The organism is Halomonas sabkhae (assembly GCF_030409265.1).
Taxonomy (GTDB): Bacteria; Pseudomonadota; Gammaproteobacteria; order Pseudomonadales; family Halomonadaceae; genus Halomonas; species Halomonas halmophila.
Genome location: NZ_JAUFPM010000009.1, coordinates 1 through 57055, shown reverse-complemented (window position 1 = coordinate 57055; position 57055 = coordinate 1). Strand labels below are relative to the sequence as shown.

Annotated in this window: 51 protein-coding genes and 1 tRNA gene (1 of these 52 cut by a window edge); 24 read left to right on the top strand and 28 right to left on the bottom strand. The window is 66.5% G+C overall.

The window, feature by feature from the left end; genetic code table 11:
- The 6 genes from murJ to rplU all read right to left on the bottom strand — a co-directional run.
- Window positions 1-32 carry the beginning of a murein biosynthesis integral membrane protein MurJ gene (gene murJ, locus QWY79_RS07740; protein WP_290271568.1) on the bottom strand. The gene continues 1492 nt to the left of window position 1, outside the view, so the window shows 32 of its 1524 coding nt (coding positions 1-32); its start codon is at window positions 30-32; the stop codon falls past the left edge of the window.
- 238 nt (window positions 33-270) lie between these two features.
- Entirely contained in the window at window positions 271-537 is a 267-nt protein-coding gene (gene rpsT, locus QWY79_RS07735) for a 30S ribosomal protein S20 (RefSeq protein ID WP_141320701.1), read from the bottom strand.
- Window positions 538-892: 355 nt separating this feature from the next.
- Window positions 893-2032, bottom strand: coding sequence for a glutamate 5-kinase (gene proB, locus QWY79_RS07730; protein ID WP_290271539.1), 1140 nt, complete (start codon window positions 2030-2032; stop codon window positions 893-895).
- Between the two features lie 225 nt (window positions 2033-2257).
- Window positions 2258-3445 (bottom strand): Obg family GTPase CgtA, encoded by a 1188-nt coding sequence (gene cgtA, locus QWY79_RS07725; protein ID WP_290271537.1) that lies wholly within the window; start codon window positions 3443-3445, stop codon window positions 2258-2260.
- A gap of 173 nt (window positions 3446-3618) precedes the next feature.
- Window positions 3619-3876 carry a 50S ribosomal protein L27 gene (rpmA, locus tag QWY79_RS07720; protein ID WP_141320707.1) on the bottom strand — a complete coding sequence of 86 codons (258 nt, stop codon included), beginning with the start codon at window positions 3874-3876 and terminating at the stop codon, window positions 3619-3621.
- A 34-nt stretch (window positions 3877-3910) separates the two neighbouring features.
- Window positions 3911-4222, bottom strand: coding sequence for a 50S ribosomal protein L21 (rplU, locus tag QWY79_RS07715; RefSeq protein ID WP_141320709.1), 312 nt, complete (start codon window positions 4220-4222; stop codon window positions 3911-3913).
- Window positions 4223-4499: 277 nt separating this feature from the next.
- Here rplU and ispB point away from each other — a divergent pair, with 277 nt between their 5' ends.
- Both ispB and QWY79_RS07705 read left to right on the top strand, forming a co-directional pair.
- Window positions 4500-5501 carry an octaprenyl diphosphate synthase gene (gene ispB / locus QWY79_RS07710; protein WP_141320710.1) on the top strand — a complete coding sequence of 334 codons (1002 nt, stop codon included), beginning with the start codon at window positions 4500-4502 and terminating at the stop codon, window positions 5499-5501.
- A gap of 105 nt (window positions 5502-5606) precedes the next feature.
- Window positions 5607-5683, top strand: a tRNA-Pro gene (locus QWY79_RS07705).
- A 147-nt stretch (window positions 5684-5830) separates the two neighbouring features.
- On the opposite strand, the gene QWY79_RS07700 is transcribed toward QWY79_RS07705, so the two are convergent.
- From QWY79_RS07700 to QWY79_RS07660, 9 genes are all read right to left on the bottom strand, one after another.
- The gene (locus tag QWY79_RS07700) at window positions 5831-6979 is read right to left on the bottom strand and encodes an alpha-hydroxy acid oxidase (RefSeq protein WP_290271531.1); all 1149 of its coding nucleotides are present in this window, start codon (window positions 6977-6979) and stop codon (window positions 5831-5833) included.
- 107 nt (window positions 6980-7086) lie between these two features.
- Window positions 7087-7362 carry an amphi-Trp domain-containing protein gene (locus QWY79_RS07695; protein ID WP_290271529.1) on the bottom strand — a complete coding sequence of 92 codons (276 nt, stop codon included), beginning with the start codon at window positions 7360-7362 and terminating at the stop codon, window positions 7087-7089.
- Complete coding sequence (locus tag QWY79_RS07690; protein WP_290271527.1) at window positions 7359-8798, bottom strand: metallophosphoesterase family protein; 1440 nt, start codon at window positions 8796-8798, stop codon at window positions 7359-7361. The genes QWY79_RS07695 and QWY79_RS07690 overlap by 4 nt, the downstream gene beginning before the upstream one ends.
- 93 nt (window positions 8799-8891) lie before the next feature.
- Entirely contained in the window at window positions 8892-9599 is a 708-nt protein-coding gene (locus tag QWY79_RS07685; protein ID WP_290271525.1) for a histidine phosphatase family protein, read from the bottom strand.
- A complete protein-coding gene (locus tag QWY79_RS07680; protein WP_290271524.1) occupies window positions 9596-10573 on the bottom strand; it encodes a histidine phosphatase family protein in 978 nt (325 codons plus the stop codon). The genes QWY79_RS07685 and QWY79_RS07680 overlap by 4 nt, the downstream gene beginning before the upstream one ends.
- On the bottom strand, window positions 10570-11685 hold the full coding sequence (locus QWY79_RS07675) for an HprK-related kinase B (RefSeq protein WP_290271522.1): 1116 nt from the start codon (window positions 11683-11685) through the stop codon (window positions 10570-10572). Before QWY79_RS07675 ends, QWY79_RS07680 begins: the two co-directional genes overlap by 4 nt.
- Window positions 11682-12569 (bottom strand): GAK system ATP-grasp enzyme, encoded by an 888-nt coding sequence (locus QWY79_RS07670; protein ID WP_290271520.1) that lies wholly within the window; start codon window positions 12567-12569, stop codon window positions 11682-11684. The genes QWY79_RS07675 and QWY79_RS07670 overlap by 4 nt, the downstream gene beginning before the upstream one ends.
- Window positions 12562-14202, bottom strand: coding sequence for a phosphotransferase (locus tag QWY79_RS07665; protein ID WP_290271518.1), 1641 nt, complete (start codon window positions 14200-14202; stop codon window positions 12562-12564). Before QWY79_RS07665 ends, QWY79_RS07670 begins: the two co-directional genes overlap by 8 nt.
- Window positions 14183-14677 carry an NUDIX domain-containing protein gene (locus QWY79_RS07660; RefSeq protein ID WP_290271516.1) on the bottom strand — a complete coding sequence of 165 codons (495 nt, stop codon included), beginning with the start codon at window positions 14675-14677 and terminating at the stop codon, window positions 14183-14185. Before QWY79_RS07660 ends, QWY79_RS07665 begins: the two co-directional genes overlap by 20 nt.
- A gap of 158 nt (window positions 14678-14835) precedes the next feature.
- Here QWY79_RS07660 and QWY79_RS07655 point away from each other — a divergent pair, with 158 nt between their 5' ends.
- Together QWY79_RS07655 and QWY79_RS07650 are read left to right on the top strand one after the other, a co-directional pair.
- Window positions 14836-16029, top strand: a complete 1194-nt coding sequence (locus tag QWY79_RS07655) for a GAK system CofD-like protein (protein ID WP_290271514.1) — start codon at window positions 14836-14838, stop codon at window positions 16027-16029.
- A gap of 72 nt (window positions 16030-16101) precedes the next feature.
- Window positions 16102-16851, top strand: a complete 750-nt coding sequence (locus tag QWY79_RS07650; protein WP_141320732.1) for a FadR/GntR family transcriptional regulator — start codon at window positions 16102-16104, stop codon at window positions 16849-16851.
- A gap of 24 nt (window positions 16852-16875) precedes the next feature.
- Here QWY79_RS07650 and QWY79_RS07645 read toward each other — a convergent pair whose 3' ends face one another.
- The 4 genes from QWY79_RS07645 to QWY79_RS07630 all read right to left on the bottom strand — a co-directional run bounded on the left by QWY79_RS07645 (window position 16876) and on the right by QWY79_RS07630 (window position 22070).
- On the bottom strand, window positions 16876-18117 hold the full coding sequence (locus tag QWY79_RS07645) for a M20 family metallo-hydrolase (protein WP_290271510.1): 1242 nt from the start codon (window positions 18115-18117) through the stop codon (window positions 16876-16878).
- An 85-nt stretch (window positions 18118-18202) separates the two neighbouring features.
- The gene (locus tag QWY79_RS07640) at window positions 18203-18907 is read right to left on the bottom strand and encodes a DUF1028 domain-containing protein (RefSeq protein ID WP_290271509.1); all 705 of its coding nucleotides are present in this window, start codon (window positions 18905-18907) and stop codon (window positions 18203-18205) included.
- Between the two features lie 2 nt (window positions 18908-18909).
- A complete protein-coding gene (locus QWY79_RS07635; protein ID WP_290271507.1) occupies window positions 18910-20298 on the bottom strand; it encodes a YfcC family protein in 1389 nt (462 codons plus the stop codon).
- Between the two features lie 356 nt (window positions 20299-20654).
- Window positions 20655-22070: a sigma-54 interaction domain-containing protein gene (locus QWY79_RS07630; protein WP_290271505.1), complete on the bottom strand. Its 1416-nt coding sequence runs from the start codon at window positions 22068-22070 to the stop codon at window positions 20655-20657.
- 171 nt (window positions 22071-22241) lie between these two features.
- On the opposite strand from QWY79_RS07630, the gene speB reads away from it, so the two are divergent.
- The 4 genes from speB to QWY79_RS07610 all read left to right on the top strand — a co-directional run bounded on the left by speB (window position 22242) and on the right by QWY79_RS07610 (window position 27755).
- Window positions 22242-23192, top strand: a complete 951-nt coding sequence (gene speB / locus QWY79_RS07625) for an agmatinase (RefSeq protein ID WP_290271503.1) — start codon at window positions 22242-22244, stop codon at window positions 23190-23192.
- A gap of 67 nt (window positions 23193-23259) precedes the next feature.
- Entirely contained in the window at window positions 23260-24645 is a 1386-nt protein-coding gene (locus QWY79_RS07620; RefSeq protein ID WP_290271501.1) for a YjiH family protein, read from the top strand.
- Window positions 24646-24656: 11 nt separating this feature from the next.
- Entirely contained in the window at window positions 24657-26288 is a 1632-nt protein-coding gene (locus tag QWY79_RS07615) for a 5-guanidino-2-oxopentanoate decarboxylase (RefSeq protein WP_290271498.1), read from the top strand.
- Between the two features lie 21 nt (window positions 26289-26309).
- Window positions 26310-27755: an aldehyde dehydrogenase family protein gene (locus tag QWY79_RS07610; protein ID WP_290271496.1), complete on the top strand. Its 1446-nt coding sequence runs from the start codon at window positions 26310-26312 to the stop codon at window positions 27753-27755.
- A gap of 75 nt (window positions 27756-27830) precedes the next feature.
- Here the strand turns inward: QWY79_RS07610 and QWY79_RS07605 are convergent, their stop codons facing one another.
- Window positions 27831-29321, bottom strand: a complete 1491-nt coding sequence (locus QWY79_RS07605; RefSeq protein WP_290271494.1) for a CoA-acylating methylmalonate-semialdehyde dehydrogenase — start codon at window positions 29319-29321, stop codon at window positions 27831-27833.
- 199 nt (window positions 29322-29520) lie between these two features.
- On the bottom strand, window positions 29521-30861 hold the full coding sequence (aptA, locus tag QWY79_RS07600) for an omega-aminotransferase AptA (protein ID WP_290271492.1): 1341 nt from the start codon (window positions 30859-30861) through the stop codon (window positions 29521-29523).
- 148 nt (window positions 30862-31009) lie between these two features.
- Between aptA and QWY79_RS07595 the strand changes: the two genes are divergently transcribed.
- Both QWY79_RS07595 and dkgB read left to right on the top strand, forming a co-directional pair.
- Window positions 31010-31927, top strand: a complete 918-nt coding sequence (locus tag QWY79_RS07595; RefSeq protein ID WP_141320775.1) for a LysR family transcriptional regulator — start codon at window positions 31010-31012, stop codon at window positions 31925-31927.
- A 163-nt stretch (window positions 31928-32090) separates the two neighbouring features.
- Window positions 32091-32906 (top strand): 2,5-didehydrogluconate reductase DkgB, encoded by an 816-nt coding sequence (gene dkgB / locus QWY79_RS07590; protein ID WP_290271489.1) that lies wholly within the window; start codon window positions 32091-32093, stop codon window positions 32904-32906.
- Between the two features lie 49 nt (window positions 32907-32955).
- Here dkgB and QWY79_RS07585 read toward each other — a convergent pair whose 3' ends face one another.
- Window positions 32956-33171 (bottom strand): hypothetical protein, encoded by a 216-nt coding sequence (locus QWY79_RS07585; protein WP_141320779.1) that lies wholly within the window; start codon window positions 33169-33171, stop codon window positions 32956-32958.
- A gap of 119 nt (window positions 33172-33290) precedes the next feature.
- Here QWY79_RS07585 and QWY79_RS07580 point away from each other — a divergent pair, with 119 nt between their 5' ends.
- Window positions 33291-34091: a TlpA disulfide reductase family protein gene (locus tag QWY79_RS07580; protein ID WP_290271486.1), complete on the top strand. Its 801-nt coding sequence runs from the start codon at window positions 33291-33293 to the stop codon at window positions 34089-34091.
- A gap of 122 nt (window positions 34092-34213) precedes the next feature.
- Window positions 34214-37147 carry an RNA polymerase-associated protein RapA gene (rapA, locus tag QWY79_RS07575; protein WP_290271484.1) on the top strand — a complete coding sequence of 978 codons (2934 nt, stop codon included), beginning with the start codon at window positions 34214-34216 and terminating at the stop codon, window positions 37145-37147.
- 45 nt (window positions 37148-37192) lie between these two features.
- Here rapA and QWY79_RS07570 read toward each other — a convergent pair whose 3' ends face one another.
- A complete protein-coding gene (locus QWY79_RS07570; RefSeq protein ID WP_290271480.1) occupies window positions 37193-38101 on the bottom strand; it encodes a TIGR01777 family oxidoreductase in 909 nt (302 codons plus the stop codon).
- Between the two features lie 121 nt (window positions 38102-38222).
- Between QWY79_RS07570 and QWY79_RS07565 the strand changes: the two genes are divergently transcribed.
- The 9 genes from QWY79_RS07565 to QWY79_RS07525 all read left to right on the top strand — a co-directional run bounded on the left by QWY79_RS07565 (window position 38223) and on the right by QWY79_RS07525 (window position 46224).
- Window positions 38223-38591: a sirohydrochlorin chelatase gene (locus tag QWY79_RS07565; RefSeq protein WP_290271478.1), complete on the top strand. Its 369-nt coding sequence runs from the start codon at window positions 38223-38225 to the stop codon at window positions 38589-38591.
- 96 nt (window positions 38592-38687) lie between these two features.
- On the top strand, window positions 38688-39617 hold the full coding sequence (locus QWY79_RS07560; RefSeq protein ID WP_141320970.1) for a MerR family transcriptional regulator: 930 nt from the start codon (window positions 38688-38690) through the stop codon (window positions 39615-39617).
- Between the two features lie 49 nt (window positions 39618-39666).
- Window positions 39667-41079 (top strand): deoxyribodipyrimidine photo-lyase, encoded by a 1413-nt coding sequence (gene phrB / locus QWY79_RS07555; protein WP_290271476.1) that lies wholly within the window; start codon window positions 39667-39669, stop codon window positions 41077-41079.
- 30 nt (window positions 41080-41109) lie between these two features.
- Complete coding sequence (locus tag QWY79_RS07550) at window positions 41110-41550, top strand: nuclear transport factor 2 family protein (protein ID WP_290271474.1); 441 nt, start codon at window positions 41110-41112, stop codon at window positions 41548-41550.
- 64 nt (window positions 41551-41614) lie between these two features.
- Window positions 41615-42409: an SDR family NAD(P)-dependent oxidoreductase gene (locus tag QWY79_RS07545; RefSeq protein WP_290271472.1), complete on the top strand. Its 795-nt coding sequence runs from the start codon at window positions 41615-41617 to the stop codon at window positions 42407-42409.
- Window positions 42406-43710: an NAD(P)/FAD-dependent oxidoreductase gene (locus QWY79_RS07540; RefSeq protein WP_290271470.1), complete on the top strand. Its 1305-nt coding sequence runs from the start codon at window positions 42406-42408 to the stop codon at window positions 43708-43710. Before QWY79_RS07545 ends, QWY79_RS07540 begins: the two co-directional genes overlap by 4 nt.
- Entirely contained in the window at window positions 43704-44468 is a 765-nt protein-coding gene (locus tag QWY79_RS07535; protein WP_290271468.1) for a DUF1365 domain-containing protein, read from the top strand. The genes QWY79_RS07540 and QWY79_RS07535 overlap by 7 nt, the downstream gene beginning before the upstream one ends.
- On the top strand, window positions 44465-45733 hold the full coding sequence (locus tag QWY79_RS07530) for an SAM-dependent methyltransferase (RefSeq protein ID WP_290271465.1): 1269 nt from the start codon (window positions 44465-44467) through the stop codon (window positions 45731-45733). The genes QWY79_RS07535 and QWY79_RS07530 overlap by 4 nt, the downstream gene beginning before the upstream one ends.
- Complete coding sequence (locus QWY79_RS07525; protein WP_290271463.1) at window positions 45730-46224, top strand: DUF2878 family protein; 495 nt, start codon at window positions 45730-45732, stop codon at window positions 46222-46224. The genes QWY79_RS07530 and QWY79_RS07525 overlap by 4 nt, the downstream gene beginning before the upstream one ends.
- On the opposite strand, the gene QWY79_RS07520 is transcribed toward QWY79_RS07525, so the two are convergent.
- Entirely contained in the window at window positions 46221-48017 is a 1797-nt protein-coding gene (locus QWY79_RS07520; RefSeq protein ID WP_290271461.1) for a putative bifunctional diguanylate cyclase/phosphodiesterase, read from the bottom strand. The two genes, QWY79_RS07525 and QWY79_RS07520, sit on opposite strands and share 4 nt — an antisense overlap.
- Before the next feature lie 223 nt (window positions 48018-48240).
- On the opposite strand from QWY79_RS07520, the gene fabA reads away from it, so the two are divergent.
- The gene (gene fabA, locus QWY79_RS07515) at window positions 48241-48756 is read left to right on the top strand and encodes a 3-hydroxyacyl-[acyl-carrier-protein] dehydratase FabA (RefSeq protein ID WP_141320952.1); all 516 of its coding nucleotides are present in this window, start codon (window positions 48241-48243) and stop codon (window positions 48754-48756) included.
- Window positions 48757-48769: 13 nt separating this feature from the next.
- The gene (gene fabB / locus QWY79_RS07510) at window positions 48770-49984 is read left to right on the top strand and encodes a beta-ketoacyl-ACP synthase I (protein ID WP_290271458.1); all 1215 of its coding nucleotides are present in this window, start codon (window positions 48770-48772) and stop codon (window positions 49982-49984) included.
- A gap of 91 nt (window positions 49985-50075) precedes the next feature.
- On the opposite strand, the gene QWY79_RS07505 is transcribed toward fabB, so the two are convergent.
- From QWY79_RS07505 to QWY79_RS07490, 4 genes are all read right to left on the bottom strand, one after another.
- Window positions 50076-50807 (bottom strand): lysophospholipid acyltransferase family protein, encoded by a 732-nt coding sequence (locus QWY79_RS07505; RefSeq protein ID WP_290271457.1) that lies wholly within the window; start codon window positions 50805-50807, stop codon window positions 50076-50078.
- A complete protein-coding gene (locus QWY79_RS07500; RefSeq protein WP_290271454.1) occupies window positions 50804-51697 on the bottom strand; it encodes a sugar nucleotide-binding protein in 894 nt (297 codons plus the stop codon). Before QWY79_RS07500 ends, QWY79_RS07505 begins: the two co-directional genes overlap by 4 nt.
- A gap of 176 nt (window positions 51698-51873) precedes the next feature.
- Window positions 51874-52446 (bottom strand): single-stranded DNA-binding protein, encoded by a 573-nt coding sequence (locus tag QWY79_RS07495; RefSeq protein ID WP_141320944.1) that lies wholly within the window; start codon window positions 52444-52446, stop codon window positions 51874-51876.
- Window positions 52447-52538: 92 nt separating this feature from the next.
- Entirely contained in the window at window positions 52539-53936 is a 1398-nt protein-coding gene (locus QWY79_RS07490; RefSeq protein WP_290271449.1) for an MFS transporter, read from the bottom strand.
- Window positions 53937-54093: 157 nt separating this feature from the next.
- Between QWY79_RS07490 and uvrA the strand changes: the two genes are divergently transcribed.
- A complete protein-coding gene (uvrA, locus tag QWY79_RS07485) occupies window positions 54094-56955 on the top strand; it encodes an excinuclease ABC subunit UvrA (RefSeq protein ID WP_290271447.1) in 2862 nt (953 codons plus the stop codon).
- Window positions 56956-57055 lie beyond the last annotated feature (100 nt).

Here is a 57055-nt window from a genome sequence, read left to right as displayed (position 1 = left end):
GTCATGCTGCTGACGACCATGCCGGAGCGCATCAGGCCGCCGCGGCGCGGCGCCACCTGCTGGGCGGCGTCCTCATCGGCGGCCGGCTCGGTCGCCGGCTGCGTCGGCTCGGTGGGCGGTTGGGGATCAGTCACGAAGCACTTCCTCGCCGGACCAGGCGTGATTTCGGGTCGGCCACACGGCGCTCAGCCACAAAAAAACCGGCCGCAGCCGGTTTTTCGATGAGGCGAGCACGAGAGGCTCGCGACGCCTCATGGGCATCCGGCGCTATTACGCGGCCAGGGCCTTGATGCGCTTGTTGAGGCGGCTCTTGATGCGAGCGGCCTTCTTCTTGGACAGCGCATCCTTGTCGGCGATGCGGTCGATCACCGGCTGGGCCTGCTTGAAGGCATCCATGGCCTGAGCGTGGTCGCCGCCCTTGATCGCCTTGATGACCTTCTTGACGTAGGTGCGAACCATGCTGCGCTGGCTGGCGTTATGGACACGACGTTCTTCCGCCTGACGGGCGCGCTTGCGGGCTTGCTTGCTGTTAGCCACTGACTGTCTCCTTGGAGAAAGTTGTCACCGCCGACTCGGGCGGTTGTAATAACATATTGATCCAACAGGGATAATAAAGCTCCCCGTAGGCCTGGCCATCTGGCCGATCACGCCGCTGGGCGCAATCGCTAACGGGCCGTGTCTGAGAGGATGGCGTATCCTATCATGCCGCGAACGAGCTTGCCAGCCTTGTCAAGTGCCGGCGCGACGACCTAGGCACTGCCTGAAAAATCGGCGAGCGAAGGCTAGACAAGGCGAAAATCTTTGAAAATGCGGAGTTTACAAGGAGTAAATGAGCAATTTGAGAAGATTTTCAACGCCGTATAGCCGAGCACAGGCAGTTTTCAGACAGTGCCTAGACAATGACCAGATTGTCGCGATGAATCAGCTCCGGCGACTCCATGTAACCGAGAATCGACTCGATCCGGTGGCTGGGCTGACCCAGCAGGCGGCCCACTTCACCGGCACCATAGTTGATCAGCCCCTTGGCGATACGCTGCCCCTGCTCATCCACGCAGACCACCATGTCGCCGCGCACGAAGTCGCCCGACACGCGCCGCACGCCCACCGGCAACAGGCTGGAGCCACGATCACGCAGCACCTTCACCGCCCCGTCGTCCAGGGTCAGGGTGCCTCGCACCTGCAGCTGGCCCGCCAGCCACCGCTTGCGCGCCGCCATCGGCGCCCGCTCGGGCAGCAGCAGGGTCCCCAGGCGCTCGCCGGCCAGCAGCCGCCCCAGCACATCGGGCTGACGCCCGCTGGCGATCACCGTGACTGCACCGGAACGCGCCGCTAGCCGCGCCGCCCGCACCTTGGTCGACATGCCGCCGCGCCCCAGGGCACCGCCGCCACCGGCCATCGCCGCCAGGCGCGGATCATCCGCCCGGCCCTCGGCAATCAGACCGGCATTCGGGTCATGACGTGGGTCGGCATCGTACAGCCCCTCCTGGTCGGTGAGGATCACCAACGCATCGGCCTCCAGCAGGTTGGCCACCAGGGCGCCCAGGGTATCGTTGTCGCCGAAACGGATCTCGTCGGTGACCACGGTGTCATTCTCGTTGACCACCGGCACCACCCCGAGCTCGACCAGGGTGCGCAGCGCCGAACGCGCATTCAGGTAGCGCTTGCGGTTGGACAGGTCATCATGGGTCAGCAGCACCTGGGCCGTGGTCAGACCATGGCGCCCGAAATGCCCTTCGTAACACTCGGTGAGGCCATTCTGGCCCACGGCCGCCGCCGCCTGCAGCGCATGCACCTCGGACGGCCGGGTCTGCCAGCCGAGGCGCACCATGCCCGCCGCCACGGCCCCGGAGGAGACCAGCACCACCTCGACGCCCTGGCGATGCAACTCGGCAATCTCGTCGACCCAGCGACCGATCGCCGGCTCATCAAGCCCCCGACCGTCGTTGGTCAACAAGGCACTGCCGATCTTCACCACGACACGCCGCATGCGCTTCAGCGCCTCGCGGTCAGGCACCTGTTCGAGATCGTTCATCGGCTCCTCGGCTTTCAAGATACGGGCTGCGGGCTACGAGTTCCGAGCTGCGAGGCGCGAGCATCAGGACCGAGCACAACCAGCCACTTCATCTGCCACATGCAGAAAATCGCCGAGCGCTGCAAAGCGCAAGGCGCACGGAGCGCAGAAAACGAGACATAACAAATAGTTAGGCGAGTTTTCTAGCACCGCGCAACGCCGCGATTTGCGCGCGCAGGCATTTCCTCAGGGTGCGTACTCGACTTCGACGTCGTACTCATCATCATCAAAGTCATCGTCGTCATCATCGGCCCGCTTGCGCTTGCGACCCAGCCGCGCCTCGGCACGCGCCACCGCCTCGTCTTCCATGCGGCGCTGCATGGCCTGCTCATGCTCGGCGGCTTCCTCGTCCTCGTTTTCCAGCTGGCGCTGCTCGGTCAGCCAGCGGTGCACGGCCTGCACCAGCACATCGGTGCCATCGCCGCTGATCGCCGAGACACGGAACACCGGCCCCTGCCAGTCGAGGCGGGCGACGATCTCGTCCGCCACCTTCTGACGCTCGTCTTCCGGCAGCAGGTCGAGCTTGTTGAGCACCAGCCAGCGCGGCCGCTCGGACAGCGTGGGCGAGAACTGGCCGAGCTCATGGGCGATGGACTGTGCCGATTCGACCGGGTCGCTCTCGTCGAAGGGCGCCACATCGACCACATGCAACAGCAGACGGGTACGCGTCAGATGCTTGAGGAAGCGCAGGCCGAGCCCGGCCCCATCCGAGGCCCCCTCGATCAGGCCCGGCACATCGGCCATCACGAAATGCTCATACTGGCCCAGCTTGACCACCCCGAGATTGGGCACCAGGGTCGTGAAGGGATAATTGGCGACCTTCGGCTTGGCCGCCGACACCGAGCGAATCAGCGTCGACTTGCCGGCATTGGGCATGCCCAGCAGGCCGACATCGGCCATCACCTTCATCTCGAAGCGCAGATTGCGCCGCTCGCCCTCGGTGCCCGGCGTGGTGCGCCGCGGCGCCCGGTTGGTGGACGACTTGAAATGAATGTTGCCCAGTCCGCGACGCCCGCCATGCGCCACCAGCACGACCTGACCGGCTTCGGTCACGTCGGCGATGACCTCGAGGGTATCTTCATCGATCACCGTGGTGCCCACCGGCACCTTGATGTGCAGGTCCTCGCCGGTGCGGCCGCTCATCTGCCGCCCCTGACCCTGCTGGCCGTTCTGGGCCTTGTAGAAGCGCTGATACTTGAAGTCGATAAGGGTGTTCAGCGCATCGTCCCCGATCAGATGGACACTGCCGCCATGGCCGCCATCGCCGCCATCCGGGCCACCCTTGGGCACGTACTTTTCACGGCGAAAGCTCAGGCAGCCATTGCCACCCTTGCCAGCCTCCACGATGACCGATGCTTCGTCGACGAACTGCATTACCTATTCTCCCGGCGACTCATGTCGCCATGATACAAGAAGGCCCCGCCATGGCGGGGCCTTCCTGCGAGGAGCCTGACCTGGTCAGGTGAGCATAGCGAAGTGCACGCAACACGAACACCTTCACCATCCAACGTCACCCGAACGGCGGCTCCCTAGAAGTCCGCGTCGCCTCAGGCAGAGACGATGCTCACGAACTTGCGGTTCTTCGGACCCTTGGTCTCGAACTTGACCTGACCCTCTTCCAGCGCGAACAGGGTGTGATCCTTGCCGATACCGACGCCTGCGCCGGCGTGGAACTTGGTGCCACGCTGACGGACGATGATGTTGCCCGGAACTGCTGCCTGGCCGCCAAAGAGCTTGACGCCAAGGCGCTTCGATTCGCTGTCGCGACCGTTACGGGTAGAACCCGCTGCCTTCTTGTGAGCCATTGCAAATACCTCGCTCGTTCAGGGGATGGGCCGCTTACGCGGAGATCCCGGTGATCTTGACTTCAGTGAACCACTGGCGGTGGCCCTTGCGCGTCATGCTGTGCTTGCGGCGACGGAACTTGATGATCTTGATCTTGTCACCACGGCCGTGGGACACGACCTCGGCGGAGACCTTGGCACCGTCGACGTTCGGCGCACCGACCGTGACGTCATCATCGTTGCCCACCAGCAGGACATCATCGAACTCGATGGTGTCGCCGGTCGGCACTTCCAGTTTCTCGAGCTTGAGCGTCTGGCCTTCCTGAACGCGGTACTGCTTGCCACCGCTCTTGATAACTGCGTACATGTCTCTCTCCAGGACTCATCAGGGGTTGGCTCTTCGTCGGCCTGCTTCGAGTGGCACCCCTCTTGGTACCATCTGACAGGGAGCGAGATGAGTGGGTCGCGGATTATAACGATGAAAGCCCGCGCCTTCAACTGCCATCAGCGCCGACCAGTCGACCCCGGATCGGCACGCTTGACGCCCCACAGGGGGGCCCATAGCATGGCACTCAACGGATCACGCCGCCTGCCAGCGCGGCTCGTCATCCCCCTCTCATCGCACTGCCACGATTATTGCCCCCATGCCAGCCACCACCGCGCCGACACAGCTCAGCACGCCCGACACGCCCATCCACGCGGTGGTCGCCCACGACTTCGACGCCGTCAACCACACCATCCAGACCCAGCTCGCCTCGCGCATCCCGCTGGTCGAGGCCATCGCCCAGTACATCGTCGACAGCGGCGGCAAGCGCATGCGCCCGTTGCTGGTGCTGCTGGCGGCGCGCGCCCTGGGCTATGACGGCGACAAGCACATCACCCTGGCCACCCTGATCGAGTTCATGCACACCTCCACGCTGCTGCATGACGACGTGGTCGATGAGTCACACCTGCGCCGCGGTCGCGCCACCGCCAACGACGCCTGGGGCAACGCGCCCTCGGTGCTGGTCGGCGACTTCCTCTACTCGCGCTCCTTCCAGATGATGGTCGGCGTCGGTTCCATGCGCATCATGGAAGTGCTCTCCGCCGCCACCTGCACCATCGCCGAGGGCGAGGTCCAGCAGCTGACCAATGTGGGCAACCCGGACGTCGACGAAGCCGCCTACTTCGAGACCATCCAGGGCAAGACCGCCATGCTCTTCGAGGCGGCCTCCCACTGCGGCGCCCTGATCGCCGACGCCACCCCCGAGCAGGAAGCCGCCCTGCAGGCCTACGGCCGCTACCTGGGGCTCGCCTTTCAGCTCGTCGACGACCTCCTCGACTACCGCGGCGACGCCACGGCCATGGGCAAGAACGTCGGCGACGACCTCGCCGAAGGCAAGCCCACCCTGCCGCTGATCCAGGCCATGGCCACCGGCACCCCCGAGCAGGCCAAGGTGATTCGCCAGGCGATCCGCCAGGGCGGCCTCGAGCGGCTCGACGAAGTGCTGAGCATCGTGCACGAGACCGGCGCCCTGGACTACACCCAGCGCCGCGCCGACGACATGGCCGACAAGGCCCTGGCCGAGCTCGACAAGCTGCCGCCCTCCGAGTACCGCGACCGCATGGCCATGCTCGCTCGCCAGGCCGTCGACCGCCAGACCTGACCCCCGCCGCAGGGGCACCACGGCGCAACAGGGGCTTGCACGCAGCCCCAAAAAACGTATAATACGCATCCGTTGTCGGCCGCAAAGCCAACAATCAAAAAGCATCGGAGTATAGCTCAGCTTGGTAGAGCGCTGCCTTCGGGAGGCAGAGGTCGTAGGTTCGAATCCTGCTACTCCGACCAGGAATTCCGTAAAAACGGCCACTTAGCTCAAACGAGCAGTGGCCGTTTTTCGTTGCGGCAGCCAGGCGACATCACCGCCCCCCTCGTCGCCCCCCTTGTCCATCAGCAGCGGCCGGCTTCTATTAGTCCGTATGGGGTGCCGAGTCACTACTGCGGGTAGGTACCGGGCACCAGGATGTCGCTGGTCACGTCCTGGATATCGCGCAGGCCGCAAAGGGCAAGGGTGGTGTCGAGTTCCTTGCGGATGATTTCGAGACATTCGTTGACGCCTTCTTCGCCCTTGGCGCCGAGCCCGTAGAGGTAGGCGCGGCCGATGTAGACGCCCCTGGCACCGAGGGCGATGGCCTTGAGCACGTCCTGGCCGGAGCGGATGCCGCCATCCATGTGCACCTCGACCCGATCGCCGACCGCGGCGACGATGCCCGGCAGGGCCTGGATCGAGGACAGCGCGCCATCGAGCTGGCGGCCGCCGTGGTTGGAGACGATGATGGCGTCGGCGCCGGCATCGACGGCCGACCGGGCGTCTTCCGGTTCCATGATGCCCTTGATGATCAACTTGCCGCCCCAGCGGTCCTTGATCCACTTGATATCGTCCCAGCTCAACGAGGTGTCGAACTGGGAGGCGGTCCAGGCCGCCAGCGATTCGAGGTTGGTCGCATCGTCCACATGCCCGGCGATGTTGCCGAAGGTGCGGCGCTTGGTGCGCAGCATGCCGAGCCCCCAGCGCCACTTGGTGGCCAGGTTGGCGATGGTCGGCAGTGTCGGTTTCGGCGGGACCGAGAGGCCGTTGATCACATCCTTGTGGCGCTGACCCATGATCTGCAGGTCGGCGGTCAGCACCAGCGCCGAGCAGCCCGCCGCCCTGGCGCGATCGATCAGCCGGGCGATGTAGTCCTTGTCCTTCATGACGTAGAGCTGGAACCAGATCGGGCGCGAGGTGTGGGCGGCCACGTCCTCGATGGAGCAGATGCTCATGGTCGAGAGCGTGTAGGGAATGCCGAAGCGCTCGGCGGCGCGGGCCGCGAGGATCTCGCCATCGGCATGCTGCATGCCGGCCAGCCCTGTCGGGGCTATGGCCACGGGCATGGCCAACGATTCGCCGAGCATGGTCGTGCCCAGCTGACGGTTCGACATGTCGACCATGACCTTCTGGCGAAAGCGAATCGCCGCCAGATCCGTTTCATTGGCGCGGTAGGTAGTCTCGGTCCAGGAACCCGAGTCGGCGTAGTCATAGAACATGCGGGGAACACGACGACGCGCCAGGCGCTGCAGGTCATCTACACAGGTGATGGTCATGCGCTATCAACTCCTTCCGTGTCAGGCAGCCACCCCTCGGGTCGTTCGCATCAGGGGCCACCGGGGCTCAGTATACCCTCGCCCATCGCGGTCGCGACAAGCCGACGTCACTCGTCATGGTTGATCTGCAGATTGGACTTCTTCGAGGCGCCGTTGCTGGCCTGCCAGGAGAGGCGGATGTCCAGCCGGTGGTAGTCGTCTTCCTTGCGTGCCGTGACCTTGAGGTGCAAAAGCCCTCTGGGTGCCAGGCGGATTTCGCCGTGGTCATCGGAGAAGGACAGCACGCCCTTGGCCAGCCCCTTGGTGATGGCCTTGAGGATGTCCTGGGCGCCCTTGATGCTCTGCAGGGATTCGTGCCGGAAGAGGTTCTTTTCGGTCTTCATGACGATGCAGCCTTTGACTTGGGGGACGACGCCCGGGAGGTGGCGGCGGCGAGCTCGTGTGCCGGGTCGAAGACCCTGGCATGCGGGTAATCATTGCTGATGCCGATCACCTGCCCCGCCGGGTGAATGATGGTGGCGCCCATGCCCGGGCCGCTCAGGCCTTCCTTGCGCCGTGAGTGGCGATCCAGGGTGATATCGCCATCGAGGTGCAGCATCCCGCAGCGCATCCGCCACTGCTGGCCGCGGGTGAGGTTGATGTGGCCATGCACCACGGCATGGATGCCCTGCTCATGCAGGCGCGCCATCCCGGGTTCGGTCAGGGGAAAGTCGACCGAGCGATACTTGGTGCGCAGGGTGTTGGCCAGGGCGCCGTAATAGAAGCCACAGGGGTCCTCGACCACGGCCCTGTCGAAACGCCGGTTGAGCCCCGCCACGCCCTCCGCGGCGATGATCCCGGCGACCTCGTCATCGAGGCCGGCATGCACGAACAGAAAAGCGCCTTCCCGATGGGCCAGGCACATGCGCTGGAAAAACCAGGCGAACTCGCCCTTGGGGTGCAGGAAGAGCTCGCGCAGCTTGAGAGCGGCCGCGTACACCTGACGCAGCGACAGGCCGGCCCTGTCGCAGGCGGCTTCGAAGTGGCCGACCTTCTTGCGCAGGCGGGCCAGTTCCTTGTCGATGGCACCTTGCGGCATGAAGCCCTCGGCCAGCGCCGGAAAGGTCGCGAACCAGGAGTCGCGGGGTAAGAGGCGGCGCCGACAGACCTTGCTCGAGGGGATCCCGGCAAGCGCTTCGGCACTGTCGTCCAGATACTCGGCATGGATCTCCTGCAGCAGGGGGATGACCTTGCGGCCCATGCGAACGAAGAGGTGTTCGGTGCGCGGCGAGCGTTGCCGCTCCAGCGCCATCAGGCCCATCAGCAGCCGCATGTCGTGGTTGCCGGCGAGCAGGGTGACCCGGGCGCCGCTGTCGATCAGTTGCTGCAGGCTGCGCAGCATGGCCAGGTTGCTGGGCCCCTTGTCGAGGCAGTCGCCGCCGATGATGAAGCGTCCCTTGCGGCCCGGCCTGGTCAGTGTGAAGTCGCCGAGCCCGGGACCGGTCTTGCTGACGCCACCGCTGGCCACCAGCGAGGCCTCGAAGGCTTCGGCGTCGGCATGCGGATCGGAGATAAAGAAGAGGCGACGCTTGGGCCAGCTCAAGACGTTGCCGGCCAGGGCCTGCTGTAGGCGACCCGGCGCGTCATCGGGCGTCCAGGCCTCCGCCCGGGTCGGCAGGGTACGCGACAGCCAGTCGGCCCCCTGGTAGCGCGGCAGATGCCGTGACAGCCGGCGCGTGGCAGCGGACGCTGCCTTCTTGCCGACCCTTGTGCCAGCCTTCTTGTCGACCTTGCGGTCAGCCTTGTGGTCGAGCTTCTTGCTGGCTTTGCCTTTCGCCATGCGCGGGCTCCGGAAAACGCGAAATAGGTCCAACCGAACAGCGTATTGCACCCGGATGACGAGGCCATGACAGTCACCCTGGGGGTGTGCGACTCAGTCGGCGTGAGCGTCGTCACGCTGGCGTACCTTCCAGTGGCCGGCGATGTGACGCCAGCGGCCATCCGCCAGGCGCTCCACCAGCACCGGGCTGGCGTGATGCATGCTCAGGCGGGGAATATCCTCGGCCGCCAGCACGCCGAGATGATAGGCGGCATGACGAAAGGCCGCGCCATGGCCGACGAACAGCTTGACGCTATCCATTGATGCCTCCTCGGCCAGGGCCTGCATGCGGGTCTCGAGGTGTCGGGCGACGCGTTCGCCGGCCGTCATCAGGGACTCGGCACCCGGCAGCGGCAGGCAGAAATGCGGATTCGATTTCCAGTCCTCCGGCAGCTCCCCGCAGCGCGGATCGGCGGCCACGACCCGGCGGATCTGTTCGGCGCTCAGATTGGCGGCCGTGCCCAGGCCGCGTTCGGCCAGTGCCATGAAGCTCTCGACCCGCAGGCCGGGAGACGCCGTGGCCAGGCCATCACGCAGGTAGCCGGCCGTCTGCCAGGCACGCAGCAGTGCTGAACTGTCCACCACCTCGACCAGCTGCCAGCCTTCCGCCTGGAGCAACTCGCCGAGCATGCGGCAGGCCGCAAGCGCCTGGCGCCGGCCGAGCTCGGTCAGCGGGAAGGGCTGGTGGGCGCTGGGCGTGTCCGGCAACTGCTGGTAGTCACCATGCCGGATCAGCCCCGCAATGGTGCGTGGCGACGTCATGCCGGCCCCTCGGCCTGCAGGCGTTCGATCAGCGAGCGCAGCTCGACCACCAGCGAGGGCTGTTCGAGGTGCTCGGTGGCCGCTTCGGCGGGCAGCCAGCGCCGCGTTCGCTGGGGCTCCTCGCGGTGCTGCTCGGGCAGCTGGTCATCGACGCGCATGGCGAACAGCGTCACCCCACAGCGGGCGCCCCACTTGGCATGCGGGTAATGGCCGGGCGTCACCTCGGCGATCTCGCCGCTGATGCCGGCTTCCTCGCGGGCCTCCTTGAGGGCCGATTGCGCCGCGCTCAGGCCGGGCTCGACGATGCCCTTGGGCAGGCTCCAGTGGCGATTGCTGCTGGAGCCGATCAACAGCACCTCGAGCTGGCCATCGCGCCAGCGAAACGGCAGCACGGCTGACTGGGTGTAGTAGTAGGCCGGCCGCGGACGCCGTTCGATGCCGTCGGGCGTGGTGAAGACGAAACCCTCGGGCAGGGTCTTGGCCCGCTGCACTTCCAGCAAGCGGGCGTTGCCGGCGGTCAGGGACGACCAGCTGCCCTCCAGCGCCAGCCGCACCAGGGTGGCGGTGGGCAGGCGCTTGCCGTCGTCGCCCTCGGGCAGCGGGTCGGGCAGCAGCCAGTCGGCGAACTCTTCCAGTGCCGGGTTGTGGCCTACCACCATCAGCCGCTCGACCGCGTCGCCACTGGCGGCAACCAGGCGCGCCAGTTCCTCCGCATCGGCCTCGTAGAGACTGGGCTCGAGTGTCACCTCGGCTACCGTGCAGCCCATGGCCTTGGCACACTTCTCGGCGGTGGCCCGCGCCCGCTCGGCCGGCGAACTGAGTATGCGCTGGGGCACAAGCTCATACTCGGCCAGCCAGTCGCCGATGCGCTGGGCACCGAGCTTGCCGCGCTTTTTCAGCGGACGCTGGAAATCACTGACGGGCTTCGACCAGTCGGACTTGCCGTGGCGCAGGAGGAGGAGTTCTCGGGTCATGCCGGGCGCTCCATCAAGGGCTTGAGATGATGTTCGACGAGGGCGGCAAAATCGACGCCACCCCTGACAGCGTAGACGGGTGTCGTCGCCAGCAGGTCCAGATAGGGCCTGGCATCGAGCGTCTCGCCATCGGCCTGAAAGTTGCCGTCCGGCGCCTGATAGAAGGGCCCCGGCGACTTCATGACGGCAGCCAGCAGCTCGGGGTGCTGCCGCGGGTCGATGCGCGTCATGGTCAGCGGGTGCGCCTCGTCGCGCTGCCAGTCGAGGATGACCAGGGCCCCCAGCGGCGCCCGCGAGACGCTGCGCTCCGGGCCGTAGATATCAGCCACGGGCACATCGTACTTCTCCTCCAGCGACCACAGCTCGGCGCTTGGCAGCGCTTGCAGGGCCGCCCGACGCGCCTCCGGCAACAGCTCCACCAGGCGGGGGTTGTGCAAGGCGGTGCCGGGGTTGATGCGCGGCTGCTTGGGCACACCTGCGGCCTGCAGGGTCTCGCCCCGGCGCTTGAGGAAGAGCCGGTCATTGGTCAGAAAGCGCGCCCCGGGGGTGTCCATGGCGTGCAGCATGGCGGTCGACTTGCCGCCGCCGGAGAAGCCGGCGATGGCCACCGCCCCGCCCGCGCCAACCAGCGCGGCGGCATGACAGACCTGCCAGCCACGCTGCTGAAGATGGTTCATGGTCTGGGCGAGGATGAAGTTGATCACCTGGTTGTCATGCGCCAGGCAGGGGCCGGCGGCCATGCGTTGATCGGCACTCTGCAAAAAGACCAGGCCGGTGCGCACCTTGCGCACCAATCGCCCGCCCGGCAGGTCATGATAGCTGTCCTTGCGCCCCTGCTTGCCGGGCTCCCGCGACCAGTCGATGAAGTCGACCGCCAGGGCCGGTGGCGCCCCCTCGATGATCTCGATGTCGAGACACTCCGGCGTTGCCTCGGCGGCGTCACACCGGCAGTGCGCGAAGTACTCGGCCAGGCACTCGAGCATGGCCGGCGAGTTGCTGCGCAGGCGCAGGCTGCAGTCACCCATGGCCAGCACCAGCGGCGCCTCGAGCAGGCGCGCCTCGCCACGCAGTATCTCGGCATATCGCGCCGGGCTGGCGTTGGCGACGCTCATAGCTGGCTCAGCACGTGGTCGAGGTAGGCGCCGGCGGCATCGATGCCCGCCCCCTCCAGGGCACCACGGAAGCCGCCGAAGGCCGAGACCTCGAAGACGATCGGGCCGTCGGGCGTCTCCGCCACGTCCACGGTGGTGAAGTCCAGTCCGAACGGCGCCTGGGCGCGGGTGGCCAGGTCGATGAGCGAGGCGTCCGGGGTAAAGGCCTCATAGCGCCCCCCGCTGTGGATGGTGGTGTTCCAGCTCGCGCCATCCTGTGGCACCCGCGCATAGGTGCCGAGGTAGCGACCGCCGACAAACACCATGCCCAGATCGCGACCGGGCAGCTCCACCCGGCGCTGCAGGTAGAGCATGGGATTGTCGCGCTGAAAGGCCGCCACTTCGGCCCGCAGCCTCTCCTCGGGCTGGTCCGCGGAGATCACGCCCATGCCGCGCGCCTTGGTCGAGAACAGCGGCTTGAACACCGCCTCGCCATAGCGCTGTACGGCGCGGCAGGCGCTATCGAGATCCTCGGTGACCAGCGTCTCGGGCATGGGGATGCCGGCCTGGTGCAGCGTCAGGGTGCCATCCAGGCGATTGATCAGGCCGCGCATCTTCTCGGGCCCGCTGAACACACGCACGCCACGCGCCTCGGCCATGCGCAGCAGCTCCAGGCGATCCAGCGTCGCCGGGCTGTACTCGGCGCTGATCTTCTTGACGATCAGCGCATCCAGCTCGCCGATGTCGCGGCCGTCATGCTCGAGACGGCCGCTGGCCAGGTCGAGGCTGACACGCTGCAGGTCGATCACCGCGCGAAAGCCGGTGCGCTGCTCGATGGCATCGGCCAGCACTTCCGTGGACCACTTGCCGGGGATACCCACCACACCGATCCTGGGGTTAGTCAACGAAAATCTCCTTCAGGGGCAGTCGGAAACGGTCCGCCTTGTCGAGGTCGGCCGTCAGGACCCGCTCGAGCAGATAGCGGGCACGCAGGAACATGGCATTGGCCAGTGACGGGTCGAGAATGAAACGCGTCGAGGTGGCGAAGGAACGCGCCAGCCCCAGCGCCAGCCGTAGCTCGAAGGTGGTGTCGCCCTGGCTGACGGCGTAGCGACGCGCCACGCGATAGAACTCCCGGGCCAGTCCCATGATGCGCTGACGCAGCGGGACATCGCGGATCTGCAGGCGGTAGTTGGAGACCATGAACACCGAGACATCCTGCACGTAATCCATGTAGCTGGAGCGATGCAGATCGATGAAGTTGATGCGTCGCTCCAGCGGGTCATAGATGATGTTGTCGACGTTGAAGTCGCCGTGAATATAGACCGAAAACGGCGCCGGCAAGGCGGCTTCCCGGCGCCTGGCACGCGCCACCAGGTCATCGAAGGCCAGCAGCTCGACCCCGCACAGCGAGGCGCCACTGTTCCTGAATTCCGGGTGAATCTTGTAGACCTCGTCGAGGCGCTTCTCGAGCTGCTGCATGTAGCCCGCCGCCACCGACTGGGCGGTCCAGGTCTCGCGCCATACCGACTTGAGAGTCCGGGTCAGGCGCTGGAGGGCGTCATCGAGCAGCTCGGGGGACTCATTGAGGAGGATGTTCTCGAAGGTCAGCCCCGGCAGATGCTCGATGAGCAGGGCCGCGGATTGTCCGCGTTTCCTGTAGGAGAGAATCTTCGGCGCCAGGCCCGGGTAGATCTCGTGCCAGCTCTCGACGCCCTGGCGCTCTTCCTTGACCTTGCGCTTCAGGCCGTCCTTGAAGACCGCCACATAGTCGTCGTCATCGCCGTTCGAGATGCCCGAGATACGACTGCCGGAACGCGTCTCGGCAATGGGCGCCAGGCTGAGGTCATCGCCCTCGCCTGCCGCCAGCTCCTCGACCAGCGACTGCAGGGAATAGTACCGCTCGAAGTTCACCGACTGGCCGAGGTTGGCCGAGATGATGACTTCACTGAGGTGGCGCAGCACGTCGCCCATCTGCTGGCTGATCTGGGCCACGAACAGCGCCCGGGTCAGGTCCTCGGTGTTGTTGTCGGGCTTCTTGAGAGCCGCCACGCCCTCGTCGATGCGCTTGCGGGCCCGCTTCTGCAGCTTCTCCTGCAGACGACCGACTTCCAGGGCACGCTGGGTGTCACTGTCGAGCAGGGCCGACTCGACCTGGCCGATGCCCGAGCGCACCAGCTCGATCATGGCGCCGAAGGCGGCCGGCGACAACGCCGACAGGTCGTCGACACCGCCGAGCTGACGAATACTGGCGCGGCCGAGCTCGGTCAGACGGTCGAGATCGGTGGCCACCATCTCCAGGCTGCGCAGGACGCGGCGCCGGGCCTCGCCGGTCTTCTTGCGCGACAGCAGGCGCACGCACTCGGCGTGAATGCGCATCTTGAGATTGCGCGCATAGCCATCGCGATCGGATACGCGCCGGGCAATGGCCGCGCTCGGCGCTTCCAGGAAGGCCTGCAGATTGGCCAGTTGCGAGTCGACCTCGACACACAGGAAACGCAGGTTGTCCTGCAGGCCTTCAGGAAGTCGCGAGGTCATGAAACTCGCCCATGTAGAGTGGCCCGCTCGGAGCAGCGGAAGAGATCCCGGCCGACAGCACCTCCGGCAACACCTCGCCCAGATAGGCCGGCGAGAAGCGACAGTCCGGCAGCGACGCCACCGGCAGCCAGGCGACACCGGTCTGGCGCTTGTCGGGGCTGGGGCCGTTGTGCGGCACATAGTCGGCCGCTACCCGGCAGCGGAACAGGAAGTCCACCTGGTGGCGTCGGGTGGCGGGTTCGCTCTGCTTGAGCTTGAAATAATCACCGACGCGCAGCAGCTCGGGGGCCAACACCTCGCAGCCGATTTCCTCGCGACATTCGCGCTGCAGGGCCGCGAGCAGGGTTTCACCGGTCTCCTGACCACCGCCAGGCAGGGCATGGAGGCCGCCCTGCTTGTGCAACAGCAGTAGATGTGAATCGCGCACAATCAACGCCCTGGCCGCATTGCGCACGCCGGGGATCAGCTCGGCCATACTCGGGTCACTCGAACTTCAGCGGGACCCACAGCATGCCACATTTCAGATGACATTTGCGTTAAGACCGGCAGCGGCCGGGAGGCGACAAGGGCGACAAGCCCAGCCAAAAAAGGCACTCTGTGGACCAGGAGACTATCGAAACAAGGGTCGATGGCATGACCAACATCCGCGTCACCCGCACCGCGCAGATTCCCGATCCACTGCGGGTCCAGCGCTATCAGAAGGCCCCCGAGCTGGGCCCGCCGCTTCTCTTCTTCAGCGGCGGTTCGGCACTCAACGGCCTGTCCCGTCGCCTGCAGCATTACACCCACAATTCGATCCACCTGGTCACGCCCTTCGATTCCGGCGGCAGCTCGGCCAAGCTGCGCGAGGCCTTCGCCATGCCGGCCATCGGCGACCTGCGCAGCCGGCTGATGGCGCTGGCCGATGATTCCATCCTGGGGCACCCGGAAGTCTACCGGCTGTTCACCCACCGGCTGTCCGCGGAGGCCAGCCAGGCCACGCTGCTGGCCACCCTGGACGAGCTGATTGCCGGCCGCCATTCACTGGCGGCGGACATCCCCAACCCCATGCGGCGGTTGATCTGCAATCAGCTCGGCTTCTTCCGCGAGGCCATGCCCGAGGACTTCGATCTGCGTGGCGCCAGCATCGGCAACCTGATCCTGGCCGGCGGCTACCTGAACAACCATCAGCAGCTCGACCAGATCATCTTCCTGTTCTCCAAGCTGGTGCATGTACGCGGCACGGTGCGCGCCGTGGTCAACAAGGACTATCACCTGGCGGTCACCCTCGCGGATGGTCGCCAGGTGGTCGGCCAGCACCGCATCACCGGCAAGGAAGTCGCCCCCTTGAACTCCCCCATCGCCCACCTGGCGCTCTCCGCCAGTCGCGATGAATTCGTTCCCGTCAGCGCCGGCCTGCGCAAGAAGAACCGCCGTCTGATCGCCTCCGCGGAACTGATCTGCTACCCGCCGGGCAGCTTCTACTCCAGTCTGCTGGCCAACCTGATGCCGGAAGGCGTCGGCCGGGCCGTGCATGCCAACCCCTGCCCCAAGGTCTTCATCCCCAACTCGAGCCCCGACCCGGAATTGACCGGCATCGACCTGGCGCAGCAGATCACCATCCTGCTCGACACCCTGCGCCGCGATGTCGGCGCGGACTGTCCGGCCCATGAACTGCTGGACTTCGTGCTCCTCGACAGCCGCCACGGTGACTACACCGGCTCGCTGTCCACTGATTTCGTCGAGTCGCTGGGTATCACCCTGATCGACACCCGGCTGGTCAAGGACGCTTCGGCCTCGCGCTACGACCCGGACCTGCTGGCGACCGCCCTGCTGTCCCTGGTCTGAGAGGCCGGCGGTCCCGCGACCGGCTCCGCTCTGTTACGCTCGCCCTTTATTCAAGAGCGGATAGCAGACGTCATGGCAGGCAACTCCAGCAAGCGGCGCCCCTATCAGGTGGCGGAGACCATCAAGGACTGGATCGTCGAGCAGCAGCTCAAGCCCGGCGACCGTCTGCCCGGCGAGGCAGAGCTGATGGCACAACTCGGGGTATCGAAAGGCACGGTGCGCGAAAGCACCCGCGTGCTGGAGGCCCAGGGGCTGGTGAAAACGCGCACCGGCCCCGGCGGCGGCGCCTTCGTGAGCGCCATGAGCGAGTCCCGGGCCATCTCGCTGATGAGCCATTACCTGTTCTTCCAGGATATCTCGATCCACGACATCTACCAGATTCGCCTGGCCCTGGAGCCGGGGCTCGCGGCCTCGCTGGCGGGTCGTGTCGGCGCGGATGACATGGCACGCCTGCGCGCCAGCCTGCACAGTTATGCCCACACGGCCTGTGATGCCGAAGAGGAGCGCCAGCAGCACATCGACTCGCTGGACTTTCACCTCATGCTCGCCGAGCTATCCGGCGGCAATCCGCTGCTGAGCTTCATCATCCGCTTCACCACCCAGATCCTCTCGGACCTGACGATCTATCGTCGCCTCTACGAACCGGCCACCCATGACCTGGGCACGACCGGCTGCCGCTACCACGCCGATATCCTCGACGCCATCGAGGCCGGTGATGCCGAGCAGGCCCGGCGCATCATGCACGAGCACCTGGAATCGGCGTTGACGGTCATGAACCGCCAGGAGGCGCAGGTGCGTCGGGGTTTCCTGTCAGAAGCTTAAAAAGCACATCCGCCACGATCAACGTCAAACTCGTTCGCGCATGCCCTGCAGGAAGGCCATGATGACGCGCGTCGCGGCATCGGCGTCATCGGCGGTGATCGCCTCGTCGGGGTGGTGGCTGAGGCCGTCGCGGCAACGCACGAACAACATGCCGATATCGGTCAGGTCGTGCATCGCCAGGCCATCATGCCCGGCGCCGCTGAACAGGCGCTCGGCCGGTTGGCCGCAGGCGGCGCTCGCCGTCTCCAGCGCCTCGATCATCCAGTCCGCGCAGTCCACCGCCTCGGCGCTGTAGGTCTGCTCCAGGTCGAGCGCCAGCCCACGCTGCTCGGCGATCCCGGTGAACGCGGATAACAGGCGATCGCGGCCGGCCTTGCGGACCTCGGGATCGGGGGAGCGCAGCTCCAGGGTGAAGGTCACCTCGGCGGGGATGACATTGACCGCATTGGGCCGCACCTCGAGCTTGCCAACCACGCCGACCAGGTCATCGGTGGCGTTGAGCACTCGGTCGGCCTCCACCACCATGGCCGAGGCACCGACCAGCGCATCGCGGCGGCCCGGCATGGGCGTGGTGCCGGCATGCCCGGCCTTGCCGGTTAGCGTGACGCGATGCCGCTCGATGCCGGTCAACGCGGTGACCACGCCCACGGCATGATCACGCTGCTCGAGTACCGGCCCCTGCTCGATATGCACCTCGCAGAAACCCAACACCCGCTCGGGGTCCCGGGCCAGGGCCGGGATGGCATCGGGGTTACCGCCGAAATCGCGCAGCGCCTCGGCCAGGCTCACGCCCTCGGCATCCGTGGCCTCAAGGCTCTGGGCGTCCAGAGTGCCGGCCAGGGCGCGGCTGCCGATCAGCGTCGACTGGAAGCGTGTGCCCTCCTCGTCGCCGAAGGCCACGACCTGAACGCCATAGGGCAGCTCGATCCCCTGCTCGCGCAGCGCCTTGAGTGCCATCAGCGGCAGGGCCACGCCCAGCATGCCATCGTACTTGCCGCCCTCGACGACCGTGTCCTGGTGGGAGCCCAGGATCAGCGTCGGTTCACCGGCCGCTGCCCGCGGGCAACTGCCGACCAGGGTGCCGGCGGCATCCAGCTCGGGTTCCAGACCGGCCTCACGCATCCAGCCGCGGATCAACTCGAGCACCGTCTGATGCTCCCGGCTGCAGAACAGCCGGGTCACTCCCGGCCCGGGCAGGGAGTGTTCGCCGGCGGCATCCAGCCAGGCCAGCAGCTCATGCCCCAGTCGGGCATCTTGCTCATGCATCGACATCATCATCTCCAGACCGGGCCCCGGCCATCGGCGACCGGGGCGCGGCAAGCATTGTCGTGATACCGGCGGCGAGCCGACATCAGTGGTGAGGCAGGGAGCCCAGGAAGGCCTGAAAATCCGCGGCCTCGACGCGCCCGGCCAGGGCACGCATCTCGGCCACCGGATCGACATCGGCCCAGTCCAGGCGCAGGTCGATCGGCGCCGTGTGGAATGACTCGATGCGCAGGGCCACCGAGCGACAGCCACGGACATCGCCGCCGGCGGCCAGCCCGGCCTCCAGGGCATCGATCAGGGCGCCGAGCAGGGCGCTGTCGTGGTGGTCGCGAAACACCGGGGAGCGACCTTCGGCCAGCACCGCCTGCGGGTCATCACAGGTCGCGGCCAGAAAGGCCTCGACCATGGCCCCGGCCACGCGATCATTGGCCAGCATGTTGCCGGCCGCCGCCACACCCGGGTAAAGCGCGGCGGACAGGGCCGGCTGGTTGGCCGTGCCGGTGTGCAGTTCCGCCCGGCCGGAGGCCTCCATCACCAGGCACTGGCGCCTGGCGGCATCGGCATCCGCCGCGGTGACGTCGTCCAGCACCTGCCGAGCGCTCAGACCGCCCTCGAGCCCCCGTCGGATGGTTTCCGGATACCAGGGGTTGGTGGCCAGCCCCTGGGTGGCACAGGCCCCGGTGCCCCGCCAGCAGTGGTTGACGTAGCCGCCCACCGCCACGCTACCGGTGGCGGCGAGACAGGCGGAGGTCCCTGTCTCGGGGTTCACGTGCACCAGCGACAGCGTCATGCTCAGTAGCCCACCAGATGGCCGATGATCAGACCACCCCAGCACAGCAGGTAGACCATGGCCATGAACGGCATGATGGCCTTGAGCCACTGCGCATAGGAGACCCGCCCGAGTGCCAGCATGGCCAGGGTCCCGCCGGAGGTCGGCACGATCAGGTTGGTCAGGCCGTCGCCCACCTGGAAGGCGGTGATCATCAGCTGGCGGCTCATGCCCACCAGGTCGGCCACCGGCACCAGGATCGGCATGGTCACCAGCGCCTGACCGGACCCGGACGGCACGAAGAGGTTGATCACGCCCTGGACGACACTCGCCATGACCGCGGCGAACATGATCGGAATGCCCTCGATCAGGCTGCTCAAGGAGTTGACGATGGTGTCGATGATCTGCGCCTGCTCGAGGATCACCTGAATCGACGCCGCCACCCCGATGACCAGCGCACCGGCGGTAACCCCCGCCGCGCCTTCCATCATCTGCTTGACGATGCCGTTGGCGCCGAGGCCATTGATGGCGCCGATGACAATCGCCAGCAGCAGGAAGATGCCGGCAATCTCGTTGATGTACCAGCCGGACATGAAGACACCGAACAGCATGGCCACCAGACCGCCGACGAAGACGCCCAGGGTCAGCCAGTCGCGCTTGCTCATGCGATAGTCACTCAGCTGCTTGCTGAGCGTCTCGGCATGTGGCGATTCCTCGAAGTCCATGCGCGTGACGCGCTTGCAGATATACAGCGACAGCAGAGACAGCGAGGTGACCACCAGCAGGGTACGCAACCAGGCGCCGGAGAAGGTCGGCAACTCGGCGATGCCCTGCGCCACGCCCACGGTATAGGGGTTGATCGGTGACAGCGCGAAGCCGACGCCGATGCCACCGACGGCCATGGCCGTGCCCACCAGGCTCGAGCAGCCGATGGCACTGGCGATCAGCACGGCGATCGGCACCAGGGCGATGTTGTTCTCGAAGCCCACGGCGACGCCGAAGAAGCCGTAGATGAAGGTGCCCACGGTGATGATCAGGTTGCGCCGCTGCACGCCGACGCGCCGCACCGCCACGCCGATGGCATTCTCCAGCGCCCCGCTCTTCTGCAGGATGTGGAAGAGCCCACCGGCGATGAAGACGATGAACAGATACTGCGAGGCCGAGATCAGCCCCTTGGGAATGGCCACGAAGATGTCGAAGGGATGGATGGCCGCCACATCCTTCAGATACTGGAAGGAATCCGGCACCACGGCGGTACGGCCATCGCGCATCACGCGCTCGAACTCGCCGGCCGGTATGAAGTAGGTCAGCACATAGGTGGCGACCAGGATCAGGAAGATCAGCACCATGGGGTCGGGGACCGTCCGGTACCACGGCTTGCGCGCCTGCTGCGCCTGGGCTTGTTGGTTCATGACGTTGTCCTTGTTATGAGTCAGACAGGGGTTGGATGAAGGGTCGAAAGCGGCATACCGAACGGCCAGGACAAGGCCTCGGGCGAATCGCCCCACACCGAAGCCAATTTATCATGATAAATTGGCGGGTCAATAGCGCCAGCCAGGCGCTGCATGCCGCGCTTCACGCATCGCCCGATGCCTCGAGCTCCTCGATGATGAACGCCTCCATGGCCTTGGCAGCCGGCGAGAGACTGGTCAGCCCAGCTCGACATCGCCGCTGACCACCAATAGCCGGACAAAATCCGCACAGGCTGAACCTCATCAGCCGGCTGAATAATCCATGAGTCGCGGTTCTCACGACTCATGCCCCCGTATCACCGGGACCGGTTGATACGCAGCCCATGCCGCCGCAGCTTCCTCACCACGCTGGGCTGGCTGATGCCGAGGCTCTCGGCGATGGCATAGGTCGAAGCCGCCTCGCGGCAGAGCCCGGCCAGGATATCCCGCTCGGTGCGTGCCAGGGCGGCCTGGAGTGTCTCGCCCTCGGCCAGACCACGGCGTCCGGAAGGTGCCTCCTCCGCCGGCGCCACGACCCGCTCAACGCCCCCTGTCTTTTCGGCCTCTTCCCGGGGCCGGATCACATCTTCGCCCGCCGAGAGCCAGGCCCGTTCCAGCCAGTTCTCGAGTTCACGCACGTTGCCGGGCCACTCCTGGCCCATCAGCATCTGCCAGGCATCCCGGGCAATGATCTTGTCGCGACCATAGCGTGTATTGAGTCGCTGCAGGTGGCGCTCGACCAGCCCGGGAATGTCCTCACGCCGCTCCCGCAGCGGCGGCAGGGTCACGGGAATGACGTTGAGGCGATAATAGAGATCCAGGCGGAAGCGACCGGCCTCGACGCTACGCGCCAGATCCTGGTTGGTGGCCACCACCAGACGAAAGTCGACACGCCTCGCTCGCGTGTCGCCAAGCCGCGTGATGAAGCCGTCCTGGATCACCTTGAGCAGCTTGGCCTGCATCGGCAACGGCAGCTCGCCGACCTCGTCCAGGAACAGCGTGCCGCCCTCGGCCTGCTCCATCAGTCCCGCCTTGCCACCCGGCGCAGCGCCACTGAAGGCCCCCTGCCGATAGCCGAACATCTCGGATTCGAAGAGACTCTCGGGGATCGCCCCGCAATTGACATCGACGAAGGGCCCCGCCTGCCGAGGACTCCAGCGGTGCAGTTGCCGTGCGAAAGCGGTCTTGCCGACCCCCGACTCCCCGAGCATCAACACCGTGGCATCCGTCGGCGCCACCCGCTTGAGCAACAGCGCGACCTCACGCATCAGCCCGCTGCGAGCCTCCAGATCCGACAACTCGATCTCGCCGCCGGCCTCTTCACCGCCACCTCGCCTCAGATGCTCGTTGAAACGTCGCTGCAGCAGTGCATATTCCTCCTGCAGCAGTTGCAGGTCGGTGAGGTCCATCGAGCGGCTGACCACGGCAATGAGCTTGCCGGCATCGAATACCGGATGCGCCTGGGCGATGACCCGCCGCCCCGTGCTGGTTATCTGCGCCACCTGAGCCGGCTCGCCGGTCCGCATGACTTCCAGACTGACCGATGGTCGCAACACCCCCTCGGCTTCCAGCGCCTGGACCGTGGTGCGGCACAGGTCCTCACGGGACATGCCGTATACCGCCGCCGCGGCCGGACTGACATCGCGTATTCGTCCATCGGCCTCGACCACGAAGAAATGATCATGGGCGGTTTCGATGATGGTGCGCAGGGTCTGAGAGTCGATATCACTCATGGGACTGATTCATTTTCGGATCATTGATACAGAAGTGTATCACGCCGACGCCTCATGTGATTCATTCATGAATCACTGACTTATATAACTAACTGAAAAACAAGAAAACCAACTCCTGGCACATTTCCTGCTTGAACCTGAGGACAATCACCACGACTCGGGAAGACCACCATGAGCCATTTCAACCAGCCCCTCGGCGGCAACGAGATGCCGCGCTTCGGCGGCCCTTCCACCATGATGCGCCTGCCCACCCAGGACGACGCCGCCGGCCTGGATGCCGCCTTCCTCGGCATCCCCATGGACATCGGCACCTCGAACCGTCCCGGGACGCGCCTCGGGCCGCGCCAGATCCGCGACGAGTCGCGCATGCTGCGGCCCTACAACATGGCGACCCGCGCCGCCCCCTTCGACAGCCTGCAGGTGGCCGACATCGGCGACGTACCGATCAACACCTTCAACCTGCCCAAGAACCTCGACATCATCACGCGCCACTATGACGCCGTGCTCGCCCGGGACTGCGTGCCGCTGACCCTGGGCGGCGACCACACCCTGACCTGGCCCGTGCTGCGCGCCATCGCCAGGAAACACGGGCCGGTCGGGCTGATTCATATCGACGCCCACGCCGACATCAACGAGCAGATGTTCGGCGAGGAGGTCGCTCACGGCTGCCCCTTCCGCCGTGCCCAGGAAGAGGGCCTGCTGGACAGCAACCGCGTCGTCCAGATCGGCCTGCGCGGCACCGGCTATGCGGCCGACGATTTCGACTGGTGCCGCGAGCAGGGTTTCCGCGTCGTCACCGCCGAGGAGTGCTGGTACAAGTCGCTGGCGCCCCTGATGGCCGAGGTTCGCGAACAGATGGGCGACCGCCCGGTCTATATCTCCTTCGACATCGACGGCCTGGATCCCTCGGTGGCCCCGGGCACCGGCACCGTCGAGATGGGCGGCCTGACCGCCCAGCAGGGACTCGAGATCGTGCGCGGCGCCCAGGGGCTCAACGTGGTCGGCGGCGACCTGGTCGAGGTGGCGCCGCCCTACGACACCAGCGGCAACACCGCACTGATGGGCGCCACTCTGCTCTACGAGATGCTGTGCGTGCTGCCCGGCGTCCAGCATCGCGACTGACACCCGACCGTACCTGCCCGGCACTGCGGCCGGGCATCCCCATTACAACGCCAAACAGGGTTTCACCATGTCTTCCTCTCTCGACTCCAAACCGAATACCGCAGCAGGCGGCGCCCCTCTGGGCAAGGCCGGCCTGCTCAAGTTCCTCGTGCCCTCCTTGATCGGCATCGGCATGTTCCTGGTGCCCTTCTCCACGGGCGACACCATCAACATCGGCATGGGCCTTCTTGCCGACGGCCTCAAGGCGTTGCTCGGCGACGCCCTGCCCGCCATCGCCACGGTCGTGCTGTGCGCTTCGGCGCTATTGACGCTGCTGGTCAAGTTCACCAAGCCGGGCTGGGCCCGGGATAACGCCCTGGGGGAGCTGTTCGACGTGGCGCCTCTATGGATGGCGATGCGCCTGTTGGGTGCCGTCTTCGCGTTGATGACCTTCTTCCAGGTCGGGCCGGGCGTGATCACCGCCTCCTTCACCGGCGGGGTGATGCTCAACGACCTGGCGCCGGTTCTGCTGACCTTCTTCTTCTTTGCCGCTCTGCTGCTGCCTTTCCTGGTCGACTTCGGCTTCATGGAGTTCATCGGCAGCCTGGTGCGCACGCCCTTTCGCAAGATTTTCGGCCTGCCGGGCCGCAGCGCCATCGACGCCACCGCTTCCTGGATGGGCTCGGGCACCGTGGGCGTGCTGATCACCACCCAGCAATACGAACAGGGCTACTACAACCGGCGTGAAGCCTCGGCGATCGCCACCAACTTCTCGATCGTCTCCATCGCCTTCGCCCTGCTGGTGACCAGTTTCATCGGCATCAACCACCTCTTCATTCCCTTCTACCTGACGGTCGTGGTGGCCGGCCTGGTCGCCGCGGTGATCGTGCCGCGCCTGCCGCCTCTGTCACGCAAGCCGAACACCTACTACGAGCCGGCGGGTTGTCAGATCGCCGAGGAACGTACCGGCTCCGCCGGCCTGCTGCGCTACAGCCTCGGCATGGCCGTCGCCCGGGCAGAGAAGGCGCCCGGGGCGCGCCAACTGCTGCGCCGCGCGCTGTTCAACGTCGCCGACATCTTCTTCGGCCTGCTGCCGCTGGTGATCGCCATCGGCACAGTGGCCCTGGTGCTCGCCGAGTTCACGCCGCTGTTCACCTGGTTGTCGTACCCCATGGTGCCGATCCTCGAGTGGATGCGCGTGCCCGAAGCCGCGGCCGCCGCGCCGGCCACCCTGGTGGGCTTCGCCGACATGTTCCTGCCGGCGGTGCTGGCCAGCGACATCGAGAGCGAGCTGACCCGCTTCGTGATCGCCTGCCTGTCGCTGACCCAGCTGATCTACATGTCCGAGATCGGCGCCCTGCTGCTGAAGTCCAGGATTCCGCTCAAGCTCTGGGAGCTGGTGGTCATCTTCCTGCTGCGTACCGCCATCACCCTGCCGATCATCGTGGTCATGGGCCACTGGCTGGTCGGCTGAGGAGCCCTTTCATGAATGATGCCACCCGACATGACATGACCTGCGCCGAATTGCTGATCCGCCTGCTGCGCGATACCTACCAGGCGGATACCATCTTCGGCATCCCGGGCGTGCACACCGTGGAGCTCTACCGCGGCCTGCACGACAGCGGCCTGCGCCACATCACGCCGCGCCACGAGCAAGGTGCCGGCTTCATGGCCGACGGCTATGCCCGGGCCACCGGCAAGCCCGGGGTCTGTTTCATCATCACCGGGCCGGGAATGACCAACATCGCCACCGCCATGGGTCAGGCACTGGCCGATTCCGTGCCCATGCTGGTGATCTCCAGCGTCAATCGCCGCGACACCCTGGGGCGCGGTCAGGGACGGCTCCACGAGCTACCCTGCCAGCAGCAATTGCTGGCCGGCGTCTCGCGCTTCAGCCACACCCTGCTCGATCCCGAGGGGCTGCCGGAAGCCCTGGCGCGGGCCTTCGCAGTGTTCGACAGCCGTCGGCCCGGCCCGGTGCATATCGAGATACCCATCGACCTCTTCAATGCTCCGGTGACACCCCCCACACATTGGCAACGCCTGCGTCCGTCGCCCCCGGCGCCCGCTACCACCGCCATCCGCGAGGCCGCCACCTGGCTGCGCGAGGCCGAACGCCCGCTGGTGCTGCTGGGCGGCGGCTGCGTGGATGCCGCCGACGCGGCCCGTCGGCTGGTCGAGGGCCTCGATGCCCCTACCGTCACCACCATCAACGCCAAGGGGCTGCTGGGCCGCGACCATCCCTTGGACCTCGGGGCCAATGCCTCACTGCCGGCGGTGCGCCGTCTGGCCAACGAGGCCGATGTGATACTCGCCGTCGGCACCGAGCTCGGCGAAACCGACTACGACGTGGTGTTCGACGGTGGCTTCGCGCTCTCCGGCCGACTGATCCGTATCGATATCGATGCCGAGCAACTGGCCCGCAACCAGCACGCTGCTCTGGCCATCTGCGCCGATGCCGGCCTGGCCTTGAACGCTCTGGCGCCTCATTTCCCGGAACGACTCGAGCGCCGGGGCACCGAGCGTACCCGTGACGCCCTGGATGCCCTCGACCTGCCCCGGGACCCCGCCTTTGCCGATTATGCGCCGCTGTTCGCGACGCTGGCCGAGGCCTTGCCCGAGGCGATTCTGGTCGGCGACTCCTGCGCCACCACCTATGCCGCCAATCATCTTGTGTCACAGCCCGCGCCCCGGCGCTTCTTCAACGCCTCCACCGGCTACGGCACCCTCGGCTACGGACTGCCGGCGGCGATGGGGGCGCAGCTCGCCCGTCCCGACCTGCCGGTCATCTCGCTGGTCGGTGACGGCGGCATCATGTTCACCCTCCCCGAACTGGCCTGTGCCGTGGAAGAGCGGCTGCCACTGGTGATCCTGCTGTGGCATAACCAGGGCTACGAGGAGATTCGTCGTTTCATGGACGATGCCGGCGTCGAGCGACTCGGGGTGGACCTCCGCTCCCCGGATTTCCAGATGCTGGCGGCAGGCTTCGGCTGCGCCGCCACACGAGTCGCCACTCCCGACGAGCTGACCCGTGCCCTGGCCACCCGGCCGGCCGACGGCCCCTTGCTGATCGAGGTCGACGCCGCCGCCTGGGCCGACACCATCGCCCACGCTTGATCCCGGATTCGGAGCTTTACCGTGCAACGACTGACCAAGCAGTTCATCGATAACCACTGGGTCGAGAGCCAGGGCCAACGCCGCCTGGCGGTGACCGATCCTTACCAGCAACGGCAGATCGCCGAGGTCACTGTCGGCGACCCGGCCGATGTGGATGCCGCGGTGACCGCCGCCCGGCGGGCCCAACCGGTCTGGCAGGCGCTCGGGGGCGATGGCCGTGCGCCCTATCTCGAGGCCATGGCTACACATCTGGAACAGCGACGCGAGGCGCTGATGCGGCTCTCGTCCACCAACAACGGCAAGGCATTGGCCGAAACCGCCATCGACCTGGACGATGCCATCGCCTGCTATCGCTACTATGCCGGCCAGGCCCGGGCCCTGGAAGCTCGTCAGGGACGCCCGGTGGAACACGGCATGGAGGGCGTCACGGCACGCACCTACGAGGACCCGGCCGGCGTGGTCGGACTAATCACGCCCTGGAATTTCCCGCTCGTGACCAGCGCCTGGAAGATTGCCCCGGCACTGGCCGCCGGCTGCACCGTGGTCTTCAAGCCCTCGGAAATCACTCCGTTGCCCGAGCAGGCCCTGGCCGAGATCGCCGAGGCCATCGACCTGCCTGCCGGCGTGCTCAACCTGGTGCACGGCGACGGCGAGGGCATCGGCGCCCCGCTCACCGCGCATCCTGGCATCGACAAGCTGTCCTTCACCGGCAGCAACGCGGTGGGCGAGAAGGTGATGCGTGCCGCCGCCGACGGAGTACGCGGCGTTTCCCTGGAGCTTGGCGGCAAATCGCCGATCCTGGTGCTCGACGATGCCGAAGTGGAACAGGCCGCCGATTGGGTGATGGCCGGCATCTACTTCAACAGCGGCCAGATCTGCTCGGCCACCTCGCGGCTGCTCGTCCACCATTCGCTGGCCGATGCCCTGTACGACGCCCTGGGGCGGCGCATCGACGCCATTCGCCTGGGCGACCCCCTGAGCGACGACACCGACATGGGGCCCATGACCAGCGCCCGCCAGCGACAGAGCGTCGAAGGTTATCTGGATATCGCCGCCGACGAAGGGCTGGTCGCGGTACGCGACGCCCGGCATCGCGCCTTGCCGGATCAGGGCGAGTTCATCGCGCCGACGCTGTATCGAGACGTGCCCACCGACAGCCGGCTGTGGCGCGAGGAAATCTTCGGCCCGGTACTCTGCGCGCGCAGTGTCGAGAGCGAAGCGGAAGCCATAGAACTGGCCAACGACTCCGACTTCGGGCTCGCCGCCACCGTCATTGCCGGCGACACCGAACGTGCCCGCCGCATCGGCCGCGCCCTACGCGCCGGCAGCATCTGGATCAACAGCGAGCAGCTGGTGATGCCGGAAGTTGGCTGGGGCGGTTTCAAGCACAGCGGCATCGGCCGCGAACTCGGCCCCTGGGGGCTTGCCGCCTACCTGGAGGTCAAGCACCTGATCGGGCCGGCATGATGGAGCCCAAACGGCCGAACCGGGTGGGCTGGTTCGGCCGTATCTCGTCACCTGACGGTGATCGACGCTGTTCGGTCAGGACGGGAAGGCGAACTGCGAGCCTTCGCGCACGCCGGAGGAGGGCCAGCGCTGGGTGATGGTCTTGCGCTTGGTGTAGAAGCGCACGGCGTCCGGGCCGTAGGCGGCGAGGTCGCCGAACAGTGAGCGCTTCCAGCCGCCGAAGCTGTGGTAGGAGACCGGCACCGGCAGCGGCACGTTGATGCCGACCATGCCGACCTGGATGCGGTCGCTGAAGTAGCGCGCCGCCTCGCCGTCGCGGGTGTAGATGCAGGTGCCGTTGCCGTATTCGTGATCGTCGATCAACTGCATGGCCTCTTCCATGGAGCGGGCGCGCACCACCAGCAGCACCGGGCCGAAGATTTCTTCCTGGTAGCAGGTCATCTCGGGGGTGACGTTGTCGATCAGGGTGCCGCCGACGTAGAAGCCGTTTTCGTGGCCCGGCACCTGTACGCCGCGACCATCGACCACGATGCTGGCGCCCTGCTGCTCGGCGCTGTCGATATAGCCGCAGACCTTCTCCTGATGGGCCCGGGTGATCACCGGGCCGAAGTCGTTGTCGGCATCGTGGTAGGGGCCGACCTTGAGCGAGGGCATCTGCGCCTTGAGCTTGTCGATCATGGCGTCGGCGGCATCATCGCCCACGGCGACGGCCACGGAGAGCGCCATGCAACGCTCGCCGGAGGAGCCGAAGGCCGCGCCGGTCAGCGAATTGGCCACGTTGTCCATGTCGGCATCGGGCATCACGATGGCATGGTTCTTGGCGCCACCCAGGGCCTGGCAGCGCTTGCCGTTGGCGCTGGCGCGGGTGTAGATGGCCTCGGCGATGGGCGTCGAGCCGACGAAACTGACGGCCTGCACGCGGGCATCGTCGAGCAGGGTGTCGACGGCTTCCTTGTCACCATTGACGACGTTGAGCACGCCGGCGGGGAGACCGGCTTCCAGCGCCAGCTCGGCGATGTAGAGCACTGCGCTCGGGTCGCGCTCGGAGGGCTTGAGCACGAAGGTGTTGCCGCAGGCGATGGCCATCGGGTACATCCACAGCGGCACCATGGCCGGGAAGTTGAACGGTGTGATGCCGGCCACCACGCCCAGTGGCTGGAACTCGCTCCAGGCATCGATGCCCGGGCCGGTGTTCTTGCTGTGTTCGCCCTTGAGCAGCTCCGGTGCGCCGCAGGCATACTCGACGTTCTCGATGCCGCGCTGCAGCTCGCCCTTGGCGTCGTGAACGATCTTGCCGTGCTCCTGGCCGATCAGCCGGGCGATCTCGTCGGCGTTCTGCTCCAGTAGTTGCTTGAAGTTGAACATCACCCGGGCGCGCTTGGCGGGTGGTGTATCACGCCAGGCCGGGAAGGCGGCCTCGGCGGCGGCGATGGCGTCCTCGACGGTGGCCTTGCTGGCCAGGCTCACCCGGCTACCGACCTCGCCGGTGGAGGGGTTGAAGATATCCTGGTGGCGCCCTTCGCCGGCGACGCGTGAGCCGTTGATCAGATGGCCGAGTGTGGTCATGGGTGTCCTCGTTAGAAGAAGTAAGAAGTAAGAAGTCAGTCAGATGAGCGCCGGGGACAAGTCGCAGCGAGGGTCATCCGCCATGAATGGCGGATGTAGCGCCCATGGAAGGGTTCACAGCGCCCTCGCGGAGGCTTGTCGACGGGCAAGCTCATCACCGCAAGGCAGATAGCGCGCATCTGGGCGGGCGTCGCCTGATTCAATCCTGCTCACCGAGTGCGTCGCCCAGTGCGTTGATGAGCCGGTCGATTTCCTCGCGTTCGACGATGAACGGCAAGCCGAGCTGGATGGTGTCGCCGCCGTAGCGCACATAGAAGCCTTTCTCCCAGCACTTCATGGCGATCTCGAAGGGGCGTCGTGCCGGTTCTCCGGGATAGGGCTCGATCTGCAGGGCGCCGGCCAGGCCATAGTTGCGGATGTCGCTGACATGAGGCGAGCCCTTGAGGCCGTGCAGCGCCTCTTCAAAGACCGGGCTCATCTCGCGCACCCGTTCGATCAGGCGGTCGTTCTCGAGCACGTCCAGCGCGGCCATGGCGGCGGCACAGGCCACCGGGTGACCCGAGTAGGTGTAGCCGTGGGGCAGCTCGAGCATGTAGTCGGGGCCACCCTGCTCCATGAAGGTCTGATAGATCTCGTCGCGCACGATGACCCCGCCCATGGGCACGGCGCCGTTGGTCAGCTGCTTGGCGACGTTGAGGATGTCCGGCACCACGCCGAACTCCTCGGCGCCGGTCATCGCCCCCATGCGGCCGAAGCCGGTGATGACCTCGTCGAAGATCAGCAGGATGTCGTGCTGATCGCAGATCGCGCGCAGGCGCTCGAGGTAGCCCTTGGGTGGCGGGATAACCCCGGCCGAGCCGGCCAGCGGTTCGACGATCACCGCGGCGATGTTCGAGGCATCGTGCAGGGCGATCAGCTCCAGCAGTTCATCGGCCTGGTCGGCACCGCGCTCGGGCATGCCCCGCGTGAAGGCATTGTCCCTGAGCAGCGTGTGCGGCAGGTGATCGGCGTCGACGCCCTGACCGAAGAGCACGCGATTGGCACCGATGCCGCCCAGGCTGATACCGCCGAAGTTGACGCCATGATAGCCCTTGGAGCGGCCGATCAGCTTGGTCTTGCCCGGTTTGCCTTTCTTGCGCCAGTAGGCGCGCGCGATCTTCAGCGAAGTATCGGCACTCTCGGAGCCGGAGCCGGTAAAGAAGGTGTAGTTCAGGTCCGCCGGCATCAGGCCACGCAGACGATGCGCCAGCTCGAAGGCTCTGGGGTGGCCGAACTGGAAGGCCGGTGAGTAATCCAGCTCGCCCAGCTGACGGCTGACGGCCTCGGTGATCTCCGGGCGACAGTGCCCGGCACCGCAGGTCCAGAGGCCGGAGAGGCCATCATAGATGCGTCGTCCCTCGGCATCCTTCAGGTAAGAGCCCTCGGCGCCGACGATGATCCGCGGATCGCGCTTGAACTGGCGGTTGCCGGTATAGGGCATCCAGTAGGCATCGAGTTGCTCGGCGCTGAGACCGCCCAGCGCAGCGTGGTGACCTGACATGTCGTTCCTGCCCGTTGTGGTTGGAAGGGGATGTCCTGTTGTCAGGCTAGTCGTCGCCCATAAGCCATTAAATCTGTATGTATTGAATCTCGTGTAAGCATCCGGTTAACTTTTAGCCTGGCCTATGTCCCTCGAAGGGTGAGATGTCATGTCGCGACAGCGTGAAGCACTGGCCGGTCAGGTCAGCGATGCCGACCTGCGCCTGCTGCGCATCTATCGCAAGGTAGTGGAGTGCGGCGGCTTCTCCGCGGCGGAGGTGGAACTGAACATCAGCCGTGCCGCCATCAGCATGGCCATGAGTGACCTGGAGACCCGGCTCGGCCTGCGGCTCTGCCAGCGCGGGCGCAGCGGCTTCGCGCTGACCGATGAGGGCGCCGAGGTGTATGAGGCGACACTGCAGTTGCTGGCCTCGACGGAAGGCTTTCGCACCCGGATCAACGGCCTGCATGCCCGCCTCAAGGGCGAGCTGAACATCGGCATCACCGACAATCTGGTGACCATGCCCGAGATGCTGATCACCGATGCCCTGAGTGCGCTCAAGGAGCGCGGCCCGGATGTGCACATCAATATCCGCATGATTCCGCCCAACGACATCGAGTTGGCCGTGCTCGATGGGCGCCTGCACACCGGGGTGATCCCCAGCCTCAAGCCCCTGCCCGGCCTGCACTACCGCCCGCTCTACGCCGAGGAATCACGCCTCTACTGTGCTGCCGGGCATGCGCTGTTCGAGGCCGAGAGCGTTACCGCCGCCGAGCTCGCCGAACACGACGCGGTGCTCCCGGCCTATGCCCAGACATCGGCCATCAAGGCCATGCATGAGCCGCTCAAGGCCGCCGCCTCGGCCACCGACCGCGAGGGCATCGCCTTTCTCATCCTCTCCGGCCGCTACCTCGGCTACCTGCCGACCCACTATGCCGAGCGCTGGGTGCGGGATGGCCGCATGCGCGCCCTGGATGCCCATCACTGGCACTATCTGACGCATTACAGCGCCATCACCCGCAAGGGGGCACCGCCCAACCTGGTGCTGGAGCGTTATCTCGAGGAGCTGGAACGCCTGGCGGCCTGACGACTGATCCCTGGATGGACGCCCCCTCTCGACCCATTTGCCACTAAAGCGCAAAATTGGTGTAAAACAGATTAATCTGTTAGCCGGTTAAGCACCGGTCGTCGGCATGTCCCGTCACGACCAGATAACTATCCGGATAATACCCCCATAGCATGGAGCCAACATGAGTCCTCATCCCGCGCTGCCCAACCCCGGCCTCGGCACCTACCGCCTGGAAGGCGAAACCGTGCGCAACATGATCCATACCGCCCTGAAGCTTGGCTATCGGCACATCGACACGGCCCAGTTCTACGGCAACGAGGCCGATGTCGGCGCCGCCATTGCCGAAAGCGACGTGCCGCGCGACGAGATCTTCGTGACCACCAAGGTCTGGCACGACCGCCTCCAGCCGGACGACCTCAAGGCCAGTGTCGACGAGAGCCTGGAACGGCTCGGCATGGATGCGGTCGACCTGCTGCTGATCCACTGGCCCTCGCCCGGCGACGAGGTCCCCATGAACGATTACATGCTGGCCCTGCGTGACGTCCAGCAGGCCGGCAAGACGCAGCATATCGGAGTGTCGAACTTCACCCGCGCCCAGGTCGACCAGGCACTCGACATCCTCGGCGCGGATACCCTGCTGACCAATCAGATCGAGGTTCACCCCTTCCTGCAGAACCGCAACCTGGTGGCTCACTGCCAGAGTCACGACATTGCCGTGACGGCCTTCATGCCGCTGGCCGTCGGCAAGGTCATGGAGGATGCGACCCTGCAGCAGATCGCCGCCGTCCATGATGCCACCCCGGCGCAGATCGCCATTGCCTGGCTCAACCAGCTGGAGATCGTGACCTTCCCGTCCTCCACCAAGGAAGCCAACCTCAAGCGCAACATCGAGGCCCTGGACATCATCCTGAGCAACGAGGAAATGGCCGAGATCGCCACCCTGGATCGCGGCGAGCGCATCGCCAACCCGAGCATTGCCCCGGACTGGGACCAGTAACCCCGGTGGCAGACGAGGCGGCCCGAGGCATCAGGGGCCGCCATCGACCTCAGCTCAGGTCGCGCCGCTTGCGGGCCTTGTTGCGGCGGTAGAGGCGCGCCACGGCGAGACACAGCGCCGCGACGACCATGGCGGCCAGGGTCCAGCCCTGCCAGGGGCGCGCCGCATCGCCCATCAGGGTCTCCAGGGTGATGATGAGGATGAAGCCGATCGCCTGACTGGCGATGGCCAGGGCGCGAAGGGTATCGAAGGACTCTCTTGCCATGCGTGCTCCTGCTGGATGACAGCCCCGCCCACCGGCAGTAGGCTTGGCAGACGAACGCGACAAGTGTAACCGGTCCGGCGCGACGCGCCGACCCTTGACCCGGAAACCCGAGCCACATCATGGAAGCCATTGCCCTGGGGCCCGTACTGGTACCGCTGCCCCGCCTCTACGCGCTCGCCGTCACCCTGCTGCTGTTGCTGCTCAGCGCCTTCTTGCTGGGGCTTCCCCGCCAGCGCCATGTGCGCTGGTTCAACGGCCTGGTCATCGTCTGGCTGGTGGCGGCGCGGCTCGGCCATGTGGCCCTGAACCTGGAGGCCTATGCCCAGGCGCCCTGGGATATCCTCAAGCTCTGGCTACCCGGTTTTCATGGCGTGATCGGCCTGCTGGCGGCCCTGGCCTGGACCCTGTGGTCACTGCGCGATCGGCTCGCGGCCCTGCTCGGCGCCACCGGCCTGACCCTCGGCGCCGCCCTGATGTGGCTGGCACTGACGGCCTGGTCCCCGCTGGGTGGCGGCATGGCCATGCGCCAGCTGCCCGCGCTCAGCCTGGAGAACCTGCAGGGCGAGACGGTCGAACTGGACTCGATACGCGACGAGCATGTGCTGGTCAATCTGTGGGCCACCTGGTGCCCGCCCTGCCGGCGCGAGATGCCGCTGCTCGAAAAGGCCGACCGGCGTGACGACGTCACCGTGGTGGTGGTCAATCAGGGCGAGGACCTGATGCCGGTGGTGCGTTATCTCGACGCCCAGGGGCTGGCCTTCGAGCACGCCCTGCTCGACCCGCGCCAGTCGCTGATGGTCCGGAGCGACGCCCAGGGCCTGCCGGCCACCCTGCTGTTCGATGACCAGGGCCGGGCCGTGACCCAGCATGTCGGCGAATTGACGCCGGCGATCCTGAACGACTGGCTGGCCGACGACTAGACCGGCAAAAGGCTTAAGCCGCGCCCCGCTTTGCTGTAAGATACCGCGCCCTGTATATCGCGGCCCTGTCCCATTCATCGCGGCCGCGACGCGAGACATGATCCCTAGCATCCCGAGGCACCATGAGCGACTTCTCTCCCGGCCAGCGCTGGATCAGCGACGGCGAGGCCGAACTCGGCCTGGGCACCATCCTCAATTGCGACAACCGCAGTGTCACCGTGCTGTTCGGCGCCAGCCAGGAAACCCGCACCTACAGTAGCCGACAGGCCCCGCTGACCCGAGTGGTCTTCGGCAGCGGCGATCGCATCCAGTCCACCGAGGGCTGGCAGATGATCGTCGACGACAGCAAGGAATCCGGGGGGCTGATCACCTATATCGGCGAGGATGCCGCGGGAGATCCCTGCGAGCTGCCCGAGGCCAAGCTCGCCGACACCATGCAGTTCGACCAGGCACGCGACCGCCTGCTGACCGGCCAGGTCGACCGCAATGACTGGTTCGACCTGCGCTTCCGGACCCTGCACCACCATCATCGCATCGAACAGAACCCGGCGCTGGGGCTGGCCGGCCCGCGGGTCGACCTGATACCGCATCAGCTGTACATCGCCGACGAGGTCGCCCGTCGTGCCTCGCCGCGCGTCCTGCTGGCCGATGAAGTCGGCCTGGGCAAGACCATCGAGGCCGGCCTGATCCTGCATCGCCTGCTGCTGACCGGGCGGGCCGAACGCGCCCTCATCCTGGTGCCCGACAGCCTGACCCACCAGTGGCTGGTCGAGCTGCTGCGACGCTTCTCGCTGGAAGTCACCCTGCTCGATGAGCAGCAGTGCAGCGCGCATGGCGAGACCAACCCCTTCGAGGCCGGCCAGTTGATCCTGGCCAGCCAGGACTGGCTGTTCGCCGACCCGCACCGCCAGTCCCAGGCCGACGCCTGTGACTGGGACCTGCTGATCGTCGACGAAGCCCACCACCTCGAATGGTCCGAGTCGGCGGTCGGCCCGGGCTATGCCTGTGTCGAGCGCCTGGCCGCCCATGTACCGGGCCTGCTGCTGCTGACCGCCACGCCCGAGCAGATGGGCCAGCAGAGTCACTTCTCGCGGCTGCGTCTGCTCGACCCGGACCGCTACCATAGCCTGGCCGACTTCCAGGAAGAGGAACGCCACTACGTCGAGGTCGCCGAGGCCATCGATGCCCTGGAGCGCCTGCCCGGCCAGCCCGAGGACACGCAGCGGGTCGCCGCCGTGATCGACGAGGACGACAGCCAGGCCCTGCTCGACACCCTGGCCGACGCACAGAGCGATGCCGCCCAGCGCGACGCTTCGCGGCATCAGCTGCGCGACCAGCTGCTCGACCGCCACGGCACCGGGCGGGTCATGTTCCGCAACAGCCGACGCCATGTCGGCGGCTTTCCCGAGCGCCGCCTGCATGTCGAACGTCTCGAGCCACCCGCCGCCTATCGTCGCGTGCTGCGCCGGCTGGAACGTGACGAGGACTACCTCGACGAGCTGCTCATCGAGAGCGGCCTGGATCATCCCGAGGTGCTGGTCTACCTGGACCTGATGTACCAGGCCATGGCCGACGACCCGCTGAATGCCGAGCCCTGGTGGCAGATCGACCCGCGCGTGACCTGGCTGCTCGAGCGCCTGACCGAGCTGGGTAACGACAAGGTGCTGGTGATCGCCCATGATCGCGATACCGCCGCCGGCCTGTCCGAGGCCCTGCGCGTGCTGGGCGGCCTGCATGCCCCGGTCTTTCACGAGGGGCTGACGCTGCTCGAACGCGACCGTGCCGCGGCCGCCTTTGCCGACACCGAGGACGGCTGCCAGGTGCTGGTGTGCTCGGAGATCGGCTCGGAAGGCCGCAACTTCCAGTTCTGCCATCACCTGGTGATGTTCGACCTGCCGCTGCATCCGGACCAGCTCGAACAGCGCATCGGACGCCTGGACCGGATCGGCCAGCGCCACCCGATCGACATGCATGTGCCGGTCTTCGCGGACAGCCCCGGCGAGCGCCTGCTGCGCTGGTATCGGGACGGCATGGATGCCTTCAGTGCCCCGCATGGCCTGGGCAGCGATCTCTACGCCGCCTTCGGCGATGCCCTGGCCGATGCACTGCTCGACCCCGAGGCGCTGAGCGAGGTCATCGACGAGACCCGCAGCTTCTTCGAGGCACGCCTGGCCGAGCGCGACGCGGGCCGCAACCGGCTGCTCGAGCTCAATGCCTGTCGCCAGGAACGCGCCGCCAGCGTGGCCGAGGCCATCCACGAACTGGACAATGACCGCGCCCTGCGTCGCTATATCGACCAGGCCCTGGATATCTTCGGCGTCGACAGCCAGGACCTGGGCGGCGATCTGCAGCTGTTGAGCCCCAGCCCGCAGATGCTCGATGGCCTGCCGGGCCTGGTGAAGGGCGAGGAAGGCTTCTCCGCGACCTTCTCACGCGAACGCGCCCTGGCCCGGGATGATGTGCAGCATCTCACCTGGGAGCACCCGCTGACCCGCGAGATGATGGCACGCATCCTCGACGGTCCGATGGGCAACACCGCCCTGGCCCTGCTCCGGCATCCCTCGATTCCCGCCGGGCGGGTGATGGTCGAGCTGGTCTTCCGCACCCATTGCCCCGCCCCGCGGCGGCTGCACCTCAATCGCTTCCTGCCGCCCACCGCGGTGCGCGTGCTGCTGGATGAGTCGGGCGCCAATCTCACCGACAAGATTTCCTTCACCGGCCTGTCGAAGAACCTGCAAAAGGTCAAGAAGGCGGCCGCGCGCGACCTGATCAAGAGCCGCCACGGCCAGTTGCGGGAGCTGCTCGACAGCGCCGAACAGGAAGCCGAGCGTGAACTGCCGAGCATCGTCGAAGCCGCCCAGCAGCGCATGCGCACCAGCCTCGACGCCGAACTGGCGCGTCTGGAAGCCCTGGCGCGGCGCAACCCCTCGGTGCGCGACGAAGAAGTGAGCGCACTGCGCGACGAACGCGACACCCTGGAGACGGCCATCGAGGCGACCCGGCTGCGCCTCGACGCGGTGCGCGTGATCGTCACCGTGGACCAGGAGTCACGCTGACCCGGCCGCGCGCGGGGCGCTCGCGGCAGCACGCGAGCGCCCCTGTCAGGCCGCGCCGATGATGTCGTCCAGTGCCTTGTCGAGGGTCGGGTAGTCGAACTCGAAGCCCGCCTGTTCCAGGCGCCGGGGACGCATGTCGGCGCCGGTCAACAGCAGCCGTGACATCTCGCCGAGCATGACCTCCAGCACCTTGGAGGGCACCGGCATCAGGGCGGGACGCTTGAGATGCTGTGCCAGCTGCCGAGTGAACTCGGCATTGGTCACCGGATGCGGGGCGCTGCCGTTGAAGGCGCCCTGCTGCTCGTCATGCTCGAGCAGGAAGGCGATCATGCGCACCAGATCGTGACGATGCACCCAGGGCATGAACTGTTCACCATGGCCGAGCCGCCCGCCCAGGCCCAGGCGGAAGGCCGGCAGCATCTTCTGCAGGGTGCCGCCATGGGCGTCGAGCACCAGGCCGATGCGTAGGATCGCCAGCCGGGTGCCGAACTCGGTGACCCCCTGGGCGGCCTCTTCCCAGCGCCGGCACAGGCGATGGGCGAACTCGTCGTGCGGCGCCGTGTCCTCGTCGACCTCGTGCTCTTCCTGATCACCGTAATAGCCCATGGCCGAGGCGGAGACCAGCACGTGGGGTGCATCCCCGGTATGCGAGAGCTGCTCGCAGAGCCTGACCAGTTCATGCGTCGTCTCGAGCCGGGAATCGACCAGGCGCTCCTTCTGGGCATCGCTCCAGCGCTTGCCGGCGATCGGTTCGCCGGCCAGGTTGACGATGGCATCCGGCGGCGTATCGACGAAATCCAGCGCGGAACGCCGGATATCGGTCCCGCTCGGCAGCAGCGTGCGCGCTCGCTCGGGAGATCGCGACGCCACCATTGGCCGGTGGCCGGCTTCCTTCAACAGCGGACACAGGGCCTGGCCCACGAAACCGCTACCGCCGGTGATCAATACACGCATGACGTTCTCCTTGCTGGAGCTGTGTTATACAACGGTTATACACCTTTGCTAGTCTGCATGGCATGCTGCCCATCACACGCCCTGGGCACCCACGACCAGATTACTGCCGGGAGGCCGCATCATGAACAAAGCGCTGATTCTCATGGCTCACGGTTCGAGCGACCCGCGCTGGCGCGAGCCCTTCGAGCGCGTTCACCAGGCCGCGGCGGAGCGCCTGAGCCAGCCCTTGCGCCTGGCCTACATGGAGCTGTGCGATCCGTCACTGGAAGACACGGTCGCCGAACTCGCCGAAGCCGGCATCGAGCATGCCGATATCCTGCCCTTATTCTTTGCCGCCGGCCGCCATTTGCGCAAGGACGTTCCGGCCCAGGTGGACGCCCTGGAGACACAGCACCCGAGTATCAGCCTGAGCCTGCTGTCACCGGTCGGCGAGCACCCGGACTTCATCGCGGCCCTGGCCGGCGTCATCGCCGAGCGGGACGCCTCGTGAAACCGGCGTTGAACCCGGAGTTGTACAAAGCTTCCGATCTGTACAACAATCGTAACTGGCTGCCCGTTAATCCCCATACCACGTCATGAGGCCGGCATGAGTCAAAAGGCGAGTCCCCCTGGCGACACCCCACGCTACCCGATTCGCGAGGTCTCGCGACTGACCGGCGTCAACTCCGTGACACTGCGCGCCTGGGAGCGTCGCTACGGCCTGCTGCGACCGCATCGTACCCCCAAGGGCCATCGCCTGTATGCCCGCGAGGACATCGAGCGCGTCGAACGCATCCTGCAGTGGCTGCATCGTGGCGTGCCCGTCAGCCAGGTGCGCGAACTGCTCGATCAGCCGGACACGTCGGCCAGGCCCAGCGCGGACCTGGATGACTGGGCCAACCAGCGCCAGCAGTTGACGGCGGCCATCGAGGCCATGGATACCGCCCGGCTGGACAGCCTGTTCAATCAGGTACTGGCCCTCTACCCCGCCCGGGTCTGCATCGAGAAGCTCTGGCAGCCAGTGGTACAGGAGCTGGAAGAAAACTGGGGTGACCGCCTCGGCCTGACCCTGCAGCGCCGCGTGCTGGAAACCTTCCTGCGCACCCGCATCGGAACACGGCTCTACCATGCCAACCCCCAGGCCGGCCCGCGCCAGGTACTGGTCACCCCCATGCCCGAGGCCGACAGCCCGTTATGGGGCTTGATGACCGCCCTGCTGCTCAGCGAACAGGGGCATCGCGTCCAGTTGCTGGATGCCCCCATGTCGCCCCAGGAGCTGAACCTGGCCGCCGAACGACTGGGCATCGACCTGATCCTGCTGGCCAGCGGCAAGGCCGAGAAGACCGACCTCATCAAGCGTCAGTTGCCCCGCCTGGCTGACCAGCTCGAGGCGCCCCTGGCCCTGTGCGGCCCGGTGGCACGCATCCGTGCCGGCGATATCGGCGACAGCCGGATCATCGCGCTGGGCGACCAGCTGGCCGAGGCCACCGCACGCGCCGGGGCGCTGCTCGCCGAGCTGCCGCAGGGCAGGGCATGACCACCGCCTCGACGCTTCGCCAGCCAAACGACCGCCACCGGGAGCACGCATGACCCCGCGCCTCATCTGGTTTCGCAGCGACCTGCGGGTCCACGACAACACCGCCCTGTCCCGGGCCGCCGCCGAGGGGCCGGTCGTGGCCGTCTTCCTGCGCAGCACGCCACAATGGCGTCGGCATGGCCACGGCGCCAACAAGCTCGACTTCTGGCACCGCGGCCTGCTCGCCCTGCGCGAGACACTGCAGGGCCTGAACATTCCGTTGCTGCATCGCGATATCGACGACTTCGCGGCCGCGCCGGCCGCCTTGCTGGACATCGCGCGCGAGACCGGCGCCACCCGGCTGCATTTCAACCGTGAATATCCATGGAACGAAGCGCGCCGCGATGCCGAGGTCACTCGGACCTTCGACGAGGCCGGCCTGACGGCGATCGGCCACCATGACGCCATCGCCTATGCCCCGGGCGAGCTGCTCACCGGTGGCGGAGACTATTACAAGGTCTTCACCCCCTTCGCCAAGGCCTGGCACCGCCAGCTGAGCGGCGAGCGGCTGACACTGCACGACGCCCCCCGGCCCCAGCACGAGTCGCCCGTGCCACCCGACCCGGCGCCCGAGCCGCCGACACTGGCGGGTATCCCGGCGGCGCCCGAGGCCTGGCCGGCCGGCGAAGAAGCCGCCGCCGACCGGCTGGAACGCTTCCTGCGCTTCCGCGGCCATCACTATGTCGAGCAGCGCGACTTCCCGGCCGTGGCCGGCACCAGCAGCCTGTCTCCCTACCTGGCACTGGGCATGCTGTCGTACCGCCAGTGCATGCAGGCGGTGCTCGCCGAGAATGGCGGCCACCTGGCCGAGGGTGATGCCGGCCTCACCGCCTGGGTCAGCGAACTGGTGTGGCGCGAGTTCTACCAGCACGTGGTGGTCGGCTTCCCGGACGTCTGCCGCCACTACGCCTTCCAGCCACACACCGAGGCCCTGCCCTGGCGGGATGATGCGGCGGGCCTGGCCGCCTGGCAGGAAGGACGCACCGGTTATCCGCTGGTCGATGCCGCCATGCGCCAGCTGCGCCACACCGGCTGGATGCACAACCGCCTGCGCATGGTCACGGCCATGTTTCTCGCCAAGCACCTGCTGATCGACTGGCGCCGCGGCGAAGCCTTCTTCCTCGAGCACCTGGTGGACGGCGAGTTTGCCGCCAACAACGGCGGCTGGCAGTGGGCCGCCTCCACGGGGACCGATGCCGTGCCCTACTTTCGCATCTTCAACCCGACCACCCAGTCGCAACGCTTCGACCCGGACGGGCGCTTCATCCGCCACTGGCTACCGGAACTGGCCGAGCTGCCCACCGGGTCGCTGCATGAGCCCTCGGCCTGGCAGCGCCAGGCCACGGGCTATCCCGCCCCCGTCGTCGAACACCGTGCGGCCCGGGCGCGGGCACTGGAAGCCTTCAAGGGCCTGACGCCATGAGGCCGTCCGGGCCGAGCAGGGAGGGACACCATGCTGCAGGATGAATCCCTGGCCCGTTTCTGTGATGTCTATCATCAGCTAGACAAGAATTGTACAGAGAGGCTGTACGAGATTTACACTGAAGACATCCGGTTTCGCGACCCGCTCCACCATGTCGAGGGAGTCACGGCGCTCAAGGAATATTTCGATGCCATGTACAAGAATGTCACAGAGTGCCGCTTCACCTTCCATGACGGGCAGCGGCACCAGCATCAGGCCTTCGTGACCTGGACGCTGTCACTGGCACATCCCCGGCTGGCCGGCGGGCGGTCCTTCACGGTCGAGGGCTGCTCGCATCTGACCTTTGCGGCGGATGGCAGCGACCGGGTCTGCGAGCATCGCGATTACTTCGATGCCGGCGAGCTGCTCTACGAACGGCTCCCCGTCCTGGGCCGCCTCATCCGCCGTATCAGGCAGCGCGCTGCGGACTGAAACCCGGGCCGGTCATGCCACGTATCCGGTAAACCACCGAAGGCGCCCGCCTCAGGAGACGACGATGGGTTCACTGCAAGCGACGCAACGCATCTGGTTGACCGGAGCCACCTCCGGGATCGGCCTCGCCCTGGCCGAACGACTGCTCGACCAGGGGCATCGTGTCGCCCTCAGCGCACGCCGTCATGCCGAGCTTTCGGAGTTGGCCGATGGCCATCCCAATGCCCTGGTACTGCCGGTCGACATGACCGACCGCGGCGCGGTGCTCGGCGTCGCCGAGGATATCGAGGCGGCGTTCGGCGGCCTGGACATGGCGATCTTCAATGCCGGCACCTGCGAATACCTGGATGCCCGGCGGTTCGATACGGTGCTGGTCGAACGCGTCTTCACGACCAACTTCACCGGTACCCTCTACGGCATCGAAGCCGCACTACCGCTGCTGCGACGTTCGGGCGCCGGCGGCGGCCGCCCCCTGCTGGCCGCGACTTCCAGCGCCGCGGCCTACCTGCCCTTGCCGCGTGCCGAGGCCTATGGCGCGTCCAAGGCGGCCCTGAGCCACTTCCTGGAGTCGCTGCGTCTCGACCTGGATCAGGAAGGCATCGACGTCAGCATCATTCACCCCGGCTTCGTGAAGACACCGCTGACCGATCGCAACGACTTTGCCATGCCCATGCGGGTCGACACCGAGACCGCCGCCGCGGCCATCCTGCGCGGCCTCGACGCCCGGCGTCTGGATATTCATTTCCCGCGCCGCTTCACCTGGCTGCTGAAGCTGCTGGGCAGCCTGCCGCCGGCGCTGCGCTTCCGCCTGGGTCGCCGACTGGCCCGCCGGGAAACAGCGGGAGAGTCCGACGGATGATGCCCGCCGCCTCTCGCGCCGAGCAGCGTATCGCCGTGGTCGGCAGCGGCATTGCCGGCATGGCCGCTGCCTGGTACCTGTCACGACGCCATTCGGTCACGCTGTTCGAGGCCAATGCCCGACTGGGTGGCCACACGGCCACCATGGACATCACGCTCGATGGGCAGCAGCACGCCATCGATACCGGCTTCATCGTCTTCAATGATCGCACCTATCCACACTTTCAGCGCTTGCTGAACGCCCTGGACGTGGCGATTCAGCCCACCGAGATGAGCTTCTCGGTTCACGAGACCCAGCGCGACTTCGAGTACAACGGCCACACTCTGGCCTCGCTCTTCGCCCAGCGGCGCAACCTGTTCAGGCCGTCCTTCCTCGGCCTGCTGCGCGATATCCTGCGCTTCAACCGCGAAGCGACACGCGACCTGCTCGAAGAACGCCTGGCGGAAGACATCACGCTCGGCGAATACCTCGATGAACAAGGCTATGGCACGCTCTTCCAGCAGCGCTACCTGCTGCCCATGGGGGCGGCCATCTGGTCGGCCAGCATCGAGGACCTGCGCGCCTTTCCGCTGTGCCTGTTCGTGCGCTTCTTCCATCATCACGGCCTGCTGTCGGTGCACAACCGCCCGCAGTGGTACACCGTCGTCGGTGGCTCGCGCGCCTATATCCCGGCCTTGACCGCCCCCTATGCCGAGCGCATCCAGCGAGACACGCCGGTGCTGGGCATCCGCCGCCACGCCGACCGGGTGCAACTGCGCACCTCCGAGGGCAACCAGTATTTCGACCAGGTCGTGCTGGCCTGTCATGCCGACCAGGCGCTGGATCTGCTGGAGGACGCCAGCCCCGACGAGCGCGCCATCCTCGGCGCCATGCCCTATCAGGACAACAGCGTGGTGCTGCATACCGATACCCGACTCCTGCCGCGCCGGCGCCGCGCCTGGGCCAGCTGGAATTACCGCCTGGATGGCCGCGGCGGCCATGCACGCGCCTCGGTCACCTACAACATGAATATCCTGCAGCGTCTCGAGGCATCACGGACCCTGTGCGTGACCCTCAACGATGACGACGCCATCGCCGCCGAGACGGTGCTGGGACGCTATACCTATGCGCACCCTCGTTTCACGCTGGCGGGCCAGCTCGCCCAGCAGCGTCATGGCGAGATTTCGCGCGCCGGCCGGCGTACCCACTTCTGCGGCGCCTACTGGCGCAACGGTTTTCACGAGGACGGTGTCTGGAGCGCCCTGCGCGTGGCCCGGGCGCTGGGGGTCGACGAGCCATCGCTGGGAGAGCCCGCATGCTGACCGCGCCTCGCTCACGCCTGTATCGGGGCTGGTTGCAGCACCGTCGCTTCACGCCCCGGCACCATGCCTTCCGCTACCGGGTGTGGATGGCCTGGCTCGACCTGGACGAGCTGCCCGAGCTCTTCGATGGCGTGCCGGGCTTCAGTGCACGCCGTCCGGCACTGGTGCGCTTCCGCCGCGAGGACTATCTGAGCCCGCAGACGCCGTCGCTGAAGCAGGCCGTGTGCGACGAACTGCAGCGCCAGCTCGGCTCGGCACCCGCCGGGCGCATCTGCCTGCTGACCCAGCTGCGCACCCTGGGAGCAGGCTTCAACCCGATCTCGCTGTATTACGCCTTCGATACCGACGACAAGCTGCGGGCCGTGCTCGGCGAGGTCACCAACACCCCCTGGCGTGAACGCACTCACTACGCCTGTCGGGTGGACCCTGAGCGCCATGGCCATCGCGCCGTCTTCGACAAGGCCATGCATGTCTCGCCCTTTCTGCCCATGGACATGCAGTATCAGTGGCGCTTCAACACGCCCGGCGAGGCGCTCAACCTGCACATGGATGTCGTCCGGGACGGCCGCCGCCACTTCGACGCCTCGCTGTGGCTGAGCGGACGCCCGGCGACACCCCGTGCCCTGCTTGCCACCCTGGCGCGGCACCCGCTGATGCCACTCAAGACACTGGCCGGCATCCACTACGAAGCGCTGCGCCTGTGGTTCAAGCGCCTTCCCTGGTATCCCCGTTCCCGGCATGAGGAGACACCCCCGTGAATGCCCCCCACTCCCTTGAAACTCCCCGTCTGTCGGGCAAGGAAGACCGCTTTTCACGCTGGTGCCGCGCCCGCCTGATATCCCAGCTCGCGCGCCTCGAAGGCGGCCGGCTGACACTCGTCGAGGAGTCCGCCCGGCAGTCGCTGGGCCAGGGCGGCGAGCGCTGCGTCACCCTCTACATCCACCACCCGCGCGCCTGGCGACGCTTCGCGCTGGGCGGCACGGTCGGGGCCGCGGAAGCCTACATGGACGGCGACTGGGACACCGATGACCTGGTGGCCCTGGTTCGCCTGCTGGCGGCCAACCTGGAACGCGTCAATCGCGACATGGAGGGTGGCATGGCGTCGCTGGCACGCTGGTTGCTGAGCGTCGCCAATGGCGTGCGGCGCAACACCCCGGGCGGTTCGAAGCGCCACATCGCCGCCCATTACGATATCGGCAACGCCCTCTTCGCGACCTTCCTGGATCACCATCACTGGATGTACTCGAGCGCGGTCTTCCCGCACCCCGAGGCCAGCCTGGAGGTCGCCTCGACGCACAAGCTCGACCTGCTGCTCGACAAGTTGGACGTCCAGCCCCATCACCACCTGCTGGAGATCGGTACCGGCTGGGGCGGCCTGGCCATTCATGCCGCCCAGACGCGGGGCTGTCGGGTCACGACCACCACCATCTCCGACGAGCAATATGCCCACACGGCACGCCGGCTGGCCGAGGAGGGCCTGACGGAACGGGTCACGCTGCTCAAGCAGGACTACCGGGAACTCACCGGGCGTTATGACCGCCTGGTCTCGGTGGAGATGATCGAGGCAGTCGGCCACCAGTACCTGGGGACCTACCTGGCCACCCTGGACCGTCTGCTGACGGATGATGGCCTGGCCATGCTGCAGGCCATCACCATCCGCGACCAGCGCTTCAAGGCCGCCAGCCGCGAGATGGATTTCATCAAGCGCTACATCTTCCCCGGAGGCTTCCTGCCGTCGCACCACGCCATCCTCGAGGGCCTGACGCGACGCACCTCCCTGAACCTGATCGCGCTGGACGAGATCGGCCTGCACTATGCCCGCACGCTGCGCGAGTGGCGCCAGCGCTTCGAGGACAATCTCGACACGGTGCGTCGCCTGGGCTATGACGAGCGCTTCATCCGCATGTGGCGCTACTATCTGGGCTACTGCGAGGGGGGCTTCCTGGAGCGCACCATCGGCACCTGCCAGCTGTTGATGGCCAAGCCCGGGGCCCGTCCGGCTCCCATGACGGGGGCGCCGTGAACTGGCGTGTGCTGGCCAACCTGGCGGGTTTTCAACTGGGCTGGCTGGTGTGTGTGCTGGGCGGCAGCCTGGCCGGGCTGCTCGCGACGCTCGTGCTGCTGAGCGCCCACCTGCGCTGGCTGGCCCTGCCCGGTGAGTGGCGCTTGCTGGCCGGGTTCGCGGGGCTCGGCCTGCTCGTCGATGGCGGCCTGACACTCGCCGGCGGGTTTCATTTCGCTGACACCGGCTGGCACCTCGGGCCGCTGCCCCTGTGGCTGTGGTTGCTGTGGCCGCTGTTCGCCAGCACCATCCGCCACGGGCTGGCCTGGCTGTGGCACTACCCGCGCCTGGCCATGCTGGGCGGCGCCTGTGGTGGTGGGCTGTCCTATTTCAGCGGCGCCAGGCTGGCCGACGTGGCCCTCGCGCCGTGGCTGATCCCGGTCGAGGCCGTGGTCTGGCTGCTCGTCTGCTACGCGCTCGCCCGGCGCCACCCATATGAGCCGCAGCCTTAAATGTCGGCGGCCACCAGCGGCGGCGCATACAAGAACCCCTGCACCTCGTCGCAGCCTGCCTCGCGCAGAAAGTCACGCTGCGCCGGGGTCTCGACTCCCTCGGCGACGACCGCAAGGGACAGCCCCCTGGCCATGGCCAGCACCGCACTGACGATGGCGGCATTGGCGCGATCGCCCGGCAGGGCCTCGACGAAGGTGCGGTCGAGCTTCAACTTGTCCAGCGGCAGTCGTGTGAGGTAGCCCAGCGAGGAGTAGCCGGTGCCGAAGTCATCCAGCGCCACCGGGTGGCCGCGTTCGCGCAGCGCCTCGAGCCGGGGCGAGATGTCACCGGCACGCTCATCCAGCAGGGCCGTCTCGGTCAATTCCAGCCCGAGCAAACGGGCATCGAGACGATGGCGCGCCAGCCCCGCCTGCAGGGCGGCCTCCACATCGCCCTGGAAGAGCTGCACCGCGGAGATATTGATCCACACCGGCACCTCGAGCCTGCCCCGATCTCGCCAGTCGGCCATCTGCGCCAGCGTCTGGTCGATGACCCAGTTACCCAGTGACGCCATCAGCCCATGACACTCGGCCAGGGGAATGAAGTCGGCGGGCAGGATCAGTCCCTCCTGGGGATGCCGCCAGCGCAGCAGGGCTTCCAGGCCGGTCATGGCATTATCGCGCATGCGGTACTGGGGCTGATAATACAGTTCCAGCTGCCCGCCATTCGCCAGCGCGCTGCGCAGGTCGTTGAGCAGGCCCAACGCCGGCCGACTGCGACGGTCCTGACTGGGACAGTAGCGCAGGGCATGGTTGCGTCCATTGCGCTTGGCATGGAACAGGGCCGACTCGAGGCGCTGGAAGAGCGCACTGGCCACCAGGCCATCCTCCGGCGCCTGACAGCTGCCGATGGTCACGCCCAGCCGCAGCACATGGCCCGGCAATTCGAAGGGCGCCGCCATCCAGTGCTGCAGGCGCGCCACCCAGTCTGCGTGATCCTGCCCCGAGGAGGGACGCAGGACCAGAAACTGGTTGCCCCCCAGGCGCCCGACGTTGCCTCCCGGCACGAACTCGTTGAGACGCCGGCCGATGAGCACCAGCAAACGATCACTCAACTCGCTGCCCAGACCTTCATTGATGGCCCGAAAGCCATCGACGTCGATCACGGCCAGGTCCAGTTTTTCCCCGGGGGTCATGTGGCGCAGCCGCGAGCCCAGCAGTTCGTGCAGGCGTCGCCGGTTGGGCAACCCGGTCAACGGGTCTTCAAAGCCGATGCGCCTGAGATCGCGTTCGCTCGAGGCGTGGCCGGCGATATCAGACAGCACGCACACATAGTGCTGGATATGGCCATGGCGGTCCTGCACCGGCTGCACCTTCAACCATTCGGGGTACTCGCCCCCCTGCTTGCGCCGCTGCCAGATCTCGCCCTCCCAGATGCCGGTGGCATGCACGGTCTGCCACAGGCTCTCGAAGAAGGCCGCGTCATGCCGCGGTGCTGCCAGTGTGGTGGCATTCAGGCCACGCACATCGGCCGGCGCATAGCCGGAGGCGCGCGTGAATGCCGGGTTGACGTTCACGATGCGGAAATCGGCATCGGTGACGATCACCCCTTCGGGAATCATCGCCAGGGCTTCGCGCTGGGAGGCATCGCGCCATTGCCAGTCGCGCCACTGGCGCCAGGCCTGGTGGAGGCTCAGCGCCAGCAGGCAATAGGCCATGAGCCGCCAGCCCAGCATGTCGACCCAGGGGGCCGAGCACAGCGCCACCAGGGTGATCCAGAAGAGGGGGCGATCGAGGCGGAATACGGGCCACATGGTCAAGGGTACCGAGAGTGGGGTGAGAGTCGTCTCCTGCATGCCAGCATGGCATGCTAGAGTCGACAAGACTGGATTTAACACTTTACTTCAAGGCAGTGTGGAATGCTCAATGTCGACGCGACGTGCATTCGACGAACGCGAACAGTAGACTAGGCAGTACCGCCTGGCGGTCGCATGCCGTGACACGGCATACAGTAATCTCGACTCTCGGAACGACTCAGTGACCAAGCAACATTCCTTTGATCGCGAAGCACTGCTGGCATGCAGCCGTGGCGAACTTTTCGGCCCCGGCAACGCCCAACTGCCGGCACCCAACATGCTGATGCTCGATCGCATCACGCACATCCATGAAGAGGGTGGCGAACACGGCAAGGGCGAACTGATCGCCGAGCTGGATATCCATCCGGACCTCTGGTTCTTCGACTGCCATTTCCCCGGTGACCCGGTCATGCCCGGCTGTCTCGGCCTGGATGCCATGTGGCAGCTGGTCGGCTTCTATCTGGGCTGGATGGGCTACCCCGGCCGGGGACGCGCGCTGGGCTGTGGCGAGGTCAAGTTTACTGGCCAGATCCTGCCCGAGGCCAAGAAGGTCAAGTACCATATCAATATCAAGCGCATCATCACCCGGCGCCTGATACTGGGCATGGCCGACGGAACCGTGTCCGTGGATGGCCGCGACATCTATCAGGCCAATGACCTTCGTGTCGGTCTTTTCACCTCCACTGCGAATTTCTGAACAGGAGGCTCCCATGCGACGAGTGGTAGTCACCGGCCTGGGCATCGTTTCCTGCCTGGGTAACGACGCACAACAGGTACTCGAGGCACTGCGCCAAGGGCGGTCAGGCATTCGCTTCAAGGAAGACTATGCCGAGCGCGGCTTTCGCAGTCAGGTCGCCGGCGTGGTCGATATCGACCTGGATGCCGTGGTCGACCGCAAGCTCAAGCGCTTCATGGGCGACGCCGCGGCCTATGCCTATGTCTCCATGGAGCAGGCCATCAAGGATTCGGGCCTGACGCCGGAGCAGGTCTCCAACGAGCGTACCGGCCTGATCGCCGGCTCGGGTGGCGCCTCGAGCGCCAACCAGGTCGAGGCGGCGGACGTCATGCGCGACAAGGGCCTGCGCCGTGTCGGCCCCTATCGGGTCACCCGGACCATGGGCAGTACGGTCTCGGCGTGCCTGGCCACCCCCTTCGAGATCAAGGGCGTCAATTACTCGATTTCCTCGGCCTGCGCCACCTCGGCGCACTGCATTGGCAGCGCCATGGAACAGATCCAGCTCGGCAAGCAGGACGTGGTCTTCGCCGGCGGCGGCGAGGAGGAACACTGGACCCTGTCCTGCCTGTTCGACGCCATGGGCGCCCTCTCCACCCAGTACAACGACGCGCCCGACAAGGCCTCGCGTCCCTATGACCAGGCCCGCGACGGTTTCATCATCGCCGGCGGCGGCGGCATGCTGGTACTCGAGGAGCTCGAGCACGCCCGAGCGCGCGGCGCCCGGATCTATGGCGAACTGGTCGGATACGGCGCCACCTCCGACGGCTACGACATGGTCGCGCCCTCCGGCGAGGGTGCCGCCCGCTGCATGCGCCAGGCCCTGGCCACGGTGGATGGCGGCGTCGACTACATCAACACCCACGGCACGTCCACGCCCGTGGGAGATGTGGCGGAGCTCAAGGCCGTGCGTGAAGTGTTCGGCGATGAGACGCCGGCGATGAGTTCGACCAAGTCGCTGACCGGCCATTCGCTGGGCGCGACCGGGGTCCAGGAAACCATCTACTCGCTGCTGATGATGAACCACGACTTCATCGCGGCCTCCGCCAATGTCGAGAACCTCGACGAGCAGGCGGCGGGCTTCGATATCGTCACCGAGCGGCGTGATACGGCGGTGGAGCGCGTGCTGTCCAACAGCTTCGGGTTCGGCGGCACCAATGCCTGCCTGGTGCTGGAAAAGTACCGCGACTGAGGGTCGGCCACGGCCGGCCCGCAACGCCAAGGCGCCCCTCACAGGGCGCCTTTTTTGATGGCCGCCGGCCCGCCGCGGCGGATGCTTCCGATCAGGCCGAGGTCGGACGCGGCACGTCGGAAATCTCGCTCAGCTGCGCCTCGATCCAGGCCTCGGTCTCCGCCAGCACCTCTTCCGCACTGCGCCCCGCCGTCTCGATGGGCTCCCCGACCACCAGGGTCAGGCGCCCCGGCTGCTTGACCCAGTGACGCCCGGGCCAGCGTTCCCCGGCATTGTGCGCCACCGGCACCACTGGCACGCCCGCGCGACAGGCGATCACGGCGCCACTCTTGTTGTAGCGGCGCTGCTGCCCCGGATCGACGCGCGTCCCCTCGGGAAAGATCAGCACCGACAGGCCTTCCTCCAGGCGCTGCTTGCCCTGCGTCAGCACCTGTTTCATGGCCCGCGACGGCCTGGAGCGATCCAGGGCAATGGGGTGCAGCAGGCGCAGCCCCCAGCCGAAGATCGGAAAATTCAGCAGCTCCTTCTTGAGCACGGTGCAGACCGGCGGCTTGAGCAACTGCAGATAGACCGTTTCCCACTCACACTGGTGATTCGACAACAGCACACAGGCGCCCTCGGGCAGGCGCTCGCGGCCGCGAATCTCGTAGCGCACGCCGCACACCAGGCGGAACCAGGCGATGATGAAGTGGTTGTACAGGTTGAGCAGGCGATAGCGGCTGGCCAGCGGCAGGAAAGGCGCCGGCGGCAGGAAGAGCACGCCACACACGAGCATGGCGGCAAAATAACCGATATAGAAGACCGTACTGCGAACGACATTCATGCCTTGCCCGGCTCCTTGTGCAGACCATCGGCTTCATCCCTCGCCAGGCACCACAGGTCCAGCATGCGCCCGACCTCGAGCCGCCAGGGCTTCTGATGCACGCCGAAGACTTCCAGTACGCGTCGGCAGTTGAGCACGCGCCGCAGTGGCTGGTCATGGTGATGGTTGAGCGCCTTGACGCCGCCCAGCTCGACGCTCTCGCCGCGCCCCTCGAGACGGGTCTGCAGCTGAGTGCGTACCATCGAGACGAAGGTGTAGGCACTGACCGGTTCCGTACCGGCCAGGTGGTAGCTGCCCCAGGCATCCGCGCCACAGCCCTGCTGCTGCAGGATGCCGATCAGGGCCATGGCCACGGCATCGGAGGAGGTGGGACAGAAGACCACATCGGAGGCGGCCCGCTGCTCTTCGCCCCTGATCAGGCCGTCCAGCACTTCGCCCAGCCAGGCATGGCTGCCATCCAGCGCGAACAGCGGCCCGAGCCGCACGATCAGGTGGCGCGGCAATTCGGCACGAATCCGGTCACCGGCCTGCACCAGCCGCCTGAGATCGTCATCCCGTGGCTCGGGGATGACATGCTCGTCGATGGGCTCTTCATGGCCCTGTTCGTAAAGCTGGTCGGACACGCACCACACCAGCGGCAGATCACGCTGGCGGCACAGGCCCAGACAGGCCTCGACGGCTTCGGCATGCGCCGTCACCGACGCCGGATCCGCGTTGATGGGACGCGACAGCGGCGGGACGATCAGGGCATCCGGCGCCACATCATCGAGCCTCTGCGGGGTGATGGCGAGGCTCGACTCGATGACCAGCTCGACATCGCTGCGCCGGTTGCTCTCCCTGGCCAGCGCCAGGCTGAGGCAATGGCCGGCATCCAGAATCAACAGCTTCACGACGGCTCCTATGTTCGATGATGCATCCGTTCGTCGAGATGCCGACGAACCGACGCTTCCAGCGGCACCATTTTACACCAGCTTCGCGGCCTGCGGGGCGTGCCGCGCGACGCGCCCCGCCGGGTCATCACGCCCCGGCAGAACGAGGCGTGAACGCGAGACCATGACGCCGGAGGCTAGAACGGAATTTCATCATCGAAGTCATCGAAGCTGCCGGGGTCCGGGGCGCCATAATTGCCGCTCTGCTGGCCGCCCTGGTTGGGCGCCGGCTGTTGCGGCGCGCGCTGGGGCTGCTGGGGCTGTCCCCCGCCCTGGTTGGCCTGCTGTCCGCCCTGTTGCGGCTGCCCGCCGCCGAAGTTGCCGCCCTGCTGAGGTTGACCACCCCCGAAGTTGCCGCCCTGGCCGCCATCACCACGCCCATCGAGCATCTGCATGTCGTTGGCGACGACCTCGGTGCTGTAGCGGTCCTGACCGTTCTGATCCTGCCACTTGCGCGTCTGCAGGCGGCCTTCGATATAGATCTTGGAGCCCTTGCGCAGATACTGCTGGGCGATTTCCGCCGTCTTGTTGAACATCACCACCCGGTGCCATTCGGTGCGCTCCTGGCGCTGACCGCTCTGGCGGTCCATCCAGGTATCCGTGGTGGCCAGGTTGAGGTTGGCGACCGCGGTGCCGGAAGGGGTGAAGCGCACCTCAGGGTCCTGCCCGAGGTTGCCGATGAGAATGACCTTGTTGATGCCACGGGCCATGGTTGACTCCTTATCAATACGTAATGCTGCGGATTCCTTGGCACCGGATCACCGGCACCGCCATCATGTCAGGGCCTCGCGACCCGCTGCTTTCAAGCGCTGTCCTGCGACTCCCCCGGCCGGGCGACCAGGCGCTGCAGGGCCTGCTCGTCGAGACGCTGGCGATCGACCTTGAGATAGGCCAGCCGCTCCTCGGGCACCACCATGACATCTTCCACGCCCGCCACCTCGGCGAACCTGGCCATCAGCGTGTCCATGGCGTCGTCGTCATGCTGTGCGTCGAGCGCGACCACCTCGCTGGACAGGTGGCGCGGCGGTGCCATGCCGAGCATCAACATCAGCCAGGCTCCACCCAGCATGGCACATCCCGCGAATACCGCGCCAAGCCCCCACTGCTGGGACAGCCAGCCCCCCAGCACGCCGCCCAGAAAGGCGCCCAGAAACTGGCTGGTCGAGTAGAGTCCCATGGCCGTGCCCTTGGCCCCGGCCGGAGCCAGCTTGCTGAGCAGCGAGGGCAGCGTCGCCTCGAGCAGATTGAAGGCGATGAAGAACACCAGCAGCCACAGCAGCAGGCCATGAAGGCCCTGGGCGAAGCCGGCGAGCCCCACCAGGCTCAGGGTAATGGCAGTGATCGCGCCCAGGCACATGCGCTTCATCTGGCGCCACTTCTCGGCCACGATCACCAGCGGCACCATGAAGATGAAGGCCACCGCCATGACCCCGAGGTACACCCAGCCGTGCTGGGCGCCCGGGATGCCGGCCTCGACCAGGCGGAAGGGCACGGCCACGAAGATGGCCATCAGGATCAGGTGCAGCGCGAAGATCGAGGCGTCCATGCGCCACAGGTCGACACGGCGCAGGATGTGCTTCAGCTGGCCACGATCGAGTCCGACATCACGATGGCGCGCGCGCCGGGGCGGCGGAGGCACCAGCTTCCACAATACCAGCAAGCCCAGGGTGGAGAGCCCCGCCGTGAACCAGAACACGCCCGCGAGGCCGAAACGGGCCGAGACCAGCGGTCCCAGCACCATGGCCACGGCGAAGGCGACGCCGATCGACAGGCCGATCGTCGCCATGGCCGCCGTGCGCACCTGCTCGCGGGTCTGGTCGGCCAGCAGGGCCATGATGGCGGCCGCCACGGCGCCACTGCCCTGCAGGCAGCGGCCGGCGATGACCATGCCGATGCTGTCGGCCTGGGCGGCGACGATACTGCCCAGGATGAAAAGACACAGCCCGGCCGCAATGACCGGCTTGCGCCCGATCCGATCCGAGATCAGACCAAAGGGGATCTGCAGCGCCGCCTGGGTCAGGCCATAGATGCCCAGCGCCAGGCCCACCAGCAGCGGCGTGGCGCCCTGCAGATCCTCGGCATGCAGGGCCAGCACCGGCAGCACCATGAACAGCCCGAGCATTCGCGAGGCATACAGACCGGCCAGGCCGACAATGGCCCGACGCTCGGAGGCCAACAGCAGTCCAGAGACCTTTCGCATAGGGGTGGCGTTTCCGTGAACGGGCTGGCGCCCTTGAATGGACTGCATATTCTAGCGGTTTGCCACCACCCGGGGAAAGTCAAAGCGGGTCAGGCTTTGCCGCGGCCACGAGCGGCCACGTATAATCGTCCTTTTGACGTGTCTCGCAGAGGTGGGAATGGACAAGATTCTGGTTCGCGGTGCGCGCACCCACAACCTCCAGCAAATCGACGTCGAGTTGCCGCGAGACAAGCTAATCGTGGTAACCGGCCTATCCGGTTCAGGCAAGTCATCGCTGGCCTTCGACACGCTCTATGCCGAAGGCCAGCGGCGCTATGTGGAGTCGCTCTCGACCTATGCCCGGCAGTTCCTGTCGATGATGGAAAAGCCCGATGTCGACCATATCGAGGGCTTGTCACCGGCCATTTCCATCGAACAGAAGTCCACTTCCCACAACCCGCGCTCGACTGTCGGCACCATTACCGAAATCTACGATTACCTGCGCCTGCTGTTCGCCCGTGCCGGCACGCCGCGCTGCCCCGAGCATGGCGAGGACCTCGAGGCCCAGACCATCTCGCAGATGGTCGACCAGGTGCTGGCATTGCCCGAGGGCAGCAAGCTGATGCTGCTGGCCCCGGTGGTCAGCGGCCGCAAGGGCGAGCACCTGCAGCTGCTCGCCGAACTGCGCGCCCAGGGCTTCGTGCGCGCCATGGTCGACGGCCAGGTGCTCGAGCTGGATGACATCAAGCCGCTGGACAAGAACAAGAAACACGACATCAGCGTGGTGGTGGACCGCATCAAGGTGCGGGACGGGCTCTCGCAGCGCCTCGCCGAGTCCTTCGAGACGGCCCTGGGGCTGGCCGACGGCACGGCAATCGTCCACTTCATGGACGGCGAGGCCGAGGACCTCGCCTTCTCGTCCCGTTTCGCCTGCCCGGTATGCGGCTATTCCATCGCCGAACTCGAGCCGCGCATGTTCTCGTTCAACAACCCGGCCGGGGCCTGCTCGTCCTGCGATGGCCTGGGCGTGCAGCAGTTCTTCGCCGCGGACAAGCTGATCAGCCATCCGGAGCTGTCGCTGGCCGAGGGCGTCATCAAGGGCTGGGATCGGCGTAGCGTCTACTACTTCAACCAGCTTCAGGCCGTCGCCGCGCATTACCGCTTCGAGCTGGAGACGGCCTGGCAGGACCTGGCCCGCCACGAGCGGGAGGTCATCCTGCACGGCAGCGGCCAGGACGCCATCGCCTTCAGCTATGTCAATGACCGCGGGCGCAAGGTCACCCGCGAGCACCCCTTCGAGGGGGTGCTGCCCAACATGCAGCGCCGCTACCGGGAAACCGAGTCCAGCTCGGTACGCGAGGAGCTGGCACGCTACATCTCGACCCAGGCCTGCCCGGCCTGTCATGGCAGCCGGCTACGCAAGGAATCGCGCAACGTCTTCATCGACGGACAGACCCTGCCGGATGTGGTCGGCCTGCCGATCGGCGAGGGGCTGACCTATTTCAAGGCGCTGGCACTGCCGGGCCGCAAGGGCGAGATCGCCGAGAAGATCCTCAACGAGATTCGCGCGCGACTCGAGTTCCTGGTCAACGTCGGCCTCGACTACCTCAACCTGGAGCGCAGCGCCGAAACGCTCTCCGGCGGCGAGGCCCAGCGGATTCGCCTGGCCAGCCAGATCGGTGCCGGCCTGGTGGGGGTCATGTACATCCTCGATGAACCCTCCATCGGCCTGCACCAGCGCGACAACGGCCGCCTGCTGCAGACCCTGGAACGCCTGCGCGATCTGGGCAATACGGTGATCGTGGTCGAGCATGATGAAGACGCCATTCGTTCCGCCGATCATGTGCTGGATATCGGCCCCGGGGCCGGCGTGCATGGCGGCCGCATCGTCGCCCAGGGCACCCCGGACGAGATCATGGCCACGCCGGACTCGCTGACCGGCCAGTACCTGGCCCGCGAGCGACGCATCGAGGTGCCTCCCTGGCGCATCCCCGGCAACCCGGAGAAGCAGGTGGTGCTGTCCGGCGCTACCGGCAACAACCTGCAGGACGTGACCCTGAGCCTGCCGCTGGGCCTCTTCGTGTGTGTCACCGGTGTCTCCGGTTCCGGCAAGTCGACGCTGATCAACTCGACCCTGATGCCGATCGCCGCCCGCGAGCTCAACCGCGCCACGGCACTCACCCCGGCGGCTCATGAGCGCATCGAGGGCCTCGACCAGCTGGACAAGGTCATCGATATCGATCAGAGCCCCATCGGACGCACACCGCGCTCCAACCCGGCGACCTATACCGGCATCTTCACGCCGATCCGCGAACTCTTCGCCGGCACCCAGGAAGCGCGGGCGCGCGGCTACAAGCCCGGCCGCTTCTCCTTCAACGTCAAGGGTGGCCGCTGCGAGGCCTGTCAGGGCGAGGGCATGATCAAGGTCGAAATGCACTTCCTGCCGGACATCTATGTGCCCTGTGATGTGTGCAAGGGCAAGCGCTACAACCGCGAGACCCTGGAGATCGCCTACAAGGGCAAGAGCATTCACGAGGTCCTCGAGATGACGGTCGAGGAAGCCCTGGAATTCTTCTCGCCGGTGCCGGCCATTGCCCGGCGCCTGCAGACCCTGATGGACGTGGGCCTGTCCTACATCCGCCTCGGTCAGAGCGCCACCACGCTGTCCGGCGGCGAGGCGCAACGCGTGAAGCTGGCACGTGAACTGGCCAAGCGCGATACCGGCAAGACGCTGTACATCCTCGACGAGCCGACCACCGGCCTGCACTTCGAGGACATCCGCCAGCTGCTCGGCGTGCTGCACCGCCTGCGCGACCACGGCAACACCATCGTGGTCATCGAGCACAACCTCGACGTCATCAAGACCGCCGACTGGCTCATCGACCTCGGCCCGGAAGGCGGCTCCGGAGGCGGCCGCATCATCGCCGAAGGCACCCCGGAACAGGTCGCACGCAACGACGCCTCCCACACCGGACGCTTCCTCAAACCGATGCTCGAACGCGCCAAGGCAACCAAAAGCGAGCCGGAAACAACGGCGTAATGCCAGAAGGAAGAAGGAAGAAGGAAGAAGGAAGAAGTGCTATGCCCCCGATTTTGTAGACACCTCCCTTTACACTACGAGGTGAGGTGTCATGATTCTA

Excerpts from the sequence above, each read along its gene's own strand:
- QWY79_RS07550 (WP_290271474.1), top strand. The coding sequence starts at position 41,110 with ATGCTGCAGGATGAATCCCTGGCCCGTTTCTGTGATGTCTATCATCAG.
- QWY79_RS07495 (WP_141320944.1), bottom strand. The coding sequence starts at position 52,446 with ATGGCCCGTGGCATCAACAAGGTCATTCTCATCGGCAACCTCGGGCAG.
- QWY79_RS07645 (WP_290271510.1), bottom strand. The coding sequence starts at position 18,117 with ATGCATGAGCAAGATGCCCGACTGGGGCATGAGCTGCTGGCCTGGCTG.
- QWY79_RS07650 (WP_141320732.1), top strand. The coding sequence starts at position 16,102 with ATGGCAGGCAACTCCAGCAAGCGGCGCCCCTATCAGGTGGCGGAGACC.
- QWY79_RS07570 (WP_290271480.1), bottom strand. The coding sequence starts at position 38,101 with ATGCGTGTATTGATCACCGGCGGTAGCGGTTTCGTGGGCCAGGCCCTG.
- QWY79_RS07690 (WP_290271527.1), bottom strand. The coding sequence starts at position 8,798 with ATGGCGAAAGGCAAAGCCAGCAAGAAGCTCGACCACAAGGCTGACCGC.
- aptA (WP_290271492.1), bottom strand. The coding sequence starts at position 30,861 with ATGTCAGGTCACCACGCTGCGCTGGGCGGTCTCAGCGCCGAGCAACTC.
- uvrA (WP_290271447.1), top strand. The coding sequence starts at position 54,094 with ATGGACAAGATTCTGGTTCGCGGTGCGCGCACCCACAACCTCCAGCAA.
- QWY79_RS07655 (WP_290271514.1), top strand. The coding sequence starts at position 14,836 with ATGACCAACATCCGCGTCACCCGCACCGCGCAGATTCCCGATCCACTG.
- QWY79_RS07685 (WP_290271525.1), bottom strand. The coding sequence starts at position 9,599 with ATGACGTCGCCACGCACCATTGCGGGGCTGATCCGGCATGGTGACTAC.
- QWY79_RS07545 (WP_290271472.1), top strand. The coding sequence starts at position 41,615 with ATGGGTTCACTGCAAGCGACGCAACGCATCTGGTTGACCGGAGCCACC.
- QWY79_RS07700 (WP_290271531.1), bottom strand. The coding sequence starts at position 6,979 with ATGACCATCACCTGTGTAGATGACCTGCAGCGCCTGGCGCGTCGTCGT.
- QWY79_RS07695 (WP_290271529.1), bottom strand. The coding sequence starts at position 7,362 with ATGAAGACCGAAAAGAACCTCTTCCGGCACGAATCCCTGCAGAGCATC.
- QWY79_RS07640 (WP_290271509.1), bottom strand. The coding sequence starts at position 18,907 with ATGACGCTGTCGCTGGTGCACGTGAACCCCGAGACAGGGACCTCCGCC.
- QWY79_RS07680 (WP_290271524.1), bottom strand. The coding sequence starts at position 10,573 with ATGACCCGAGAACTCCTCCTCCTGCGCCACGGCAAGTCCGACTGGTCG.
- QWY79_RS07560 (WP_141320970.1), top strand. The coding sequence starts at position 38,688 with ATGAGTCAAAAGGCGAGTCCCCCTGGCGACACCCCACGCTACCCGATT.
- QWY79_RS07665 (WP_290271518.1), bottom strand. The coding sequence starts at position 14,202 with ATGACCTCGCGACTTCCTGAAGGCCTGCAGGACAACCTGCGTTTCCTG.
- proB (WP_290271539.1), bottom strand. The coding sequence starts at position 2,032 with ATGAACGATCTCGAACAGGTGCCTGACCGCGAGGCGCTGAAGCGCATG.
- dkgB (WP_290271489.1), top strand. The coding sequence starts at position 32,091 with ATGAGTCCTCATCCCGCGCTGCCCAACCCCGGCCTCGGCACCTACCGC.
- cgtA (WP_290271537.1), bottom strand. The coding sequence starts at position 3,445 with ATGCAGTTCGTCGACGAAGCATCGGTCATCGTGGAGGCTGGCAAGGGT.
- QWY79_RS07615 (WP_290271498.1), top strand. The coding sequence starts at position 24,657 with ATGAATGATGCCACCCGACATGACATGACCTGCGCCGAATTGCTGATC.
- phrB (WP_290271476.1), top strand. The coding sequence starts at position 39,667 with ATGACCCCGCGCCTCATCTGGTTTCGCAGCGACCTGCGGGTCCACGAC.
- QWY79_RS07605 (WP_290271494.1), bottom strand. The coding sequence starts at position 29,321 with ATGACCACACTCGGCCATCTGATCAACGGCTCACGCGTCGCCGGCGAA.
- rplU (WP_141320709.1), bottom strand. The coding sequence starts at position 4,222 with ATGTACGCAGTTATCAAGAGCGGTGGCAAGCAGTACCGCGTTCAGGAA.
- QWY79_RS07535 (WP_290271468.1), top strand. The coding sequence starts at position 43,704 with ATGCTGACCGCGCCTCGCTCACGCCTGTATCGGGGCTGGTTGCAGCAC.
- rapA (WP_290271484.1), top strand. The coding sequence starts at position 34,214 with ATGAGCGACTTCTCTCCCGGCCAGCGCTGGATCAGCGACGGCGAGGCC.
- QWY79_RS07540 (WP_290271470.1), top strand. The coding sequence starts at position 42,406 with ATGATGCCCGCCGCCTCTCGCGCCGAGCAGCGTATCGCCGTGGTCGGC.
- QWY79_RS07565 (WP_290271478.1), top strand. The coding sequence starts at position 38,223 with ATGAACAAAGCGCTGATTCTCATGGCTCACGGTTCGAGCGACCCGCGC.
- QWY79_RS07620 (WP_290271501.1), top strand. The coding sequence starts at position 23,260 with ATGTCTTCCTCTCTCGACTCCAAACCGAATACCGCAGCAGGCGGCGCC.
- QWY79_RS07660 (WP_290271516.1), bottom strand. The coding sequence starts at position 14,677 with ATGGCCGAGCTGATCCCCGGCGTGCGCAATGCGGCCAGGGCGTTGATT.
- QWY79_RS07630 (WP_290271505.1), bottom strand. The coding sequence starts at position 22,070 with ATGAGTGATATCGACTCTCAGACCCTGCGCACCATCATCGAAACCGCC.
- fabB (WP_290271458.1), top strand. The coding sequence starts at position 48,770 with ATGCGACGAGTGGTAGTCACCGGCCTGGGCATCGTTTCCTGCCTGGGT.
- speB (WP_290271503.1), top strand. The coding sequence starts at position 22,242 with ATGAGCCATTTCAACCAGCCCCTCGGCGGCAACGAGATGCCGCGCTTC.
- QWY79_RS07580 (WP_290271486.1), top strand. The coding sequence starts at position 33,291 with ATGGAAGCCATTGCCCTGGGGCCCGTACTGGTACCGCTGCCCCGCCTC.
- QWY79_RS07635 (WP_290271507.1), bottom strand. The coding sequence starts at position 20,298 with ATGAACCAACAAGCCCAGGCGCAGCAGGCGCGCAAGCCGTGGTACCGG.
- QWY79_RS07490 (WP_290271449.1), bottom strand. The coding sequence starts at position 53,936 with ATGCGAAAGGTCTCTGGACTGCTGTTGGCCTCCGAGCGTCGGGCCATT.
- ispB (WP_141320710.1), top strand. The coding sequence starts at position 4,500 with ATGCCAGCCACCACCGCGCCGACACAGCTCAGCACGCCCGACACGCCC.
- QWY79_RS07595 (WP_141320775.1), top strand. The coding sequence starts at position 31,010 with ATGTCGCGACAGCGTGAAGCACTGGCCGGTCAGGTCAGCGATGCCGAC.
- QWY79_RS07520 (WP_290271461.1), bottom strand. The coding sequence starts at position 48,017 with ATGTGGCCCGTATTCCGCCTCGATCGCCCCCTCTTCTGGATCACCCTG.
- QWY79_RS07585 (WP_141320779.1), bottom strand. The coding sequence starts at position 33,171 with ATGGCAAGAGAGTCCTTCGATACCCTTCGCGCCCTGGCCATCGCCAGT.
- QWY79_RS07505 (WP_290271457.1), bottom strand. The coding sequence starts at position 50,807 with ATGAATGTCGTTCGCAGTACGGTCTTCTATATCGGTTATTTTGCCGCC.
- rpmA (WP_141320707.1), bottom strand. The coding sequence starts at position 3,876 with ATGGCTCACAAGAAGGCAGCGGGTTCTACCCGTAACGGTCGCGACAGC.
- QWY79_RS07675 (WP_290271522.1), bottom strand. The coding sequence starts at position 11,685 with ATGAGCGTCGCCAACGCCAGCCCGGCGCGATATGCCGAGATACTGCGT.